This is a genomic window from Alishewanella maricola (genome assembly GCF_016343785.1).
In the GTDB taxonomy this organism is placed as follows: domain Bacteria; phylum Pseudomonadota; class Gammaproteobacteria; order Enterobacterales; family Alteromonadaceae; genus Alishewanella; species Alishewanella maricola.
In genome coordinates this window covers 57,672-112,202 of the sequence record NZ_JAEINI020000011.1, presented here as the reverse complement: position 1 = coordinate 112,202, position 54,531 = coordinate 57,672, and the positions used below count along the sequence as shown (strand labels likewise).

The 54,531-nt window shown below is 46.3% G+C and carries 46 protein-coding genes (1 of these 46 cut by a window edge); 20 read left to right on the top strand and 26 right to left on the bottom strand.

Going from position 1 to position 54,531, the window contains the following annotated elements; translation table 11 throughout:
• Window positions 1-14: 14 nt before the first annotated feature.
• The 4 genes from folA to rplU form a co-directional block, all read right to left on the bottom strand.
• Entirely contained in the window at window positions 15-503 is a 489-nt protein-coding gene (gene folA / locus JAO78_RS14010; RefSeq protein WP_226751992.1) for a type 3 dihydrofolate reductase, read from the bottom strand.
• A gap of 9 nt (window positions 504-512) precedes the next feature.
• A complete protein-coding gene (gene cgtA / locus JAO78_RS14005; protein WP_226751991.1) occupies window positions 513-1,670 on the bottom strand; it encodes an Obg family GTPase CgtA in 1,158 nt (385 codons plus the stop codon).
• 134 nt (window positions 1,671-1,804) lie between these two features.
• Window positions 1,805-2,062: a 50S ribosomal protein L27 gene (gene rpmA / locus JAO78_RS14000; RefSeq protein WP_226751990.1), complete on the bottom strand. Its 258-nt coding sequence runs from the start codon at window positions 2,060-2,062 to the stop codon at window positions 1,805-1,807.
• A gap of 15 nt (window positions 2,063-2,077) precedes the next feature.
• A complete protein-coding gene (gene rplU / locus JAO78_RS13995) occupies window positions 2,078-2,386 on the bottom strand; it encodes a 50S ribosomal protein L21 (protein ID WP_226751989.1) in 309 nt (102 codons plus the stop codon).
• Between the two features lie 467 nt (window positions 2,387-2,853).
• On the opposite strand from rplU, the gene ispB reads away from it, so the two are divergent.
• Window positions 2,854-3,825 (top strand): octaprenyl diphosphate synthase, encoded by a 972-nt coding sequence (gene ispB / locus JAO78_RS13990; protein WP_226751988.1) that lies wholly within the window; start codon window positions 2,854-2,856, stop codon window positions 3,823-3,825.
• A 69-nt stretch (window positions 3,826-3,894) separates the two neighbouring features.
• Here the strand turns inward: ispB and mdh are convergent, their stop codons facing one another.
• Complete coding sequence (gene mdh / locus JAO78_RS13985) at window positions 3,895-4,833, bottom strand: malate dehydrogenase (protein WP_226751987.1); 939 nt, start codon at window positions 4,831-4,833, stop codon at window positions 3,895-3,897.
• Window positions 4,834-5,052: 219 nt separating this feature from the next.
• On the opposite strand from mdh, the gene argR reads away from it, so the two are divergent.
• Window positions 5,053-5,520 (top strand): transcriptional regulator ArgR, encoded by a 468-nt coding sequence (argR, locus tag JAO78_RS13980; protein WP_226751986.1) that lies wholly within the window; start codon window positions 5,053-5,055, stop codon window positions 5,518-5,520.
• Here argR and JAO78_RS13975 read toward each other — a convergent pair.
• The 8 genes from JAO78_RS13975 to JAO78_RS13940 all read right to left on the bottom strand — a co-directional run bounded on the left by JAO78_RS13975 (window position 5,503) and on the right by JAO78_RS13940 (window position 17,844).
• Window positions 5,503-6,459, bottom strand: a complete 957-nt coding sequence (locus tag JAO78_RS13975; RefSeq protein WP_226751985.1) for a Dyp-type peroxidase — start codon at window positions 6,457-6,459, stop codon at window positions 5,503-5,505. The two genes, argR and JAO78_RS13975, sit on opposite strands and share 18 nt — an antisense overlap.
• Window positions 6,460-7,618: 1,159 nt before the next feature.
• Window positions 7,619-8,890, bottom strand: coding sequence for an ammonium transporter (locus tag JAO78_RS13970; protein WP_226751984.1), 1,272 nt, complete (start codon window positions 8,888-8,890; stop codon window positions 7,619-7,621).
• Between the two features lie 11 nt (window positions 8,891-8,901).
• Entirely contained in the window at window positions 8,902-9,240 is a 339-nt protein-coding gene (glnK, locus tag JAO78_RS13965) for a P-II family nitrogen regulator (protein ID WP_226751983.1), read from the bottom strand.
• A 174-nt stretch (window positions 9,241-9,414) separates the two neighbouring features.
• Window positions 9,415-9,804: a YacL family protein gene (locus JAO78_RS13960; RefSeq protein ID WP_226751982.1), complete on the bottom strand. Its 390-nt coding sequence runs from the start codon at window positions 9,802-9,804 to the stop codon at window positions 9,415-9,417.
• Between the two features lie 300 nt (window positions 9,805-10,104).
• Complete coding sequence (gene acnB / locus JAO78_RS13955) at window positions 10,105-12,702, bottom strand: bifunctional aconitate hydratase 2/2-methylisocitrate dehydratase (RefSeq protein WP_226751981.1); 2,598 nt, start codon at window positions 12,700-12,702, stop codon at window positions 10,105-10,107.
• Window positions 12,703-12,999: 297 nt separating this feature from the next.
• A complete protein-coding gene (locus tag JAO78_RS13950; RefSeq protein ID WP_226751980.1) occupies window positions 13,000-15,069 on the bottom strand; it encodes a M13 family metallopeptidase in 2,070 nt (689 codons plus the stop codon).
• 96 nt (window positions 15,070-15,165) lie between these two features.
• Window positions 15,166-16,299: a polyphosphate kinase 2 gene (gene ppk2 / locus JAO78_RS13945; RefSeq protein ID WP_226751979.1), complete on the bottom strand. Its 1,134-nt coding sequence runs from the start codon at window positions 16,297-16,299 to the stop codon at window positions 15,166-15,168.
• A 33-nt stretch (window positions 16,300-16,332) separates the two neighbouring features.
• Window positions 16,333-17,844, bottom strand: coding sequence for a DUF3612 domain-containing protein (locus JAO78_RS13940; protein WP_226751978.1), 1,512 nt, complete (start codon window positions 17,842-17,844; stop codon window positions 16,333-16,335).
• Window positions 17,845-17,986: 142 nt separating this feature from the next.
• Here JAO78_RS13940 and JAO78_RS13935 point away from each other — a divergent pair, with 142 nt between their 5' ends.
• A complete protein-coding gene (locus JAO78_RS13935) occupies window positions 17,987-18,481 on the top strand; it encodes an aldolase/citrate lyase/malate synthase family protein (RefSeq protein WP_226751977.1) in 495 nt (164 codons plus the stop codon).
• A 144-nt stretch (window positions 18,482-18,625) separates the two neighbouring features.
• The gene (locus JAO78_RS13930) at window positions 18,626-19,261 is read left to right on the top strand and encodes a hypothetical protein (RefSeq protein ID WP_226751976.1); all 636 of its coding nucleotides are present in this window, start codon (window positions 18,626-18,628) and stop codon (window positions 19,259-19,261) included.
• A gap of 51 nt (window positions 19,262-19,312) precedes the next feature.
• Here the strand turns inward: JAO78_RS13930 and JAO78_RS13925 are convergent, their stop codons facing one another.
• Window positions 19,313-19,831 carry a hypothetical protein gene (locus JAO78_RS13925; protein ID WP_226751975.1) on the bottom strand — a complete coding sequence of 173 codons (519 nt, stop codon included), beginning with the start codon at window positions 19,829-19,831 and terminating at the stop codon, window positions 19,313-19,315.
• Window positions 19,832-20,801: 970 nt separating this feature from the next.
• Here JAO78_RS13925 and JAO78_RS13920 point away from each other — a divergent pair.
• A complete protein-coding gene (locus JAO78_RS13920) occupies window positions 20,802-22,556 on the top strand; it encodes a S8 family peptidase (protein ID WP_226751974.1) in 1,755 nt (584 codons plus the stop codon).
• A 491-nt stretch (window positions 22,557-23,047) separates the two neighbouring features.
• Here the strand turns inward: JAO78_RS13920 and JAO78_RS16885 are convergent, their stop codons facing one another.
• Window positions 23,048-23,212: a hypothetical protein gene (locus tag JAO78_RS16885; protein ID WP_226751973.1), complete on the bottom strand. Its 165-nt coding sequence runs from the start codon at window positions 23,210-23,212 to the stop codon at window positions 23,048-23,050.
• Here JAO78_RS16885 and xdp1 point away from each other — a divergent pair.
• Together xdp1 and JAO78_RS13905 are read left to right on the top strand one after the other, a co-directional pair.
• On the top strand, window positions 23,133-23,882 hold the full coding sequence (gene xdp1, locus JAO78_RS13910) for an exosortase-dependent surface protein XDP1 (RefSeq protein ID WP_369413470.1): 750 nt from the start codon (window positions 23,133-23,135) through the stop codon (window positions 23,880-23,882). The two genes, JAO78_RS16885 and xdp1, sit on opposite strands and share 80 nt — an antisense overlap.
• Before the next feature lie 85 nt (window positions 23,883-23,967).
• Window positions 23,968-26,745 carry a tetratricopeptide repeat protein gene (locus tag JAO78_RS13905; RefSeq protein ID WP_226751971.1) on the top strand — a complete coding sequence of 926 codons (2,778 nt, stop codon included), beginning with the start codon at window positions 23,968-23,970 and terminating at the stop codon, window positions 26,743-26,745.
• A gap of 66 nt (window positions 26,746-26,811) precedes the next feature.
• On the opposite strand, the gene JAO78_RS13900 is transcribed toward JAO78_RS13905, so the two are convergent.
• The 3 genes from JAO78_RS13900 to JAO78_RS13890 all read right to left on the bottom strand — a co-directional run bounded on the left by JAO78_RS13900 (window position 26,812) and on the right by JAO78_RS13890 (window position 30,103).
• Entirely contained in the window at window positions 26,812-28,011 is a 1,200-nt protein-coding gene (locus tag JAO78_RS13900; RefSeq protein ID WP_226751970.1) for an anhydro-N-acetylmuramic acid kinase, read from the bottom strand.
• A gap of 95 nt (window positions 28,012-28,106) precedes the next feature.
• The gene (locus JAO78_RS13895; protein ID WP_226751969.1) at window positions 28,107-29,093 is read right to left on the bottom strand and encodes an alpha/beta hydrolase; all 987 of its coding nucleotides are present in this window, start codon (window positions 29,091-29,093) and stop codon (window positions 28,107-28,109) included.
• Window positions 29,094-29,212: 119 nt separating this feature from the next.
• Window positions 29,213-30,103, bottom strand: coding sequence for a hypothetical protein (locus JAO78_RS13890; RefSeq protein WP_226751968.1), 891 nt, complete (start codon window positions 30,101-30,103; stop codon window positions 29,213-29,215).
• A 228-nt stretch (window positions 30,104-30,331) separates the two neighbouring features.
• Between JAO78_RS13890 and JAO78_RS13885 the strand changes: the two genes are divergently transcribed.
• From JAO78_RS13885 to JAO78_RS13860, 6 genes are all read left to right on the top strand, one after another.
• Window positions 30,332-30,703, top strand: a complete 372-nt coding sequence (locus tag JAO78_RS13885; RefSeq protein ID WP_226751967.1) for a VOC family protein — start codon at window positions 30,332-30,334, stop codon at window positions 30,701-30,703.
• Window positions 30,704-30,709: 6 nt separating this feature from the next.
• Entirely contained in the window at window positions 30,710-31,396 is a 687-nt protein-coding gene (locus JAO78_RS13880) for a cupin domain-containing protein (RefSeq protein WP_226751966.1), read from the top strand.
• Window positions 31,397-31,563: 167 nt separating this feature from the next.
• On the top strand, window positions 31,564-32,277 hold the full coding sequence (locus JAO78_RS13875; RefSeq protein ID WP_226751965.1) for a PepSY domain-containing protein: 714 nt from the start codon (window positions 31,564-31,566) through the stop codon (window positions 32,275-32,277).
• Between the two features lie 85 nt (window positions 32,278-32,362).
• Complete coding sequence (locus JAO78_RS13870; protein ID WP_226751964.1) at window positions 32,363-32,953, top strand: carboxymuconolactone decarboxylase family protein; 591 nt, start codon at window positions 32,363-32,365, stop codon at window positions 32,951-32,953.
• Between the two features lie 219 nt (window positions 32,954-33,172).
• Complete coding sequence (locus JAO78_RS13865; RefSeq protein ID WP_226751963.1) at window positions 33,173-34,345, top strand: GGDEF domain-containing protein; 1,173 nt, start codon at window positions 33,173-33,175, stop codon at window positions 34,343-34,345.
• 128 nt (window positions 34,346-34,473) lie between these two features.
• Window positions 34,474-36,024 carry a cation:proton antiporter domain-containing protein gene (locus JAO78_RS13860; RefSeq protein ID WP_226751962.1) on the top strand — a complete coding sequence of 517 codons (1,551 nt, stop codon included), beginning with the start codon at window positions 34,474-34,476 and terminating at the stop codon, window positions 36,022-36,024.
• A gap of 60 nt (window positions 36,025-36,084) precedes the next feature.
• Here JAO78_RS13860 and lpdA read toward each other — a convergent pair whose 3' ends face one another.
• The 6 genes from lpdA to ampD all read right to left on the bottom strand — a co-directional run bounded on the left by lpdA (window position 36,085) and on the right by ampD (window position 44,897).
• Window positions 36,085-37,497 (bottom strand): dihydrolipoyl dehydrogenase, encoded by a 1,413-nt coding sequence (gene lpdA / locus JAO78_RS13855; protein ID WP_226751961.1) that lies wholly within the window; start codon window positions 37,495-37,497, stop codon window positions 36,085-36,087.
• A 185-nt stretch (window positions 37,498-37,682) separates the two neighbouring features.
• Window positions 37,683-39,596: a pyruvate dehydrogenase complex dihydrolipoyllysine-residue acetyltransferase gene (gene aceF / locus JAO78_RS13850; protein WP_226751960.1), complete on the bottom strand. Its 1,914-nt coding sequence runs from the start codon at window positions 39,594-39,596 to the stop codon at window positions 37,683-37,685.
• Window positions 39,597-39,607: 11 nt separating this feature from the next.
• A complete protein-coding gene (gene aceE / locus JAO78_RS13845) occupies window positions 39,608-42,274 on the bottom strand; it encodes a pyruvate dehydrogenase (acetyl-transferring), homodimeric type (RefSeq protein WP_226751959.1) in 2,667 nt (888 codons plus the stop codon).
• A 46-nt stretch (window positions 42,275-42,320) separates the two neighbouring features.
• The gene (pdhR, locus tag JAO78_RS13840) at window positions 42,321-43,079 is read right to left on the bottom strand and encodes a pyruvate dehydrogenase complex transcriptional repressor PdhR (RefSeq protein WP_226751958.1); all 759 of its coding nucleotides are present in this window, start codon (window positions 43,077-43,079) and stop codon (window positions 42,321-42,323) included.
• A 328-nt stretch (window positions 43,080-43,407) separates the two neighbouring features.
• Complete coding sequence (gene ampE / locus JAO78_RS13835) at window positions 43,408-44,334, bottom strand: regulatory signaling modulator protein AmpE (RefSeq protein ID WP_226751957.1); 927 nt, start codon at window positions 44,332-44,334, stop codon at window positions 43,408-43,410.
• Entirely contained in the window at window positions 44,331-44,897 is a 567-nt protein-coding gene (gene ampD, locus JAO78_RS13830; protein WP_226751956.1) for a 1,6-anhydro-N-acetylmuramyl-L-alanine amidase AmpD, read from the bottom strand. Before ampD ends, ampE begins: the two co-directional genes overlap by 4 nt.
• 69 nt (window positions 44,898-44,966) lie before the next feature.
• On the opposite strand from ampD, the gene JAO78_RS13825 reads away from it, so the two are divergent.
• The 3 genes from JAO78_RS13825 to JAO78_RS13815 all read left to right on the top strand — a co-directional run bounded on the left by JAO78_RS13825 (window position 44,967) and on the right by JAO78_RS13815 (window position 47,095).
• The gene (locus JAO78_RS13825; protein ID WP_226751955.1) at window positions 44,967-45,485 is read left to right on the top strand and encodes a retropepsin-like aspartic protease family protein; all 519 of its coding nucleotides are present in this window, start codon (window positions 44,967-44,969) and stop codon (window positions 45,483-45,485) included.
• A gap of 3 nt (window positions 45,486-45,488) precedes the next feature.
• Complete coding sequence (gene nadC, locus JAO78_RS13820) at window positions 45,489-46,370, top strand: carboxylating nicotinate-nucleotide diphosphorylase (protein WP_226751954.1); 882 nt, start codon at window positions 45,489-45,491, stop codon at window positions 46,368-46,370.
• 68 nt (window positions 46,371-46,438) lie between these two features.
• Complete coding sequence (locus JAO78_RS13815) at window positions 46,439-47,095, top strand: DUF1294 domain-containing protein (RefSeq protein ID WP_226751953.1); 657 nt, start codon at window positions 46,439-46,441, stop codon at window positions 47,093-47,095.
• Here the strand turns inward: JAO78_RS13815 and JAO78_RS13810 are convergent.
• A complete protein-coding gene (locus JAO78_RS13810) occupies window positions 47,085-48,275 on the bottom strand; it encodes an acyltransferase family protein (protein ID WP_226751952.1) in 1,191 nt (396 codons plus the stop codon). The genes JAO78_RS13815 and JAO78_RS13810 overlap by 11 nt on opposite strands.
• Before the next feature lie 2 nt (window positions 48,276-48,277).
• Window positions 48,278-50,089, bottom strand: coding sequence for a glycoside hydrolase family 3 protein (locus JAO78_RS13805; protein ID WP_226751951.1), 1,812 nt, complete (start codon window positions 50,087-50,089; stop codon window positions 48,278-48,280).
• Window positions 50,090-50,354: 265 nt separating this feature from the next.
• Between JAO78_RS13805 and JAO78_RS13800 the strand changes: the two genes are divergently transcribed.
• The 4 genes in view from JAO78_RS13800 to JAO78_RS13785 are tightly spaced (at most 13 nt apart) and all read left to right on the top strand, a layout consistent with a single transcriptional unit that may run on beyond the window.
• A complete protein-coding gene (locus tag JAO78_RS13800) occupies window positions 50,355-51,926 on the top strand; it encodes a sodium:solute symporter (protein WP_226751950.1) in 1,572 nt (523 codons plus the stop codon).
• Window positions 51,926-52,783: a glucosamine kinase nucleotide-binding domain-containing protein gene (locus tag JAO78_RS13795; RefSeq protein ID WP_226751949.1), complete on the top strand. Its 858-nt coding sequence runs from the start codon at window positions 51,926-51,928 to the stop codon at window positions 52,781-52,783. Before JAO78_RS13800 ends, JAO78_RS13795 begins: the two co-directional genes overlap by 1 nt.
• Window positions 52,784-52,796: 13 nt before the next feature.
• The gene (murQ, locus tag JAO78_RS13790; RefSeq protein WP_226751948.1) at window positions 52,797-53,717 is read left to right on the top strand and encodes an N-acetylmuramic acid 6-phosphate etherase; all 921 of its coding nucleotides are present in this window, start codon (window positions 52,797-52,799) and stop codon (window positions 53,715-53,717) included.
• Window positions 53,714-54,531, top strand: the 5' portion of a protein-coding gene (locus JAO78_RS13785) for an exo-beta-N-acetylmuramidase NamZ family protein (RefSeq protein WP_226751947.1). 352 nt of this gene lie beyond the right edge of the window; the window shows 818 of its 1,170 coding nt (coding positions 1-818); its start codon is at window positions 53,714-53,716; its stop codon lies off the right edge, out of view. The genes murQ and JAO78_RS13785 overlap by 4 nt, the downstream gene beginning before the upstream one ends.

The following is a 54,531-nucleotide window of genomic DNA, read 5'->3' as shown; positions in this document are numbered from 1 at the left end:
TGTATATGCCTTTATTAGCAGCGCTCTAAGGTGATAAAACGATGAGCTAAGGGGTTGCTATCACTTTGTGGCACAACATCCTCACTCGTGATCTGCCAAGGCCCTACCGCTTGATAATCTGGGAAGAAAGCATCGCCTGGTGTTTCTAAGGCAATTTCAGTCAAATATAAGCGCTGCGCTAAAGGTAAACACTGGCGGTAAATGTCAGCACCACCAATAATCATCACTTCTGACACATCGGCTACTAACGCTAAAGCTTGTTCAACGCTATTCACCCATTCTACGTTACAGTTAGCCGGTACCGGCTGACGACTGATCACGATATTACGACGCCCCGGTAAAGGACGACCAATGGATTCAAAGGTTTTGCGCCCCATCAACACCGGCTTACCCGAAGTCATGGCTTTAAAATGCTTTAAATCGGCCGGCAAATGCCAAGGCATCTGATTATTCAAACCGATTACGCGATTGGCCGCCATCGCAGCGATCATAGCTATTTGCATAAGGCTAACTCAGCGTTGATAAATAACTTCAACATCATAATCATCATCGTCGAAATCATCATCGTCATCCAAGTCATCTTCCAATGCTGCCGCTTCTTCGTGGTAATCATCCCACTTAAAGGTAACAGGATCAGCAATAGGATCAGCGACTTCTTCGGCTGGTAATTCTTCGATGTAACTTAAGATATCTTTCGATAAACGCGCAGTGTTTTCACGCGACGCGGCTGAAATCTTAAAGACCGGGCCTTGCCAATCAATGGCTTTAGTGACCTCAGCGATGATTTCATCTAACTCTTCTTCTAATACTAAATCCAGTTTATTAAATACTAACCAGCGAGGTTTCGCCGCTAATTTTGTACTGTATTTATGTAATTCTTCAATGATGGTTTTGGCATTCTCGGCCGGATCGGAACCGTCAGCAGGCAACACATCGACCACATGTAATAACAAGCGACAACGTTCTAAATGCTTTAAGAATTGGATCCCCAAACCCGCACCTTCTGCAGCACCGGCAATTAAACCAGGAATATCAGCAATCACAAAAGAACGATGAGATTCAACCCGTACTACGCCTAAATTAGGCACGAGGGTGGTAAAAGGATAATCAGCCACTTTCGGTTTAGCTGCTGACACGGCGCGGATTAACGTTGATTTGCCCGCATTGGGTAAGCCTAACAATCCCACATCAGCTAACAATAATAATTCTAAGCGTAAATTACGTATTTCACCTGGCGTACCATTGGTTTTTTTACGTGGCGTGCGGTTTGTGCTACTAGCAAAACGCGCGTTACCTAAACCATGCCAACCGCCTTTAGCGACCATCAACTTTTTACCGTTTGCCGTTAAATCGCCAATCACTTCTTCCGTATCGGCATCCACAGCGCGCGTTCCAACAGGTACTCTTAATACTAAGTCGGCACCCCGTTTACCGGTACAGTTAACACTCCCGCCGTTTTCACCGCGTTCAGCTTCGTGAAACTTTTCAAATTGGTAGTCTACCAAGGTGTTAAGGTTTTCATCTGCTAGTAGGTAAACATCACCACCATCACCACCGTCACCGCCATTTGGGCCGCCTTTGGAAATAAACTTTTCCCGTAAAAAACTGATAATACCGTTACCGCCGTCGCCGGCTTCAACACGGATTATCGCTTCATCAACAAACTTCATGAGGTGCGTCCTGATTAACTGTGATCTGGTTTGACTTAGTTTTACTGTTGCTCAGTATAACGCATGTCAGACAGTGGAGAAAATTTATAATAAAAAACCCCGCTCGAGGCGGGGTTTTCTTGTAACCATCCAGCTTACTCGCTGACGATGCTTACATATCTACGATTGTGCTCGCCTTTCACTTCAAACTTCACTTTACCTTCAGTTAAAGCGAATAAAGTGTGGTCTTTACCGATACCAACGTTGCTGCCTGGGTGGAATTTAGTGCCACGCTGACGAACAATAATGCTACCAGATAAAACTGATTCACCACCAAAGCGCTTAACACCTAAGCGTTTAGCTTCTGAATCGCGACCGTTACGAGTGCTACCTACACCTTTCTTACTTGCCATGTGTCGATACTCCTGTTACGCGCTGATGCTGGTGATTTTCACTTCAGTGAACCATTGACGATGGCCCATCTGTTTACGTGAATGCTTACGACGACGGAACTTGACGATCTTTATCTTATCGCCACGGCCATGGTTGACCACTTCCGCTACTACTTTACCACCTTCAACTAAAGGGGCGCCGATACTGATTTCTTCGCCATTAGCGATCATCAGTGGGATAAATTCGATTTTTGCGCCGGTTTCTAAGTCTAGTTTCTCTAGACGAAGAGTTTGACCTTCCGTCACACGGTGCTGTTTGCCACCACTTTGGAAAACCGCGTACATAGTTAACTCCGTACAAAGCACGCCAACGCTTTTTAAATTTAAGGGGCGTGTTAATTCAATTCACAGGGCGCGAATTGTACGCAATTTCCCCCAGTGCCGCAAGCACAATTATTAAAAAGATCTGGCTGTGGGCATTCTAACGCAGCAAGGCCTCTTCAGCCAACTTCAAGGCGTTAAGGGCTAGGCACTGCAATGCTGGAAGAAAGAGACTATTTTCAGCTGCTGCAACAGCGCATTGGCCGCCCAAATACCGCCCCGAAAGATCAATCCTGAATATCGTTACACGCTTTTGCGCACCGCTAAAACGATATTTAATGGCTTAATATTAGCGCAGTTTACGTGCAAGCCAATCATTTATCAGAAAAGGGGATCCGTACTATCACCGAAAAGGATCCAGATTTCATTTTAGCCCACAGTTTGAATAGTGTAGAATCATCAGCATTCATTACTTTAGCAGTTAGAAGCAGATGACGCTCGACGAAATACAGCAACTCTCCGCAGACGATATGGCCGCGGTCAATCAGCATATTTTTTCTCAGCTTAGCTCTGATGTAGCGCTGATTAATCAACTGGGTATCTACATTGTAAATAGTGGCGGCAAACGTTTGCGGCCTTTACTTGCTGTGCTGGCCGCCAGAGCCTTGGGCTATCAAGGAACACAACATCTGAGCATTGCCGCTATTGTGGAGTTTATTCATACCTCCACTTTGCTACATGACGACGTCGTCGATGAGTCGACTATGCGCCGTGGCAAAGAAACCGCTAATGCGTTGTTTGGCAATCAAGCTAGCGTGTTAGTCGGCGACTTTTTATACAGCCGCTCTTTTCAAATGATGGTTGAGCTGAACAATATGCGTGTAATGCAAGTATTAGCGAATGCCACCAATATCATTGCAGAGGGTGAAGTATTACAGTTGATGAACATCAACGACCCTACCACTACTGAAGAAAACTATTTACAAGTTATCTACTGCAAAACAGCAAAATTATTTGAGGCCGCTACCCAACTTGCCGCCATCATCGCTGCACAGCCCGACTCGGTTGAACAAGCCATGAAAGCTTATGGCATGCACCTAGGCACGGCCTTTCAGTTAATTGATGATGTATTAGATTACCAAGCCGATGCCGCTGAACTGGGCAAAAATATTGGTGATGATCTTGCCGAAGGTAAACCCACGCTGCCATTAATTCATGCGATGCGTCATGGCTCAGCCATACAACAACAATTAATTAGCGATGCGATTACCGAGCGTAATGGTATGCAGCATTTGCCAGAGATTATGGCCGCGCTGCACGAAACGGGTGCTTTTGATTACACCCGGCAGCTGGCGCAGCAAGAAGCATTAAAAGCGCAACAGGCTTTAGCCGAGTTAGCACCTTCGCCTTTTAAGCAGGCTTTAGTTGCCTTGGCAGACATTGCGGTGTCACGCAGCCATTAAGGCTTTATCCGGGCCACTCATTGCAATAAAAAAGGCGCTTTAAGCGCCTTTTTTTAAACTGAGTTCAACTTAGTTTTTGTTGACAAACTCTTCGCCTAAAGCGATGTCTGCTTTTAACGTTCCCAACATATCGTTCATGGCTTTTTCTTCAAAAGCACTTAATTGACCGATTGGCAGTAATTGCTCAACGCCGTTTTTACCCAACACTAATGGCTGAGCGAAGAAACGTGCATGTTCACCCGCACCTTCAACGTAAGCATATTCATTTACTGTTTCGCCCTGTAAACCTTTTACTAAAGAAATACAGAAACGCGCAGCGGCCTGACCCATTGATAAGGTTGCTGATCCGCCACCGGCTTTTGCTTCAACAACTTCGGTACCCGCATTTTGGATACGCGTTGTTAAGGCTGCCACTTCATCATCGCTAAAGCTCACGCCAGAAACTTGAGACAGTAAAGGCAGGATTGTTGTACCGCTGTGGCCACCGATTACTGGCACAGTGATTTCAGTTGGGTTTTTACCTTTTAAGGCTGCAACAAAGGTTTCAGCGCGGATAACGTCCAGTGTAGTTACACCGAATAAACGACGTGCATCATAAGTACCGGCTTTCTTGAACACTTCTGCCGCAATGGCCACAGTGGTGTTCACTGGGTTAGTAATAATACCGACTAACGCTTTAGGACACTGCTCAACGATAGCTTCAGCTAATGTTTTCACTACGCCAGCATTGATGTTGAACAGATCAGAACGATCCATACCCGGCTTACGTGGCATGCCCGCAGGGATCATCACGATGTCGGCACCGGCTAATGCCGTGTTCAGATCTTCTTTACCATAACCCGTTACGTTTACTGCTGTAGGAATGTGGCTCAGATCAACCGCAACACCAGGAGTAACAGGAGCCAGATCATACAAGGCTAAGTCTGTGCCGGCAGGTAAATCTAACTTCAGTAACAACGACAGTGCCTGGCCAATACCACCGGCAGCACCTAATACGGCAACTTTCATGCTTCTCTCCAATTATACAGTTCAGAATAACCGCGCCAACAATACTGAAATGACGCTCAAAATACAAATGTCTTACGCCTAAAGTCTAAGCCTTTTTTCAGATAAAGTAGACAGATGTCACCTACCACAGCTTAACCAAGCTATTTTAGCGTAGTCACTGCTATTGTGGCGTTAAATTTGATAGTATCAAACACAGTAAATATTGCTGAACCGAGAGCCATGACCAAACAAAACCGCCAAGAAGCCCTGATCCATGCCTTTAAAGCCCTGCTAAAAACAGAAAGCTTTGGCTCTCAAGGTGAAATTGTTGATGCCCTCAAGCATGATGGCTTTGACAATGTGAGCCAATCAAAAGTCTCGCGCATGCTGAGTAAATACGGTGCGGTGCGTACCCGTAATGCTAAACAAGAAATGGTTTACACTTTACCGCCTGAACTAGGCGTACCGACGACCAAAAGCCCATTGCGTCAGCTAGTACTGGATATTGAACATAACGATGTGATGATTATCATCCGTACCAGTCCCGGTGCCGCACAACTTATTGCGCGCTTGCTGGATTCTGTCGGCAAAGCCGAAGGCGTGTTGGGTACCATCGCTGGCGACGATACCATTTTTATCGCGCCGATTAGCGTGAAAAATATCGATTTTACTTTACAAAAAGTAACCGAATTATTCGAGAAGGTGTGATGATCGCGCTGTAAATTCACCGCGGGCGGCGGCTTCCATAAAAGTGATTGAAGGAACAAAAAACGCCGCTGCAAGATCAATACGGCAAAAATCGAGTAAGCCATCGTAAATACCCGATTGCTGTAAACCCAATTTACTGCGCCAGAGCCGACTAAAAACATCACTTTCTGCACTAAAACATAACTGTAAAGCACCTTGCGTATGCAAACTGGCATAAGGCATGTTTTGCTCGAGCAACATCGCATCATTAGGCGCTAATACCACATGTTGTGCCGTTAAATGACTACTACGGATTTCAGCATCCGCTGCGCACTTTTTACCATCCAGCTTTTGATAACCCATGATGGCTTCTTGTTGCTCCGTACTTAATTGCAACCAATGTTTTTGATCTAACTGTAATCGATAAAAATAAAGATAACTGCCACCAGCAAAAACAGGATCGTTAAGCGCATCCACAAGCGCCGCTTTGCGCCGCTTGATGCCGCGTGGATTCGTTGGGGCATCGATAAAGCCCGTTAATTGCCGACCGTCCAGATAGCGGAACCCTGATAAATTTTCGACAATTTCGACATTAGGACTAATCAACTGATAGATTTGTTGCAGCGCGATGTAATTAACATCAGTCCGATCTGAGCGCACTTGGATGAATAAATCCGCCATACTGTGGCTTACTTGAAAATGCTCTGAGCGAAACTCGGGAAACGCACTAAGACCGGCCGGTCGCTGCCTAGGATACAGGCTATCCCAAAAATGACTGCTAATGGCGACCACACCGCTGAGCATGGCTTCGGAGAAGTGATCGGCTAAACGATTTATTATCTGCGGCAGTCGCGTTAGTTTTTGCCGCAGCATGGCTTCTTGACCATCTAACACATTAATGAGCAGATAACTGCCATGTAAATTTGCTTCTGCACAAATTCCTAATTGTTCGCGTGCCATGTGGTTCCTTCAGTGTTTTCTATCACCATTATCGCTTGCTAAAGTAGAAGGTCAATCCCCAGTGTGACTAATCGCCTGCCTTTGTGTGCGAGATCTCTCACAAAACAGGTAGCCAAAGCGCTTTATATCTGCACCACTTAGAAAGACTTTCAATTTAAACTGTTGATATTAAATATCTATTTTTGATTTACACTTTATTGCAAAGATAAGACAATTTTTCCCATCACAGAAAACCCCTCCTATTTTATGCTGATAAAGGCATAATAAACACATCGAAGGAACGATAGCTGAAAGGATTTCAGTAGCAGCAAGGTCGCGGTACAGGATGTTTTCGGTAATGGATATTACCAGATGCAGGATAGCATAGGGACAGCATTAGGACATCTTCAGGATGAAGAAAACTCGGCAGGATGAAAGAGTAAGAAAGGATAGCCTTGGATGGCAATATTTCGCTTGCAGCTGCAGGATGCGGCCAAGCAGACAATAATAAGGATAACGCTATTGTCGCGTAATAAGTCATCGGAGATGACGGCAGGATGCACTTTCACACCGCGGATTTTGGTGTGGTATGGACACTGACATGATGTCAGCGAGTAATGGATGCGCTTGCAGGATGCAGCACGGATGCACTTTTCAGTCGATTAAGGAATGATCACTGCAATGGATGCAAAATTGAAACTGGGCCGCATTTGTGCGGCCTTTTTCTTTTATGCTAATGGCCATCTTAACCTATCACTCAGCAGAAATTGTTCGGCTTAGCTTACCCCTTTATGCGCTTTTCAGCGGCCTCATCGCACAACAGGTTCAATCTGCTTTCCCACAGCAATTCCCTTACTTATTGCACTGATGACAGACTGACTATTCACCCTCAGATTGTTGTTTTCAAACGTTGATGGTCCATGCTGTTAAATACGCAACCTTGCAATCCTACTGAGTAAACATGCAGCAATACCCTGCTGCATTAAAGCGCATTTACCTTGTTGATCGCGTTTATTGCACATAAAAAAACCCCGCTGCCAGTAGCAACGGGGTGTCAAATAGGACAAAGGACAAGGATAGACAGAGGTGGGTCACGTTTAGTGTTGCTGGCTAGAAACTAAGTTTACTGACGCCAACAACACAGGCTCTTGGAGGGTGCCACCGACACCCGCCAAACTGCTTACTTTACCGAGGCAACAAACTCAGGGTAAGCTTCAATACCGCACTCTGAAGCATCCACACCTTCATATTCTGCTTCTTCGCTTACACGAATACCCATTACCAATTTCAGGAGGTACCAAACCACCAAGCTTGTAATAAATACCCAAGCAAAGATTGCAAAAGCACCAATTAACTGGCCAACGAAGGTTGCACCTTCTTTACTAAATGGCACAATCATCAGACCGAAGAAACCTACTACGCCATGAACAGAAATAGCACCAACTGGATCATCAATCTTAATTTTGTCTAAAGCGATAATCGAGCCGACCACTAACACACCACCTATGGCACCGAATAACGTTGCCTGTAAAGCCGTTGGTGTAGAAGGTTCAGCCGTGATAGCAACCAAACCTGCAAGAGCACCGTTTAACGCCATCGTTAAATCAGCTTTGCGGAATAAGAGCACCGATAAGGCCAGTGCTGCAATAGCGCCGGAAGCGGCAGCCGCATTGGTATTTAAAAAGACCACGGCAACAGCATTAGCATTACTGATATCCCCCAGTTTTAATACTGAACCACCGTTAAAACCAAACCAACCCATCCACAGTATCAAGGTACCTAAGGTTGCTAAAGGCATGTTCGCACCAGGGATTGCATTCACTTTACCGTCTTTACTATACTTCCCTTTCCGAGCACCTAGTAATAACACTCCCGCTAAGGCTGCCGCAGCACCTGCCATGTGCACAATGCCTGAGCCTGCGAAATCAGAAAAACCAAACTGATCATCCAGATTAATACCGAACATCCCTTCAGCGCCCCAAGTCCAAGATCCATGAACTGGGTAAATAAAGCCCGTCATCACCACCGCGAATGCTAAAAAGGCCCAAAGCTTCATTCGCTCAGCAACAGCACCAGAAACGATAGACATTGCAGTAGCAACAAAGACGACTTGGAAGAAGAAGTCAGATGCGCTAGAGTAAACCGCTGCCCCTGTAAAACCATCTTCACGCTCGGCAAAACTGGTTAAGGTAGCATCAACATCCACAGCGCCGATACCACTTAAGAAAAAGTCACCGCCATACATAAATGCGTAACCGCATATTAGGTACATAATGCAAGCTATGGAGTAAAGGGCCACGTTTTTAGTTAAAATCTCAGTGGTATTTTTGGCGCGCACCAAACCTGCTTCCAGCATTGAAAAACCGGCAGCCATCCACATAACTAAGACACCGCACATTAAAAAGTAGAAGGTATCCATGGCATATTGTAAGTGATAAATTTGTTCTTGCATGTTAATACTCCTTAAATCGCTTCGGCGTCGGTTTCACCCGTCCGAATACGGACGGCTTGTTCGAGGTTGTAAACGAAAATTTTTCCGTCACCTATCCGACCGGTATGAGCCGCTTTTTGAATGGCTTCAAGTAAACGTTCTACCTGATCATCTTGGGTCGCAATTTCCAGTTTTACCTTTGGCAGGAAATCAACCTGATACTCAGCTCCACGATATAATTCGGTGTGGCCTTTCTGCCGACCAAAACCTTTTACTTCTGTCACCGTTAAACCTTCTACACCAATGTCCGCGATGGCTTCACGAACATCATCCAGTTTGAACGGCTTGATGATGGCACAAACAAGCTTCATGATGGTTTTCCTTATCGACTAATTTTTGTGATTGCACCGTTATATAAGAAAACCTTGTGCCAACTTTTATTTATCGATAAAAAACAATAATTTAAGCCTACACCACCAAATTTAAAGCAAAAAAAAGCACCATAATGGTGCATTCATTCCCGTAGACTGTGCAGCTCTCTTCGCTTAACCGCCGCTTAAAAACTGCTGCCAGGCCTGTAGCAGTTTCACTAAATCTTCCAAACCACATTGGGTTTGCATGCCATGATCATCCAGCGATAATGCCTCTTCATCAAGCTCGGCTGAGGTTTGTTGCGGCGTGTCCCCTGCTTCATAAAATAGGGTGTTATGTCTTAAAGTCACCTCGGCATGTTCCACTTCGAGTAGATATTCTTTTCCTTGGAAGCGCAAAGTGTCATAGGCTTTTAATGCCTGCAATTGGCTTAACAGCGGTTGGTAAGCCGAAGCTTGCTGGCCAAATTCGTCCAATAAAAAGCGCGCTAACACATCGTGTTCAGCACTGAGTTTTAAGCTAAATTGCCGGGTGGCCCGATCATAAGTAAAGTCGTATTCCATGCACTATTCCGTTAACACGCAGTGTTAGAGCGCCCACGGCACAAGCCACAGCAGCTAGGCGTACCGTATTTGTTTGAGGCGAAGATTTTACCTGATTTCATGCGGCTTGGTTGGAAAAATAGCAGGTTTTTGCGCTAAGTCAGTTAGTAGCTGCAGTTAGCACAGTACTGATTAAGTCGACAGGATAACCGACACGGCTCAGCAACCTTGTCACCCAGTGCGATGTCAGCCGTGGCTTTGTAGGAATATTACGTATAAAAAAGGCCTGCATTCAGCAGGCCTTGTTAAACAGTTTGCTGACTACACAGCTTGCTGAATAATCACGTTGTCTGCTTTTTTAGTGTATTGCGACATCTTATGGAAGTTCAGGTAACGATAAGTGTCGGCTGCCGTAGCATCGATCTGTTTCGCGTACTCTAAGTATTCCGCTACTGTCGGTAACTTACCGATAATAGAAGCGACCGCCGCTAACTCGGCTGATGCTAAATAAACATTCGCACCCTGACCTAAACGGTTCGGGAAGTTACGAGTAGACGTTGAGACGACTGTCGACTTCTCAGCTACGCGAGCTTGGTTACCCATACACAGTGAGCAACCTGGCATTTCAGTGCGCGCACCGACTTTACCGAAGATACTGTAGTAACCTTCTTCCGTTAACTGTGCTTGGTCCATCTTAGTCGGCGGAGCGATCCATAACCGCGTGGGCAACTGGCCTTTATATTTGTCCAGTAATTTACCCGCAGCACGGAAGTGACCAATGTTGGTCATACAAGAACCGATAAATACTTCATCAATCTTGTCGCCTGCTACTTCAGACAATAAACGCGCATCATCTGGGTCATTTGGTGCACATAGTACCGGCTCTTTAATGTCAGCTAGGTCAATTTCAATTACTTCAGTATATTCTGCATCAGCATCAGCAGACATTAACTGTGGATCTTTCAACCAAGCTTGCATTGCTTGAATACGGCGCTCGATAGTACGAACATCACCATAGCCTTCAGAAATCATCCACTTCAACATCACGATGTTTGATTCAAGATATTCGGCAATCGATTCTTCTGACAACTTGATAGTACAACCGGCAGCAGAACGCTCAGCAGACGCATCTGATAATTCAAAAGCTTGCTCAACCGTTAAGGTTGGTAAGCCTTCAATCTCTAAAATGCGGCCAGAGAAGATGTTCTTCTTACCTTTCTTATCTACCGTTAACAGACCTTTTTGGATCGCTACGTAAGGAATGGCATGTACTAAGTCACGTAAGGTAATGCCTGGCTGCATTTCGCCTTTAAAGCGGACCAATACCGATTCAGGCATATCAAGCGGCATAACACCCGTTGCCGCAGCGAAAGCGACTAAGCCTGAACCCGCTGGGAACGAAATACCAATTGGGAAACGTGTATGCGAATCACCACCCGTACCCACTGTATCCGGCAGTAACATACGGTTTAACCAGCTGTGGATAATACCGTCACCTGGGCGCAGTGCCACACCGCCACGATTCATAATGAAATCTGGCAACGTGTGGTGAGTGTCAACATCAACGGGCTTCGGATACGCAGCCGTGTGACAGAAAGACTGCATAGTTAAATCGGCAGTGAAGCCTAAACACGCTAAGTCTTTTAATTCATCACGCGTCATGGGGCCAGTCGTGTCTTGCGAACCTACGGTGGTCATTTTCGGTTCACAGTAAGTACCAGGACGCACGCCTTTCACGCCGCACGCTTTACCTACCATTTTCTGCGCTAAGGTGAAGCCTTTGCCAGAATCTATTTTGGGTAAGGGACGACGGAACTTGTCTGAATGACCTAATTTTAAAAACTCACGAGCACGGTCAGTTAAACCACGACCGATAATTAATGGAATACGGCCACCGGCACGAACTTCGTCAATTAAAACGTCAGTTGCTAAGCTGAACTCGGCTAATACTTCGTCAGTACCATGGCGAACCACTTTGCCTTCGAATGGCAGAATGTCGATCACATCGCCCATTTCTAACTTGCTAACATCGACTTCGATAGGTAATGCGCCAGAGTCTTCCATGGTGTTAAAGAAGATAGGAGCAATTTTGCCACCTAACACAAAACCACCGCCACGCTTGTTTGGCACGTAGGGAATATCATCCCCCATAAACCACAATACCGAGTTAGTGGCAGATTTACGTGATGAACCCGTACCCACTACGTCACCCACATAAGCCAATGGGTAGCCTTTTTTATTCAGTTCTTCTAGCTGCTTGATCGGGCCAATAGTACCTGGCTCATCCGGGTTGATGCCTTCACGGGCATTTTTCAACATAGCTAAGGCGTGCAGAGGGATATCTGGACGTGACCAAGCATCTGGTGCTGGTGATAAATCATCCGTGTTGGTTTCGCCAGACACTTTAAATACGGTCACCGTAATTTTCTCAGCTAAAGCCGGTTTGGCTTCAAACCACTCGGCATCGGCCCAGCTTTGAACGACTTGCTTCGCATACTCGTTACCCGCATCGGCTTTGTCAGTCACATCATGGAAAGCATCAAAAATCAGTAAGGTGTGCGATAACGCCTTAGCAGCGATCGGCGCGAGCTTGGCATCATCTAATAAACTGATTAGTGGCTCGATGTTGTAACCACCCATCATGGTACCTAACAACTCGGTAGCACGCTCAGCGTCGATTAACGGGCTGGTTGCTTCGCCTTTCGCAAGTGCGGCTAAAAAGCCCGCTTTTACATAGGCAGCTTCATCAACACCTGGTGGTACGCGGTTGATAAGCAAATCTAAAATGAATTCTTCCTCACCTTTTGGTGGGTTTTTCAAAAGCTCAATTAAGGCAGCTACTTGTTCTGCGTTTAACGGCTTGGCAGGGATCCCTTGTTCGGCGCGTTCGGCCACGTGTTCACGATATTCTTGTAGCACAGTAATGTCCTCTCAGTCGTTGCTTTGCAGTCTGGTCACTGCAATGTCATGCTGTTGAATGTATGGGCTCAATTATAAGAAAGATCAAGGCAAAAGCCTAATAGCATAATAACTGACCTGCTTATACTGGTTATAACCTTGCTGAATACAAAGGGTCAGTCATACTCATTTTATTTATAGTGGTCCGACCAAACATACTAAAAAGCTGCGCCTGTCATACCTTGCCTCTTGCAAAGATCAAACAGGTCGCAGCCGCAGTGTAGCAGAAGTATGCTGACTTTGCTTAAGCGCGTGTGGTTACCAAATTTTTACGCGTTGCGCTTCTGGCAGATACATCGCATCGCCTTCTTTAATATCAAATGCCGTATAAAACTCAGGCATATTCGGCAATACACCAATTACCCGATAATGCGCAGGTGAATGCGGGCCGGTGCTTAATTGCCGACGTAACGCCTCTTCACGGAACTTAGTACGCCATACCTGCGCCCAGCTAATAAAGAAGCGTTGTTCACCGGTAAAGCCATCTAATACTGGCGCGTCTTTACCCGCTAATGACAACTGATACGCTTTTAACGCAACAGTCATGCCGCCTAAGTCACCGATGTTTTCGCCTAAGGCCACAGCACCGTTCACATTGACACCGGGTAAAGGTTCAAAGTTGTTGTACTGACCAATCAACTTAGCACCCCGTGCTTGAAATTGTGCTTTATCTTGTTCAGTCCACCAGTTACGTAAGTTACCGTCGCCATCGTATTTTGCGCCTTGGTCGTCAAAACCATGACCAATTTCGTGACCAATCACCGCACCGATACCACCATAGTTGACGGCGTCATCCGCTGCCATATTGAAAAATGGCGGCTGTAAAATAGCCGCTGGGAACACAATTTCGTTGTTCACCGGGTTGTAGTAGGCATTAACAGTTTGCGGCGTCATAAACCACTCGTCTTTATCGATAGGCTGGCCTAACTTACTGGTCATCTCTGCATAAGCCCAATGACTGGCTCTAACAAAGTTACCCACTAAATCATCTGCTTTAATCTCTAAGGTGGAATAATCTTTCCACTTGTTTGGGTAACCAATTTTTGGTGTGAATTTGCTCAGTTTATCCAGCGCAGCAACTTTGGTTTCTTCGCCCATCCACTCCAAGTTTTTGATGGAAACTTCATAAGCTTTAATGACATTGGCCACCAGCTGTTCCATCCGCGCTTTGGCTTCTGGGCTAAAATGCTGTTCAACATACAACTTACCGGTTAACTCACCTAAAACCTGATCAGCCGCGTCTACCGCACGTTTCCAGCGTGGCTGTTGTTCTTGAATACCACTTAAGGTTTTGCCATAGAACTCAAAACGGCGATCAGCAAAGTTGCTACTGAGTTTGTCAGCAAAGCCATTAATCGTTTTGCTGGTTAAATAATCTTGCCAGCTTTGCAGATCTGTCTGTGCAATCACTTTAGCTAATCCAGCAAAGTAAGACGGCTGACGCACAATCAGCTCATCCACGTTGTTTAATTGCATGGCCTTGGCATAGGCCTGCCAATCAAAGCTGCCCACTAAGCTGTCTAATTCGCTGGCGGCAATTTTGTTGTAAGTTTTGTCGGCATTGCGATTATCTAAACGGGTCCAGTGATGTTCCGCCAAAGCTTTTTCTAGGTTGTATACCCGCATCGCCGCCGCTTTTGCATCAGGTGCACCAGCAAGAGCAAACATATCGGTTAAATAGGTTTGATATTGATTGATGATCGTCAGCGAGGCTTCATCGTCTTTAAAATAGTAATCACGATCCGGTAAACCTAAACCACCTTGATTGAGGTAAACCGCATATTCGGTAGAATTTTTTGCATCATTATTGATAAACCAACCAAAAGGAATACTCACGCCATCACGCTGTAAACTCGCGAATAATTCAGCTAACTGCGCTTTGTCTGTTAACCCTTTAATCGCGTCTAATTGCGGCGCTAATGGCGATAAGCCTAGTTCTTCAATCACGCTTTCATTCATAAAGCTATTGTAAAAACTGCCCAGTTTTTGCTCATCCGAGCCTGCTACTAAATCGGTTTTCGCTGCAACTTGATCGATAATATCTTTGACCGCTTGTTGTGAGCGATCGGCTAATACGTGAAAAGAACCATAAGTTGCTTTATCTGCAGGGATCGGAGTTTCGGCTAACCATTTACCATTAACCGCTAAGAAAAAGTCTTGGCTAAAAGCGACGTTTTCATCAAAGTTTTGTTGATCAATACCAGACACCAAAGGTGCTGCGGCAACTTGGCTTTGTACCGTTGTTTCTGGCGTTGTCGGTTGTTTACTACAAGCCGTTAAACCTAATGCTAGCGCAACAGCGCCAGCAACGAGTGTACATTTTTTCATTCTTATATCCTGTTCTACATGGAGGTTGTGCGCATTATCTTACGCGCTATGTTCAGTGTTGCCAATTTGCGCCAATGACTAAGTTGTAACAAGGTATTAAACCGATGGCTCAGTCGACATCGCATGCTCTCCCAGTTCAAAAATCACACTGGCGCGCCCCACTAATAGCGGATCAGGCGCACAAGCCACTTCGGCATTGCGATTTTGATACGGCAAGCATTGCAATACATAACGCAACGCATTAAGCCGTGCCCGTTTTTTACAATCTGATTTAATAACTGACCAAGGGGCGTAGGACGTGTCAGTGTTGGCAAACATGGCTTCTTTTGCATGGGTGTACTCATGCCATTTGTCTAACGAGGCAAGATCGACCGGGCTCAGTTTCCACTGCTTAAGCGGATGCGCTTCACGCTCGGTAAAACGACGCCGTTGCTCGTCTTGACTGACCGAAAACCATAACTTTATTAAATGAATACCACTGCGCACTAAATGCCGTTCGAACTCAGGCGCTTGTATCATAAATTCATGATACTCATCATTGCTGCAAAACCCCATAACATGCTCAACGCCTGCACGGTTATACCAAGAGCGGTCAAACAACACGATTTCACCCTTTGTGGGCAACTCAGCCACATAACGTTGAAAATACCATTGGCCTTGCTCTGCCTCACTGGGCTTGTCTAACGCCACAACCCGAGCACCACGTGGATTTAAATGTTCCATAAAGCGTTTAATGGCGCCGCCTTTCCCTGCCGCATCGCGCCCTTCAAATAAAATCACCACCCGCTGCCCGGTTTCTTTCACCCAACGCTGCAACTTCAGTAATTCGACTTGTAAATGATATTTTTGCTTTTCATAGGTTTTACGATTTAAGCGATTGACATATGGATAACCGCCTTCGCGCCAATTGGAGGTTAATTCGGTATCGGCTTTTTCACGGCGTTTTTCACTTAAGATTGATTCTCCACGATTCAAGGCTTTGCTTAATTCAGCTAAATCGTCCGGCGAGACCCCTTCTAACATCGCCAGTAAATGCTCAGACAATTTGTCCATATCACCGGCAGCTTGAGCGGCAATAATATCTTCTATTGCCACGGCTTTTGCTTGTTGGCTGGCGGTGAGCCGATGTTCTACTTGCTCGGCAAGCACGTCATGCTGGGCTGCGACTGTGGCGTCTGGTTGTACTTTTTTAGGGGGTGGCGTTGCGGCCATCTGTGGTTTTTTGCTCATGCTAAATCCTTTGTTTCTGCATAACGTTGCGCATTATTTCGTGAGCGCAGGGCATTGATAGCAACTTGGAGAGCGAGGGCAACTACCTCCTCTGGCACAGATTAATTGTGCTGGTTTGCTCATGCTGCGACTAACCCAATTGATATTTAAAATGTTTGCCACTCGCTTTAATGTGGTCTGGATCGACTGCGGTACCACGGCCGCACCTCCATACTGCTGACACCGCGCTTTCATATCTTGTGCTAAGGCCGCAGCATCCAGCCCTTGCGCATTAAGCGCGGGGTTGAGATCAATGCCAGCACACAACACATGCTGATTGCCGGCTAAGTCTTGTACCTTGGTCGATTCGCAACAATAAATCCGTGGCTCACCTTGCACATCTAACAGCGATAATTGCGCCGAACTGCCACTGTCTTTAACCTCAAACATGCGAAACACGGCCCAATGCTGGCAAGGGTCGACCACTTGGCGCATATTGCCCCAAGGCAGAGGGATGCCATTACCGCGATACACCGCCTTTAATTTACCGGGGCTGTAAGCATCAAAGTAATGCCAATGCGGATAAGGTGACACCGCGGTCATGCGGCGCATCGCCACCGAAGCCGACACTTCTGCCTGTAAATGACTGGCAATTTCATAACCACGCCGCTCTAATAATTGCCGAAACGCTTGCTTTGGACACAACAAGGCGCCAGCAAAAAAGCTCGATTCAAAGTCACGCCACGCATGCAAAATATCTTGCGGTGCCATAGTGCTACTATCGGCAAACACATCATCATGCGCCCCGCCTACCGCCATCGCGTTTTTTACGCCATCTTTGTTATGTAAAACGGCATGGCCAATGTGCACAGCTAATTCATACTTTAAGCGAGTAGGCCACTGCTGCAAAATACGATTTAAATGTAAGCTATTGGGCGGTACAAAAAAGGAAGTACCAATATTATTAGATTTCACACCTAATTCATCAACGAGCTCGCGTGGTACTTCATCAAACCACTGAATTTTTAAACCTAACTGCTGCACAATCGCCATGAGCTCATCGACAGATAAAGGTAGACGTTTTTGCCCTACCTCTTCGGCGGCACGCTCTAATTCCGGAAAATGATTCTGGTGATGCTCCTGATGCGCCCGAATCAACAGTTGCGCAAACTGCCGACCACTGGTGCCCGTTTGTGACAACATTTCCGGGATAGCAATTTGCAAAATATCGGGGCTGAATAAAAAGCTCGGCTCTAATGGCATACCATTGAGGCCACCTTTTGCGGTCTTGGGCAGCACTAAATCTTGCTCTTCAGCCTCACCGTCTAAAAACCAATCTAAGTCTTTTTGAAAAACCTGCGCGATAACTTCCAGCATTTCGATACTGGGAACCCGTTTACCACGCTCGATCATCGATAAATAGGATACCGATGGCGCCGACTCAGGATTAACACGCACACAACGTGTCGACAGATCTTCTATCGTTAAGTTATTGCGTTTTCTCAGGTTTCTAATTTTAGTGCCCAAGAAATGTGATTTGCGGATCAAGCTTTTATTTATTTTCATTTTGTAAAATTTACACTGTGAAATTTTTATTGTGAAATTATGCTTAAATTTAATCTAGACTGTTTTTCAAGCGATAGCAAAACTATCTGCAATAAAAGCCTTATCAGAGGCTCCACACTTCGTACCCGATGAGGAAATAATTATGACGACGTTAGCCACTTCAACACAGTCGATACAAATCGATCACGATATTACGATGATCACGCAACTGAACGACAGCCATGTAAAACAGATCATGGATTACTCTAAAGGCTTTTTGGATAAAACCTTTCCTTTGGCTCACGGTTCACACAAGGCAGTAGCCAGCTATGTCGTATATTACCAACAGTTATTGGCCTTTTTTGTCGATGGCAGTACCAGTGGCTTAGCCGATCCGGCACAATTTATTGGCTTAAATGGGCATCGTGAAGCACCGGAGTCGTTGTTGCTGCAAAACCAAGGTCGCCATGTTGAATTGATTTTGAATAAAAGTGGCAGCCAAGGTCAGCGTGACCAAGCGGGTGTTGATGACATTCAATTACAAACCACCGATCCGGTATGCCATTGGTTCAGCATGATCACCGGCCGGCAAGTCAGTTGTCGTTGCCGTGGTGATAAAAGCTTCACCGCCAAAGATGGTAGCACTTATCAAATTTAACGCCACATCATGACCAAAAGCGCAGCAAATTGCTGCGCTTCGTGTTTTTAGCTTCAGGCAACCTATTCAAAAAATTGACCAGACCCGCCAATACAGCTATAAATAAACAATTATTTTTCAAATTGGCAACTTTGCGAGATGACTATGCGTAAATCACTGTTTTGGGTATTGCTTGCACTAATCGCTGTATTCAGTGCCTTTCAGGTGGGAAAGTGGGTCGGTAAAAATATGGCTCTGCCAATGCCAGATCAGTCACCTGCACCAACAACCTCAAGCTCAACGGATAGAACAACCATCCCCAATTCTGCTTTAGCAAGCACTGTTAAAGCTTTGCCTGACACGGTAAATAAAACAACGGATACACCTGAGGCTAACGATTTTACACGAACTGTTGAACCGTTCGATTTACGCCAAGTGCTGCAACAACCAGACGGCAGTACTTCGATTGAACTGAACCAAGCGTTTATGGCGCAGAGCAACGAACAGTTACAAGAGGCGATGTGGGATCTAGAGCAACACATTACACAAACCAGCAGTTATGATCGCCAAAAACGACTACAACAACGACTCCAAGCAGCACAGGTGGGGCAGCTGCAGCAACTTAATTGTTCAGACTCTCTTTGTATGGCGCTGCTAACCTTTAATGATGCGACAGCACAGAAAGCCGCAAGTCTTACTCTCGGTTTGCTTAGCCTGCAGGAACAAGGGCAATCCACTTTATTACAAAAAAACACTGCGCAACATTACGCCACTTTCTTAATTTTATATGGCTGGTCATAACCAAAAAAAACGCCTGACACTAAGCCAGGCGTTGTTTGTAGCAAACTCAAGTTATTCTGCCGTTTGCATTGCAATTTCTTGACCTTCATTGATACTGAAGGTTAAACGCTCTAAATTAGCCGCTGTTAAAGCAGAATCGTTTAAACGCACTGCCAGCATAAAGTCTTGTAATGCTGCCACTTTGTCGCCGGCTAATAACTTAATCACACCGCGGTTGTTTAACGCTAGAGCGCGCATTTCACGTTTAGCTGAACCCGTAACCGCTTTTAAGGTTGCGGCACGAAATACGGCGTTGTCACACGCTGTGGCAGCTAAGGCTAATTCGTTCATCCGGCTATAAGCGACACACAGGCTAACTTGGCCATAAAACAATTCAGTATCAGCCTGCAGCGGCGCTTGGGCGGAAGCAATGGCCTTGTCGTACTGACCTGCCTGAATATATTCAGCGCCAGGTGCATTATCAATTAAAGCCATCTTGTAGCCTGTGCTCGCGGCAGAAGCGAGCAATGGACTTGACGACAACAGTACCACCGCCATACGGGTAATAAATTTACGAGTTGAAATAGTCATGTCTGGTCTCTCCTGCAAAATTAATTTGATGTGCCACTATCGCTGGGCACGTAATAAAATTACAAGATTATGGTAATTCCGACAAACGAGAAGAAATGAATGAATAGATTAATTAAATTAATCTATAATAGAAAATCTAAAGACCGCTTCACCATGAAAAATATAAACCAATAAAATCAATATAATAAAGGCATGCCATAACAAATAAAACTAAGTGACATTTAGGTTGCCCATTATTCAAGCAATACGAAAATTAATAAAAATGTAATTTAATTTCATTTTGATCGAGCTGTTTAACCGCTCGCTCAGAACAATTTTGGAAGTTTTTTCGGCACGATATCCCTCGCTGTCGTATACCCTTGCTGATACAGGCATTGTTTTTGTAACGTGCTCAAATCAAAATTAACTGCTGAAATATTGCCTGTATTCACTACTATGGTGTTATGCCAATACTCAGCGTGGACATATTCTCGCGATACCGCATTCATAGAGGATAGGTACAATTTCATTCTTATGTTCATCAGGCATATACGCTTAACCTCACCACTATGCTGTTGAGTATGGCGCATTAGACTAGGCTGTCCAGTGCAAATCGACATAGTACTCTTTATCTGCTAATACCAAATAACTAGTTGATGTTGCTGTAATTGTGCCTTCTTTAGATTCAATTTGCTCTCCAAATGAGAAATCTATAACTATTTAGAATAAAATTCCCACGTTACAAAATACTTACAGTTTCAATTAGGCAGGCGTAGCTTATGACTTGTTCCTTTTTTTATTATGCTAAAAAAAGACCTTTTTTGGGGCCGCATACCGCTATAGCTACATAAGCAGCTCATTTTATACAGATTTTGCTGATTTACAGCTATGCCAAATTTGTCCTATTAATAATAGCGGTGTTGCGAAGTTGTCATTCATTTCGCATCACCTTACATCCAGGTAATAACAACATTATAAAAAAGGTCATACCATGCTTACTCAGAAGTTTAAATTAACGGCAATAGCCGTGCTTTGTTTACCCGGCGCGTTATTCAACGCCGCAGCGCTCGCTGAACAGGATATCGACACTTCAACTGGCCCTGTTACCCGCGTGATCATCAAATATAAAGAAACCAACACCGATACCATGCTACAGAGCCTGCCAGCCACCATTGCTCAGCAACGCAAAGCCGAACGGTTGCAAGCAAAAGCCGAGCGCTTTAGTCAACGCGCGGGTGAAAAAATAAAATTTGTGCGCAAAACGGCCTTAGAAAAACACGCGGTGTTCAGTGCCGAGCGCCGCTTATCCGCCGCGGAAACTGAGACATTACTCAATCAATTGTCCCAAGATGATGATGTAGAACTGGTCGAAGAAGACATGTTACTGCAACCGACCCTTGCACCTAATGACACCCAATATGCGAACCAATGGCATTATTATGAAAACACCGGCGGCATCCGAGCGCCAGCGGCTTGGGACAATGCAACAGGCCAAGGCGTGGTGGTTGCGGTACTGGATACCGGCTATCGGCCTCATGTCGATTTAAATGCCAATCTATTACCTGGCTATGACATGATTTCAGATGCCTTTATTGGTAACGATGGTAATGCCCGCGACAGCGATGCCCGCGATCCAGGTGATTGGACAAATGTTGGCGAGTGTGGCGGTGGTCAGCCGACGTCATTTAGAGCGTCGAGTTGGCATGGTACCCATGTCGCCGGTACCGTGGCCGCAGTCAGTAATAACAATACCGGTGTTGCCGGTGTTGCTTTTAACGCCAAGGTCGTACCGGTTAGGGTTTTAGGTAAATGTGGTGGTTATACCTCCGATATCGCAGACGGTATTATTTGGGCATCCGGAGGCACTGTCTCTGGCGTGCCAGCCAATGCGAACCCTGCCAGCGTCATTAACATGAGCTTAGGTGGTTCAGGTAGCTGTAATAGCACTACCCAAAACGCCATTAATCAAGCGCGCAGCCGCGGTACGGTGATAGTGGTTGCCGCAGGCAATGACAATGGTAATGCCAATAACTTTAATCCAGGTAATTGTACTGGTGTCGTCAACGTCGCCTCAACTAACCGCCAGGGTGGTCGGGCGTATTATTCTAATACTGGTAGCAGTGTCGATGTCGCTGCACCGGGTGGCGCTATGTCTTCTTCCAATGACCCGAGTGGCGTCTTATCTACTTACAACAGTGGTTCAACGACACCCGCCAATGACAGCTATGGGTACAGCCAAGGCACATCGATGGCCGCACCGCATGTCGCCGGTATTGCTGCGTTAATCAAGCAAGCCAAACCGAACGCTACCCCGGATCAAATCGAAGATATTCTGAAAACCTCTGCCCGAAGCTTCCCTGCAGCATGTTCAGGCTGTGGTGTTGGTCTGGTTGATGCCAATGCCGCGGTGCTGGCAGCTCAAGGAACGGGGTCGGGCGCAACGGGCAGTAGCAGTACGCTACCCAATCTGTCTGCTAGCCGCAATAATTGGTTGCATTACACAATCGACATACCTGCCGGCATGCAGAATTTCACTGCCAGCATCGCTGGAGGAACGGGAGATGCTGATCTGTACGTCAGACGCGGCGCGCGGCCAACCACCAGCAGCTTTGATTGTCGCCCCTATTTACAGGGAAACAATGAAACCTGCAGTATCAGCAACCCCGCCGCAGCAACTTGGCACATCAGCATTCGTGCCTATAGTACTTTTAGTGGCGTAACGTTGAATGTGAGCTATAATCCTTAAGTGTTAGTAAACGTGCATAACGTTACTTAACGTCAGTTTGGCAGCTTGCATTGCATGAAACATTCGAGTTGCCAAGCTTTACATTTAGCCTAGTCTATTTTTTGCTAGCGCGAGGGTAAAAATACTGATTGAAAAAGTAACAAATGATCCAGTTAGTGGTAATCGGCTTTTTATTGTGGGCTGTTCCTGCTAACCAAAGCTAACACATTGTATCTAATATAATAATGCAACAAAATATAAGATAGGCTGGTTATATATTAACTATTTTGCAGACAAACGAGCGTTGCGAATAACTTCAAATTCTCGACAAAATAGGAGCCTGATAACCGTTTTATTGTAAGAAGTGTGTCAGAAACAGTTTTATTTGCCGGCTGACACTGATAAAGATCGTCAAGAATTTTTACAGTCACGATAAAAGTTAAAACTCTAAGCTATAACTATCAACGACTTAAAGTTTGGAACGTTTCTTGCTTAATTACTGACATTATCATTTAAGAGTTAACCCTTATGCTATCAGCAATTAAAAAAATCACCTTTGGGGTGTTATGTAGCGCTGCGTTGTTATCAACTTCTGTACTGGCCTCTTCAGCTACCAGCACAACAGAAACATGGAGTTTCAAACCTGCAACAACAAAAAGTGTTTCAGGCGCAAACACAATCACGCTAACGTCAGATTTAGGTACCAATGCACTGATATCTGGCTGGTCCTCAAATTCAAAAGAGGACAGTGCAATCGTTATGTCAGCTAGAAAACTAACGCTAAGCGCGAGTAACGGCGTACAAGTTTATAGCCATGCTGATACTAACGTCTCTCCTGATCATGCGGTTGATAACAATAATGGTTTTGATTTTATTCTTTTAGAGTTCCCTAACCCAGTAGAATTACTTAGCCTAACCAATAGTTGGTTTAAAACAGACTCTGACGTATCAGTGGGTGCTTTTAACAGCAACCCATTTGCTAATACATCTCCAACTTGGCAACAAGTTGCTAACAGTGCTATACAGACTGCAAGTTATACCAACACCATCTCTGGCTCGCCGTATATCTTTGCCAATAAAACGTCTATTGTTTCATCTGAAAACATTGTTGGTGTTAGCGGTAAATTCTGGTTAATTGGTGCTTACAATGCGGCTTTTAATGGTGCTGGCTGTACGATTACCTGTTTTAATGATGCAATGAAATTTGGCAGCATTACCACCAAACTTGCCGCTCTGCCAACATCGCCAGATAATGCGCAAGATGTGCCACTGCCGGGTACCATATCACTTTTCGCCGCCGGTATTTTTGGCCTTATGTATCGAAATCGCCGCCGTACACAGCGTTAAAAAAGGGGCTTCGGCCCCTTTTTAGTTATAGTGTATTATAATTGTTCAGAACAATTTTTTGCCTGATTGCAATAAGGAACTTAGCTTGTATCGTCTTCTCTTTGGGCTGTTACTTTGTGTTTCAATGACGACCTATGCCGACAGCAGCAGTAAGTATACTTACGACAATGCCTTACAACTACACAAGCAAGGCGATAATAAAACGGCCATTATTTACCTTAGAAATGTGCTCAGTAATACGCCAGATAATCTTGCGGCACAAATTTTATATGGGCAAATTCTGCTGCAACAGCAATTATTTGCAGAGGCGTTAAACGTTTTTGAAGGCGCACTGACTGACGGTGCCGACATTAACTTAATTAGTGATGAATTAAGTTATTTGTATTTATTGTCACGGCAAAAAAACAAATTACAAGAAATGCTAAAATATGGCGAGCTTCGGCAGCCGCAAAAATTTAATTGGCTACTCGTTTCCGCTTCACTTGACCTGCAAACAAACGATCTTGAGCAAGCCCGTTCTACCCTCAAAACGGCTGCCACACTTTTTCCGCAAAATGTTAACTTATTAAATGCGCAAGCCGAGTTGGCATTAGCAGAAAAAGCTGAAGATCGCGCTGCCGAATTATTAGCACAAAGCTTACAACTGGAGCCGAACAATTCAGCAACATTACTTCAGTTGGGCCATCTAGCGTTTATTCAAAAGCGCTACCCCGCGGCCATTGCTCATTATCAAACAGGTTTAGCGCTTGATCCGAACAACCCTTTGTTATTAAGAGCGATCAGTACGGTGCAATTTTTAACTGGGCAGCTAGGTGATGCAAGAAACGCCTTAGAGCAACTGTCTAGCATGGGATTAGACGATGCTTATCTACGTTTTGCCTTGCCCATGGTAACGGCATTACAGGATAAAACAGCGGTTAATGAATCCATACAAACCTTACATGCCGATTTAATCGGTATGCCAGCAGAGTACTTTAAAGCCGAACCCGATAAGCTATTCTTGCGTGCAACACTACATTATTTAAATAATAATGAATTTTTAGCAATTGAAGATTTTAACAATTATCTACAACTCAAACCTAATGATTTAAACGCCATAGATATCGTTGCCAATTATTACATTAGAAACGAATTGGTCGGTACGGCCGTTAAATTTTTAGATGATAATAAAGCGTATATTAAAGATTATGCGCCGCTGCAATTACAACATGCGCTGTTGGCCATTAAACAACAACGCCCTTATGTTGCACAACAAATGTTAACTGAGATGCGGGCACGTTTCCCTGACAATGCCGAAATGGCCGCTTTAGATGCAGAGCTTAAGCGACAAACACTCGGCCCTGCTGCTGCATTAGCTTATTTAAGCGATAGCCCTTTTACTGCCGAACCATCAGTATTGTTAAGTAAGACTCTATTAGCGAAAGATTTGAACGATTTTCCGCGCGCACGAGACTTCGCTCAACAACTGTTGGCACTGCAACCCGAAGATCCAACCTATCGCAACATTTATGCCGGTATCTTAGTCAGTTCGGGCGATTTAACCGAAGCTGAGAAACAACTCACGCAACTACTGCAAGCAAAACCGGATTTTTTCCCTGGGCAATTAACCCAAGCAAATTTACTGATATTACAAAGAGATTTTGTTGCTGCCGCCAAGCTGCTTAAGCAGTTAATTGAACTGCAACCACAAAACGACACCTTGCAAGTATTGCAAGCGCAAGTAGAACTGCAAACCAATAACAGCGAACAGGCTGTTGAGCGTTTAGTAAAAATCGTCAATCGGCAGCATCACCGCCCCAGTCTGAATCTGTTATTGGCACATTATTTTTCGGTTAACAAACAAAAAGAAGCATTAGGCCTGATCCAACGCTCCTTGAGGCGAGAGTTTATGGCTAAAGATTTATTATTGCTTGAAGCCAATACTCTGATTACGTTAAACCAAATAACCGAAGCGCAAGAAAAAGTTAGCCAATTTGCTCAATTAGCTGACTTGAACGATAACCACTATTATGAACTCGGCCTATTACAAAAACGTCTTGAACGCTACGCAGATGCTAGTAATAGTTTTGCTACGGCCATTAAACTGGCGCCAGACAACCTCATTTATGACTATGAGCTGATTAACCTGCAACTTGATACTACTCAGTTAAAACAAGCTGAACAACGCCTGCAACAACTAGCACAACGCCAAGTGCGCTCCGCCGACTATTATCTGTTAGCGGGTATGTTAGCTGAGCAACAGCAAAACCCAGAATTAGCCTTTAAAAATTACTCTAAAAGTATTGAGCAAAACCCGCGCTTTCAACGTGCATGGGGTATGGCATACGAGTTATCCCGGCAAGCCACATTCAATGAGCGCTTTACCACTCTGGCGCAACAACACTTGCAGTTGCAACCCAACGATTTTTGGGTCAAGCGACTCTTAGCCGAGCATCATATAAATCATCAACAATGGCCTGAGGCTAGCACGCTCTATCAGCAACTCTTAGCGGCAGGCTCTTTCACTGACGATGCGTTTTTACAAAATAATCTAGCAAATGCTTTATTTACTTCCGATCCCGCATTGGCATTACAACATGCCGCAAAAGCAAACCAGTTAAGACGCAATGAACCGCTAATCTTAACGACCTATGCCAAAGCTTTGCTGCAAAACCAGCAAGCAGATCAAGCGTTAGCGGTCTTGTATCAAGCGTATGCGCAACAAAGCAGCAATAATGAAATCAATTTATTACTCGCAGAAACGCTAGTGAGTTTACAGCGCGCTACAGAGGCAAAACCTTATATCGACGCAGTAAGACAAAATGCAACTGACGCCGCCACCCGTGAGAGAGTTGCCGCATTATTAGCGCGTTTAGCGCAATAACCAGCCTGAGTTAAGCTATATCACTCGCATAACACTAAAACGACAGCATCAGCTGTCGTTTTGCTATTAATCTGCAAAACTGATTTTGCCCATGCTAATACTGGGAAAGCCTGTTGCCGCGTCGGCAAAGGGCTGCTCGCCTCCGGCAATACATTCGTTGGCTAATAAAGCAAATAACACGGCTTCTTTCGCATCAGGATGAATCGTTAACGCGGCGGTGGTCGCAAAACGAAAACCAGGTAAACCGTCTGCTAATTGTTGCATTAATAATGGGTTATGAATACCTCCGCCACTGGCATAAATGACACAATTATTCGGCAGAATAGCGTGTCGGATCGCATTAATAATACTGTCGGCACTGAAACGATTTAACGTTGCCATGACATCGGCAGCCGCTAAATTTATGGTGTGACTTTGTTGTTGAGCTTGGTGTAAATAACCCAGATTAAATAACTCAGGACCGGTGGTTTTTGGCATAGCCGCAGCAAAGAATGGCGCTTGTTGCAACGCGTATAATAAGGGTTCAGACACCTTCCCTTGATAAGCTAAATGCGCACCTTCGTCATATTGCACCGAGGGCTGTTGCTGCCGGATATAAGCGTCCATCAGCGTATTACCTGGGCCGATGTCACTACTAAAAACTTCTGTTGCCCGTAAATTGGCAGGTAACCAGGTTAAATTAGCGATACCCCCGATATTGAGCATAATGCGGTTTTCCGCAGCCGAGCTAAACAGTAAGTAATCACCATATACCGCTAAAGGCGCACCTTCTGCGCCAGCCGCAATGTGCTTTTGTCGAAAATCACTGACGGTAGTAATGCCGGTTGTTACCGCAAGATGATCAGCATCACCAATTTGTAAGGTGCCATTGCCCCAACGTGGATCCTGATGTTGCCGCTTAGGACAATGAAAAATGGTTTGGCCATGGCTGGCAATCAAATCAATATCAAGCGGCGTTAATTGCCACTGCGCCAAGCACTGCTTTACCATCTCACCATGTTGTTGGCCGATCCAGGCGTTGAGTAAGGTCACATGTTGCAGATCAACATCCCGTTTTGAAAAAACCGCGCGTACTCGCTCACGGTAATCGTCTTGATAATTCAGAGTGGTATGCTGCTCTAACACTAATTTCGTTTGAAGCCCTGCACCGCTGACACGGCATAACGCCACATCTAAACCATCTAATGAAGTACCACTCATTAAGCCAATAATGCGCCGCTCTGTTTTCGCCGCGCTCTGATAGAGTTTTTTGATATGGTTGTGCATACTTTACCTGCTATAGAACTGCTAAATATAAGCGCACTGAAAGGCTATGGTGCGAAGCTTACGAAAAAGATTGAGCACAAACGCTAGCCTTTGGTTTAACGCAATTGTGTAGCAGGAATTAACGCTAACCATTGTTGCACCCATTCGTGTTCTTGCTGGCTTATCACACTCATCAAAGCATGATGACGATCCGCAACTCGCTTTACATAAAACTGCGGCTCTTGCCAGCCAGCATAAAATTGATAAGGGGCAATTAAATCGTTATCTGCCGTTAAGATCAATGTTGGCATGGTGAAATGGGCTTTATAATGTTGCAAATCGGTTTGCGCCACGCTAACTCCGGCTTTAGCCAAGGCGAGTTCAGCAGCCTCAACGAGCTGCTGCTCTGAAAAAGCCTTGCGATACCAACGCTCACTCATGGCAACATAACCTTGCAAAGCCATATCAAAAGACTGCATCGGCGCTTGTAGCATGACGCCGGCAACCTCTTGTTTGCTTGCCAATAAATGAGCGGCACTGAGTGCGCCCATCGAGTTCGCTACAATAAGTAAAGGGCCATCACTTATGCGCTTTGCTGTCAGCTGTTGTAAAAATTCAGCATCAGCTACGCCAAAGGCAACATCACCATCACTTTCGCCATGCCCCAGCAGATCAGGCACCAAGACTTCAAAGCCTAAATACTGAAAATATAACGCACTTAATGCTAACCATTCCTTACTGCCACGATAACCATGTAACAATAACACGGTACCTTGGCGCGGTATCAGGTCGGCTCGGTTAATTTCTAATGCTAAAACACTTTTCGCCGCATTGACTTCGGCATTCATACTGAACTTTAACCGCTCAGCAGGTTCAGCCGCAGGCTGTATTTGCCAATAACGCATACAAAGCTCACTGCCAACGCAGATCTGTTGCAACTTAGGATTTAACCGCTGCAAAACTTCAGGCTTAATAGCTGGGGCAGCGTAACTTTTGCTTTGATGAATACGCTGAGCTAATACCTGCGCACAACCGACTAAACTACTAAGCCCAAGTAATAGCAAAGCCATTTTGGCGTAAGGTGTAATATGCGCTTTTAACATGCAAACTCCTTTGCGGTATATCCATTTTTAACATGCTTTTACATTAACCGATACTGCCTAAAAAATGCAAAGCAGCCCACGATGCGCATTAGGCACGTGGTCGCTATAGCATGATACCTCTAAGTTTGTGGTTGCGCCGCTAGTGCTTGGCGAAAAGCCGGTAGCGGACGCCTAACAAACCAGCGGCCCGCCTGCCACAATAAATATAACGATAACAGCGGAAAAATAAGGGTTTGCAAACTGTATAACACGATCAGTTGAATGAGTTTTTCAACCATACCATCGGAGAAGTTTTTCACCGCATTAAATAGGTCATTCGCATTGGCGGCTAATTGTTTTAACCAGGCCAAAGCACCGCTATCGGGTGCGCCTAGCGGTTGCTCCACTTGCTGCAAAGGTGCGGTTTCGGTGGTGAGCGCTAGCTCAACAACTTGACGTTGTGGTTCAATAACCCAATCTGATAACTTTACTACCCCCACGGCGGCCATCGGCACGCCGAGGCGGACCAACAATAACAAAGCTAAAAAGATCCTGAATAAATAGGTTGCTGCCTCGCGCCAGCTGCTCGGCCCAAACAAACGCACAACAGCACTGAGTAAAACACCACTACCAAATAACGGTAACGCTGCGAGCTTGCCAAACTCTAATAAAAATAACTGCAAGCCAATCGACGTCATCGCCAACACCATTAAATCGGAATAACGTACTGCCATATCCTGCAGCGGCTTTAGCATTTGTCCGGGTTTAATACTGGCCACACCCACACTAAATTGCGCTTCTGATACAAACGCAATTCCGCGGTCGATTAAACGCGCGGTGGCAAAAGAAGCACTGCTTAATAACAGGCTTCGTTTTAATAATTGCTGCGCTTGTTGATCAAGTGGCGCCAATACTGGATTGACTAACTGCTGCTGTAAACTGCCAGTGTAGAGCAAAGCCGCAAGAGCGATCAGCAAAAACAAGGCAGCAAGCCGTTGTTGCAGCCGGCTTAACGAAGTCCAAAAACGCATAGGGTGTCCTTATCAAGTCGCCTTGGCGAATACTGCTCACTATAGCCTGATCTGCCTTACAGCTATAGCGACCTCAGCACAATATTATGGCCATCGTCTACACTTAGCGAGTTGAGATAAGTCTTAGATACATTAGCAAGCATTTAATTAAATAAGCTGTGCACTATTTTAGAGAGTTTAACGTAAGATGCTTAGTGATTTCCCATTAACGAAAATTTGGAGCTATACATGATCAGTTACATTACTTTAGGCGTTAGTGATTTGAGTGCAGCCAAAGCATTTTATGGCGAGTTACTTGGCGAGCTAGGCGCTAAACCCTTGATGGATATGGAGCGCATCGTTTTTTTCGGCAAAAGCATGGCACAACCGATGCTAAGTGTTTGCGTGCCATTTAATAAAGAAGCACCAAACCCGGGTAATGGCAATATGGTGTCTTTTTCGCCGGGCTCAAAAGAGCAAGTCGATGCACTGTATCAGAAAGCCATTAGCTTAGGCGCCCACTGTGACGGTGCACCGGGCCAACGCATCCCAGGCAAGTTCTACGGTGCTTATGTGCGTGATACTGATGGTAATAAACTGTGTTTCTGTCATTTCGGGTAATACCTGATGCAAGTGAATAATGACTTTAGCCAACGGGTGGTGGTGCGACCAAGCGATTATCGTTTTGTCGCTTCGCCGCTCGCTGGCGTAAGCCGTATGATGTTGGATCGCGCCGGTGCTGAAGTGGCCAGAGCAACCAGCATTGTGCGTTATTCTGCTGGCGCAGGTTACACTAGCCATCGGCATGATGGTGGCGAAGAAATCTTTGTGCTGGAAGGGATCTTTAGCGACGAGCACGGCGACTATCCTGCGGGGACTTATCTTCGCAACCCACCCGGTTCATCCCATCAACCCTTTTCGCGTGATGGCTGCACTTTACTGGTAAAACTTTGGCAATTTGCCGCCGACGATACCACGCAACTGGTTAAGCAAACTGCCTCAGCCAGCTGGTATCAAGGCATGGTTCCCGGTTTATCTGTATTGCCTCTGCATGAACATGATGGCATTAACACCGCTTTAGTACGCTGGGCCCCTAACACACAATTTAATCCGCATACCCATCCGGGTGGTGAGGAAATTTTGGTGTTAGAAGGCTTATTCTGTGATGAACACGGCGAATACCCTGCCGGTAGCTGGCTACGCAATCCACGCTACAGTACCCACAGCCCTTTCACGCGTGAAGAAGGCGCGCTAATTTACGTTAAAACCGGCCATCTCGGCGCCAACTTGCTAGGTGATCGTTTTATCGAATAACCCAGCCCCCTAAACTGCTCTTCCTGCCCACCACACTGGTCCAACCGCACTCCGGTACAGGTATGACCACACTCAGAGACAGGTAAGAGCAGTCAATTCAAGTTAGGACTTTACAGCACGGGGTTATATCTGCTGTTATAAGTCATCATTTCTTCAGTGTTAACACTATGCTTATTTTTTGTCGTAAGCTGCATAATTGGCTTGGCTTATTGCTAGCGGTGCAAATAACGCTATGGTTTTTAAGTGGTTTAGTGATGGCTATCCTACCCATCGAGCAAGTACGTGGTGAGCATTTACGGCTTAACATAAGCGCCGATTGGCATCACGCCCAAGTAAGCCCTGCAGAACTATTACAGCAGCATAGTAACGCGGCTAACCTGAGCTTAAGCCAGCATCTTAGCCTGCAACAGCAAAAGCTAACGGTACTCCCCGTTTATGTTGTCGCCGAGCAAGATCAGCTTTTTCGCTATAGCGCGATCAACGGTGCACTATTGCCGCCATTAACCGAAACACAGATCCGTCAGGTTGCGCTTGCGCAGTATCAAGGTACGGGTCAGTTGCAAAGCACAGAATTACTGTTAACGCTGCCCCAAGAAGTGCAACAACTGCATGCCCCGCTTTGGTTGGTGAGGTTTGATGATCAGGACAATAGCCGTTTTTATCTCGATCCCGCCTCGGGCGCTATTAGTCGTGTTCGAACAGACAGTTGGCGCCTGTTCGATTTTTTCTGGATGCTACATATTATGGATTATCAAGAACGCAGTAACTTTAACACTCCGTTGTTGATCGGCTTTTCTGGCAGTGCGCTATTCTTTAGCTTGACCGGTTTTGTCTTACTGTGGCAGCGATTTCGACCACGTAAAGCGCTGCCACGCCCGTAAATGCATGAACTACGCGCCACTGGCATAGGCTCTTTTTGATCAATCGCCGAATGCGCATATTCTAATAACAACAGGAACTGTCCCTATGGCTTTTATCCCCCCTCTACCCGCCGATGCTAACCCCGACGTTGCTGAGTTAGCCGCGTTTTTTAATGAAACACTGGGTTTTTGCCCTAACTCGGTGCTGACCATGAGCCACCGCCCCGCCATTGCTAAAGCGTTTATCCAATTAAATATGGCAGTCATGGCGAATCAAGGCCGAGTAACTTCTGCCCTGAAGCGCTTAATTGCTTATGTATCGAGTAACGCTACCGGTTGTCGTTATTGCCAGGCCCATACCATTCGTGCCGCAGAGCGCTATGGTGCCGCTGAAGAACAACTTGAAAATATCTGGGCATTTCGCAGCCATCCGGCGTTTTCAGCGGCTGAGCGTGCCGCTCTTGAGTTATCACTCGCTGCCTCGCAAGTGCCTAACGCGGTTGATGAGGCTATCCAAACTGAAATGAAAAAACATTGGGATGACGGCGAAATTGTGGAAATGATGGGCGTTATTGCATTGTTTGGTTATCTCAATCGCTGGAATGACTCCATGGCAACCACTCTAGAAGAAGGTGCGATTACCTCTGCTACAGCCTTACTCGCCTGCGATAATTGGACAGTAGGCAAACATCAATAATCGAACAGCGACAGCAGCAATTAAAGCAAGGCTCGACGTTATGCTGCTGCCGTAATGAACTTTCCTAACAAAGATAAAGCTGATAACCCATAGCGATGATTGTTGAGTCATCGCCGCTGTCACTTACCCTAATGGCTTCTACCGTCTGAATTGTTTGCCATACTCATTACCCAATACTGTGTTACATTAAATGTTGGATTAGCCGCAGGAGCAGCAAGTATGGACATCCTGACCCTGAATTACGTCAATCTGTTTTTAGGGATCGCCGCCAGCTTCCTGCTTATTCTGTTATACAAACAAAATAAGCAGCTGTTTTTACTGTATTGGTTTTTTGCGAGCAGCTGTTTATGGATAAACTCAACAATTGGTATTTTCAGCCGTTCCGGTTTTGATCTCCCCTATTGGCTCAACCCGGCTATACCCAACACCTGTTACATGGGTATCTATTTATTTTTGTTGGCCGGGCTTTACGAACAAACACAACGCAAATTTAAGGTTGGCTGGTTACTCGCTATTGTCATTTTAACCTATGCCATCAACCTAACCGAATTGGCACAAGCCTCTTCGGCCAATCGTTTATTGCTCAATTTGCCCATTAGTATTGTGTTAAACGTTATGGCGCTGCGATTATTAATTCGCCAGAAAAACCGTGAGCTGCGCGCTGTATATATCTGTTTTAGTATGGCTTTTCTTTTTAATATTATTCAGCTTTGCAGCCGTTACATTCTGTTTTCACTCGATTTATCAGGCATATTTACGCAACATTCCAGCCAAATAATGATTGGGCTTGGCTATTTTGCTATCACCGCTTTTAGCCTGCTAACCTTTGGTAGTTGCCTGTATTTAGTCTATCGACAGCAGCATATCGCTTTGCAGCACATTGCTGATCGTGATGCCTTGACTGGTGTGTTTAACCGTTGGCTGCTGAACGAAAAATTACAAACCGAACTACAACGTAGCCAACGTCTGAAGCAATGTTGTAGTCTCGTTATGTTAGACATTGATCATTTTAAACAGGTCAATGATCTCTATGGCCATGTTGCCGGTGATAGGGTGATTGCACATATCGCTTATGTCGCACAATCGGAACTGCGTGGTTATGACTCCATTTTTCGCTATGGCGGCGAAGAGTTTTTAATCTGTTTACCAAATACCGATAGTCAGGCCGCGCTGCACATTGCTGAGCGCATCAGAATACAAGTGGAGCAAAGCTGCGCCATTGACTGCCCGCAAGCCAAAGCCACTGTTAGTGTTGGTGTTAGCACTTATACTGATGGCGAGCCAGACTGGCAACATCTCATCACCCAAGCAGATAACGCGCTGTATCAAGCGAAAAAGCAAGGCCGTAACCAAACCCAACACTATCAACATCTTGTTACTCAAGACCTATAATGTTGAGATTCACCGTGTTGACGTTAGCAACTGCCCGACAAAAGTCTAATCTGCGGGCTAATCATTTTAATCTTTGAATAATTTAAGATATTCTTAATGTTAACCGCAGTAATAAAACAGGAATAAGCATGCTTGAGGCAATTTGGATAGGATTTGCTTTTTCGCTTGGCCTTGTAGTTCGGGCTATTGGTTTGCCTCCTTTAATAGGGTACTTAATCGCAGGTTTCGCTATCTCCGCTACGGCTACCAATATCAGTATGCCGCCAGAAGGCCCTTCAATTATTCATCATATTGCCCATCTGGGCGTATTACTGCTGTTATTTACGGTGGGTTTAAAGCTTAATGTCCGCAGTTTAAGCAAACCTGAAGTACTCGGTGGCAGCACCTTACACTTTGCGTTATCTATTGTACTCATCCTGCCAGCAACGCTGTTTATCTTTGACGTGACCTGGTATCAAGCACTGATGCTGGCAGTGGCTTTAGCCTTTTCTAGCACCGTACTTGCCGCTAAAGTGTTAGAAAGTAAACGTGAACTACGTGCTTTTCATGGTCGCGTGGCTATCGGTATCTTAATTGTGCAAGACTTACTGGCCCTGTTAGTGATGAGCTTAGCCAGTGGCACTACACCCTCACCTTGGGCACTGTTAGTCTTTGGTTTACCGTTATTGCGTCCAATATTCTATAAACTGCTAGACGCCAGTGGCCATGAAGACTTACTGATTTTATTTGGCTTACTTTTAGCTTTAGTGATTGGTGGCCAAGGTTTTGAATTGGTCGGATTAAGCTCTGAGCTTGGTGCGCTGGTATTTGGTGCCATGTTAGCCAAACATCCTCGAGCCGGCGAACTGTCAAAGTCACTGTGGAGTATTAAAGAATTTTTCCTTGTTGGCTTTTTTTTACAAATAGGCATTGATGGCTTACCAGACGCAAATGCTTGGTTATTTGCCGGGGTCATGACCTTACTGTTACCGCTGAAAGCTATTCTGTTCTTCTTACTGCTAGTGATGTTTAAATTAAGAGCGCGCAGTGCTTTTTTAACCAGTATCAGCCTAACTAACTACAGTGAATTCGGCCTAATTGTCGCCAGTGTAGTGTTACCTGAATGGCTGATCCCACTGGCCCTTACAGTGGCATTATCTTTTGTTATTTCTGCGCCACTGAATCGTATTGCGCACCCGTTGTATGACAAACTATGTCATCGATTACTTAAATTTGAACGTAACAGCCACCACCCCGATGAGCAACCGGTGTCGCTTGGCGATGCAGAGGTACTGATTATGGGCATGGGCCGTACTGGCACCTCGGCCTATAGCTATTTAATTAATTCACACAAAATTATTGCCATGGATTCCGACCCCGCCAAAGTGGCGGCACATCAGGAAAAAGGCATCCATATTTTTTATGCTGATGCTGAAGATCAAGTGTTCTGGCAGGGCTTAGATTTTGGCCAAGTCAAAGCGGTGATCCTTAGTATGAACGACGTTGAGGCCAAATCTATCGCTGCGAAAAAACTCCGTGACTTTGGTTTTAGCGGTTTTATTGTTTCACACAGTATGCACGATGATGAAGCCAAAGACATTATCAGCGCGGGTGCCGATCAAACCTACTTAACCATGTCTGAAGCCGGTGTAGGCATTGCAGAACACGTGAAGCAGCATTGTTTTGTTGCTAAAGCTTAAATACTTAGGCATCAGACACAAAAAAGGCGCCGAACGGCGCCTTTTTTAGTGAAGAAACAATTACTTCTTCTTCGCTTTCGGGTTGGGTAAGTCGGTGATTGAACCTTCGTAGATCTCTGCCGCTAAACCGATAGACTCATTCAACGTTGGGTGAGCATGAATAGTTAACGCGATATCTTCCGCATCAGCACCCATTTCAACCGCTAAACAAATCTCACCTAACATTTCACCGGCATTGATACCGACAATAGCGCCACCGAGGATACGGTGCGTTTCTTTGTCGAAAATCAGCTTAGTGAAGCCTTCAGTGCGTGCTGAGGCAATCGCCCGGCCAGAAGCGGCCCAAGGGAAGGTCGCCGTTTCTACTTTTAAGCCTTGCTCTTTCGCTTCTTTCTCAGTGACACCTGTCCAGGCCATTTCTGGGTCGGTGTAGGCTACTGATGGGATGCAGCGTGGATCAAAGAAGTGTTTTAAACCAGAAATGACTTCAGCCGCTACGTGACCTTCATGTACCGCTTTGTGCGCTAGCATCGGCTGACCAATGACATCACCGATAGCATAAATATGGCCAACGTTAGTACGCAGTTGCTTATCAACATTAATAAAGCCACGCTCGTCAACATTAACACCGGCTTTTGCCGCATCAACTAAATTACCGTTAGGCTTACGACCTACCGCGACTAAGATTTTGTCGTAACGTACTGGGTCTTTCGGTGCGTTTTTACCTTCGAACGTGACATACAAGCCATCATCTTTGGCTTCAACCGCAGTCACCTTGGTCGACAACATGATATTGAAGTTTTTGCTGTTGTACTTGGTGTACGCTTTAACGATATCGGCATCTGCTGCAGGCACTAACTGATCAGCAAACTCAACCACAGACACTTTAGAACCTAGCGCACGGTAAACAGTACCCATTTCTAAACCGATGATACCGCCACCTAATACCAGCATTTCACCAGGAATATCTTTTAATTCCAGTGCGCCAGTAGAGTCGATTACACGGTCGTCATTTTTTGGAATAAAGGGTAATGCCACTGGCTCTGAACCGGCAGCAATAATCGCCTGTTCAAATGTAATGGTGGTGTCGCCAACTTGTAAGGTATTTGCGCCCGTGAACTTACCGTAGCCGTTCACTACTTTTACTTTACGCATTTTTGCCATGCCACCTAAGCCATTGGTCAATTGACCAATCACTTTGTCTTTCCACGCACGGATTTTATCTAAATCGATTTCTGGTGCCCCAAAGGTCACACCATGAGATGCCATATCACGTGCATCATCAATCACTTTTGCAACGTGTAACAGCGCTTTAGACGGAATACAGCCAACATTTAAACACACGCCACCTAAGGTGCTGCGTGCTTCAACTAACGTCACTTCTAAGCCTAAATCTGCCGCACGGAAGGCCGCAGAGTAACCGCCAGGGCCAGCGCCCAGCACTACCACTTGGGTTTTAATTTCGTTGCTCATCATTTTACCTTTTATCATCGGGTCGGTTTTCTGACAGCGCGGTGTAGGGCACGGCTATCAGGCGAAAAAAGTGGCTGAATTTTAACATTCGTGCCGCATAATGTCGCGTTACTTTTGGCTAAAGCGGCAATTTTAGCCGCCTAAACCGCGACAACAGCGTGTTTCAACGCTGCTGCCGCACGCTATTACATGATTATCTGACGAATATCAGCCAGATAACCCGCCAAAGTGGCCGTAAAACGCGCCGCTAACGCGCCATCAATCACACGATGGTCGTAAGAAACGGATAAAGGCAACATTAGCTTCGGTTCGAACTCTTTGCCGTTCCATTTCGGTTTAATCTCAGATTTTGAGACACCTAAAATGGCCACTTCCGGTGCATTAACAATAGGCGTAAACGCCGTACCACCAATGCCACCTAAGCTAGAGATAGTAAAGCACCCCCCTTGCATATCGCTTGAGGTTAACTTGCCTTCACGTGCTTTCACCGAAATCTCTTGCAGCTCACGCGACAGCTCAATCACGCCCTTCTTGTTCACATCACGCACGACCGGCACCACCAAACCATTGGGTGTATCAACGGCAATACCTAAGTGAATGTATTTCTTCATGATTAAGCTAGCGCCATCTTCAGACAGCGAGCTGCAGAAGGTGGGGAATTCTTCCAGAGCTTTCGCTACGGCTTTCATGATGAAGACTAACGGCGTGTATTTAACCCCCATTTTCTTCTTATCAGCCAGCGCATTTTGCTCTTTACGGAATTCTTCTAAGCCGGTGATATCCGCTTCATCAAACTGTGTAACATGCGGAATGCGTACCCAGTTACGATGCAAGTTAGCACCTGACAATTTCTGAATACGTGATAGCGGCTTCGCTTCCACTTCACCAAATTTGGCAAAATCGACCTTTGGCCAAGCCAATAAATCGAACCCCATATTATTGCCGCCAGTGGCTGTACCGCTTCTCGCTGCGCTACCGCTTTCCGCTTGTTTCACCAGTTGCTTAACGTAGTTCTGCACATCTTCTTTAACGATGCGGCCTTTACGGGCAGAACCTTTCACCTTGGCTAAGTTAATGCCAAATTCGCGAGCTAAACGGCGGATCACCGGTGAAGCATGGGCATAGGCACTGTTTTCTACAAAGCCATCGTTGCTCGCTGCAGGTGTACTAGCCGCAGCTGAGGCTGAACTGGCAGGAGCCGGAGCGGGTGTAGCCGCTTTTTCAGCCGCAGGTGCACTGGCTGCAGGCGCTTTACCGGCCACTTCAAATACCATCACCAAACTACCGGTTTTCACTTTGCTACCGGCTTGAACTTTGATTTCTTTTACCACACCGGCAAACGGGGCGGGCACTTCCATCGCCGCTTTATCGCCTTCAACGTTAAGAATAGATTGATCCGCTTTTACGCTATCACCTACTTTCACCATCACATCGGTAACTTCAACTTCATCACCGCCGATATCCGGCACTTGCACGTCTTTTAACTCATTGGCAGCGGGTACTGCAGCAGGCTCGGCCTTGGCTGGCGCTGCCGTTTCAGCTTTCTCGGTACTTACACCGCTAGCTGCCACTTCAAACACCATAATCAGGCTTCCGGTTTTCACTTTAGCGCCAGTTTGCACCTTGATTTCTTTAACCACACCGGCAAAAGGAGCGGGCACTTCCATCGCCGCTTTATCGCCTTCAACGTTAAGCAGTGATTGATCCGCTTTTACGCTGTCGCCTACTTTCACCATCACTTCGGTAACTTCAACTTCATCACCGCCGATATCTGGCACTTGTACTTCTTTTAATTCGCTAGTGGCAGCGGTTTCTTTTGCTGCTGCGGGTGCCGGCGCTGATTCCGCTTTGGCTGATGCTGCGGCAGCCGCACTCGCAAAGCGCATAATCAGACTACCGGTTTTCACCTTGTCGCCTACTTTTACTAAAATCTCTGCGACTTCACCTGCTTGCTCAGCAGGCACTTCCATAGAAGCTTTGTCACCTTCCACGCTAAGTAGCGATTGGTCGGCAGCGACGTTATCGCCCACCTTCACCAGGATCTCGGTAACTTCAACTTCATCTGCACCGATATCCGGTACCTGAATTTCAATCGTCATGACAAATCCTCTTATGCGTACAGCGGGTTGGTTTTGTCGGCGTCGATGCCAAATTTCTTAATGGCCTCAGCCACTACCGCTTTTTTCAACTCGCCTTGCTTCGCCAATTCATTTAACGCGGCAACCACGATATAACCGGCATTCACTTCGAAGTGACGACGCAGGTTTTCACGGCTATCCGAGCGACCAAAACCATCAGTACCCAACACTTTATAAGCATTAGCAGGTACAAAAGCTCGGATCTGGTCAGCATAGTTTTTCATGTAATCCGTGGCAGCAATGGCCGGTGCTTTATTCATTACTGTGGCGACATAGGGCACTTTTTCTGCCGCATCAGGATGCAGCATGTTAAAGCGCTCACAATCTTGGCCATCACGGGCTAGTTCGTTAAACGAGGTGACGGAGTAAACATCTGAGGCGACGTCATAGTCTTTGCTCAGAATATCTGCCGCTTTACGCACTTCATTTAAGATGGTGCCTGAACCTAGCAACTGCACCTTACCGCGACCGCCGTTAAAAGATTCTAACTTGTAGATACCCTTACGAATGCCTTCCTCAGCGCCTTTTGGCATTGCTGGGTGGTGGTAGTTTTCATTCATTACCGTGATGTAGTAATAGATGTTTTCTTGCGCTTCACCGTACATGCGGCGAATACCATCTTGCAGGATCACCGCGACTTCATAGGCATAAGTTGGATCGTAAGAAATACAATTAGGTACTGTGCTAGCCAGAATATGGCTGTGACCATCTTCGTGCTGTAAGCCTTCACCGTTCAAAGTAGTACGACCGGCTGTAGCGCCTAATAAGAAACCCCGTGCTTGCTGATCGCCGGCTAACCACGCCATATCACCGACACGTTGGAAACCAAACATAGAGTAGTAAATATAGAATGGGATCATCGGTAAATCGTTGGTACTATAAGAAGTGGCCGCAGCAACCCATGAAGACATGGCGCCTAGCTCATTAATCCCTTCTTGTAATACCTGACCACCCACGTCTTCTTTGTAATAACTGACAACCGAGCGATCTTCTGGCGTGTAGTTCTGACCACCTGGGTTGTAAATACCAATTTGACGGAATAAGCCTTCCATACCAAAGGTACGGGCTTCATCGGCAATAATAGGTACAATTTGCTGACCAATATTTTTGTCTTTTAACAAAATATTTAGCGCACGCACGTAAGCCATGGTGGTAGACACTTCACGTTTTTGTTCTTCTAACAGGCTGTCAAAAGCAGAAAGCTCAGGCAGTGTCAGTGGTTTGGTGAAGTTGGGTAAACGCACCGGCGTATAACCATGTAAGGCTTTACGACGCGCGTGTAAGTATTCCAACTCAGGCGAGCCTTCTGGCAAGGTGATGTAAGATAACTCGTTCACTTTTTCTTCAGTGATGTAATCTTCTAAACCCAGGCGCTTGCGTAATTGCAGCACGTGCGTCATATCCATCTTTTTCACTTGGTGAGCGATGTTTTTACCTTCAGCGGCATCACCCATACCATAGCCTTTCACCGTCTTCGCTAAGATAACCGTGGGTTTATCGGTACACTCTTGCGCGGCTTTAAAGGCGGCATACAGTTTTGATGGCTCATGACCGCCACGCTTCAGTGCAAAAATTTCTTCATCGGTCATATCGGCCACTAGAGCAGCCGTTTCTGGATAACGTCCGAAGAAATGTTTACGCACATAGGCGCCGTCATTCGCTTTATACGTTTGGTAATCACCGTCAATGGTTTCGTTCATTAACTGTAATAATTTACCGGTGGTATCTTTTGCCAGTAATTTATCCCAGCCACGACCCCAGACCACTTTAATCACGTTCCAACCAGCGCCACGGAATAAACCTTCCAATTCTTGGATGATTTTACCGTTACCCATAACCGGGCCGTCTAAGCGCTGTAAGTTACAGTTCACTAAATAGCATAAGTTGCCTAGCTTCTCACGGGCGGCAAAGCTGATTGCACCGCGTGATTCTGGCTCATCCATTTCACCATCACCTAAGAAGGCATAAACGCGCTGTGCACTGGTATCTTTTAAACCACGGCCGTGCAAATACTTTAAAAAACGGGCTTGGTAAATAGAAGCGATTGGGCCTAAGCCCATTGATACTGTTGGGAATTGCCAGAATTCCGGCATTAATTTCGGGTGTGGGTAGCTGGATAAACCATTGCCATCGACTTCTTGGCGGAAACCATCCAGTTGCTCAGCCGTTAAACGGCCTTCCACAAAGGCGCGCGCATAGATACCCGGTGAAATGTGGCCTTGGTAATACACTAAATCGCCGCCATCTTTTTCATTTGGTGCACGGAAAAAGTGGTTAAAACAGGTTTCGTAAAACGCCGCTGAAGATTGGAACGACGCCATGTGGCCACCGAGTTCCAGATCTTTTTTCGAGCCACGCAGCACGATCATGATGGCATTCCAACGGATAACCGAACGAATACGTCTTTCCAAGTTAACATCGCCAGGGTAAGCCGGTTCCTGCTGTGGTGGGATAGTATTGATATAGTTGGTGGTCACACCGGTAGGCATATCCACACCATCCAACCGAGCTTGCTCTAGCACTTGCTCCAGCAAAAACTGCGCCCGCTCTACCCCTTCGGTACGCACCACTGACTCCAACGCTTCCAGCCACTCTTTGGTTTCTAAAGCGTCGATGTCAACCTTACTGACTTCAGACATATCGAGGTTTCCTATGGTTAATCACGCCCGTGGCGTGCTAAAAAAATTATGCTTGCTGTGAACGGCGCAAAGAACGTTCTATCCGCGAACGTTCTTTGCCGACTTCTAACAAAGCTTCTTCAATAAAGGCTAAGTGACCATTACTGGCCTGACGCGCCAATTCCGGCTCGCCATTTATCACCGCTTGCATTAACCGTTGCCGATGCTCATTAAGCTTTTCGGCAATGCCTTCACTGTGCTGCAAGGCGGCTAAATTTAAACGGACATTTTGCTCAACTAACGGCGTTAAGCCACGAACAAGATGAAGCAATACGACATTATGTGACGCTTCAGCGACTGCTAAATAAAACTGCCCGACCGCCATGGCCTGAGCATCTATATCTTGCTGCTGTTGCGTTCGACAAATATCTTCGTATAAGGTTTTGATTTTTATGTGATCAGCTTCAGTACCTCGTAACGCTGCATAATAAGCACTGATGCCTTCTAGGGCATGCCGAAATTCTAGCAGATCGAATTGTGATTCAGGGTGTCGGCCAATCAGCTCAAACAGCGGATCCGTTAAGCCCACAGCCAAGGTATCTTTGATATAGGTGCCGCCACCTTGACGCCGACTCACTAAACCTTTGGCTTCTAGTTTTTGAATGGCTTCACGTAATGAGGGCCGTGACACATCAAACCGCTCGGCTAACTCACGCTCAGAGGGCAATTTTTGACCTGGCGAAAAGCTGCCTTCAAGCAACAGGTTTTCGAGTTGCTCGACAATGCGATCAGACAATTTTGCCGGCTTAATTTTTAAATCAGTCATTGCGAGTCAAACGTTCTGCTACCTGTTTACGGCAAGCTGCCGCATCATTGTAAATTGGTATTACCAATTTTTCATTATTGTGCGCTAGGCTATCAGTTTCACACCAGTATGTAAATAAAGCAGAGATTACAAGGAATAGCAAAAGCAAAAAAATTTAGAGTTTTAGCTCGATAAAATGTGGCATCAATCGGTACTAAGCTAAATGGTCTGACAAGTTAACGAGCAGCAAGGTAAGGCTTTACGTATAAAAAAAGGCGCCAGTACAATATTGTCAGACTGAACACTGACCCTATCGCGCTGTGCGCCCTGCTTGGCAAATCACTTTTGATTAACTAATCCATCCGCTTAATGTCAAAATAGCAGTAAAAGCTAAAAAGAATAGCATATTGCGCTTTGCGAGCTGCACCATACTACCGGTGTCATCACTGACTTCCTGAGGGACATCAACGATCGGCTCGGCCGCTTTAGCCACATCAGTAATCACTTGCTGATTATCCGCGGTAAAGTCGAGGAAATAGCCTAACAGCGCATTGGAAGCACGCGAAAAATGCCCTACTAGCGCAAAACCTAAACCGAATAAACGCGCAGGGAACCAATCTGCCCAAAACAGTAGATAATATACGGCATCTTTTGGCGTTGCTTCAGCTTTGTTTGCGTTAAAAGAACTGTAGTTGTCGGTGGCCGCGGTTTCGCTTTCATCTAAGGCATCAACCGTCTCAACCTGATCATCACGCTCATCTTTCAGCTGAGGTTGCTCTTGTACATGACGTAATAATGCATAAGTCACGGCACCAAAAGCACCCAGTACTAAAAACCAGAACACAACCGCCGCGTAATAGCGAAAGTTTAACCAGACCAACAGTAAACCATTGCTGTCATCCACTTTGCTGGCACTGTCTTGACGAATTTGCTGCATAGCTAAATAAGCCGCTTCATCATCGCCACGTTCTTGCGCATTCAAAAACTGCTTATACAGTTGCCGATAATGCCAACAGCCAATCGCCACTAACAACACTAGGGTATTCACAATTAAACTGATTAAACGGCTATCCACAAAATGCAAGATCAAAGCAATGACTAACCCAGGTAACAGCAGCCACAGGTAGCGACCTAAGCTATGCTCGGCTAATTTGCTCAATCCTGAGCCTGCAGTCAGTTTTAAATATGCCTGACAGTAAGGTCGGGCTTGCCATGCATCACTGCGTACAGCAAGCCGTTCAATAATTAATGCCAGTAACATACTAATTAAAGTCATGCCTTGTTCTCCTTTAGGGCTTGTTTATAACGCTGCCAATCAAAAGCGGCTCCGGGATCGGTCTTGCGGCCTGGTGCAATATCACAATGGCCAACAATCCGCTCCAGGGTTATCGCTGGATACTGCTGCAGTAAACTCCGTGTTAACCGCAGCAAACTACTATATTGCTGTTCAGTATAGGGTATCTCGTCCGTGCCTTCTAACTCAATACCTATTGAATAGTCATTACATCTTGGCTGACCGGCAAAACTGCTTTGACCGGCATGCCAGCCTCGCATCTCAAAAGGCACGTATTGGAAAATTTGTCCATCGCGCCAAATCACACAATGGGCCGCCACGCGCAGTCCCTGCAAATCAGCAAAACTAGGATGCGCGCGACAATCCAAGGTGCCACTAAATAAGGCATCAACATAACTTTGGCGCGGATCCTGACAAAATTGACCGGCGGGTAAACTAATATTGTGGATCACCAGTAAGTTTATTTCAGTATCATCCGGTCGTGCATCAAAATGACTGCATGGCCGTTGAATTAAATGGGGCATGGGGCTTGCAAAGCGACTCATGGGGAATTTTTGCCTTTTTACGGCTGTCTCAGTAAGCTGTTGGGCTATTGTCAATGCTGGATTACATTTATGCAAGCACCTGAAGTCAGTTCTGCATTTGGTAAATTTTTTACGTTGATCACTTGGCTGCTGCTGGCGGGTGCCTTGTTTTGGTTTTTTCAAGATTATCTGAGTAAGCAACAAAACCCGAACCAACAACTGCAAAGCAGCGTTTCTGCTAATGAAATCACCACGAAATTAGCACGAAACCGTGCAGGGCACTATTTAGGTGTCGCTTTGATCAATGGCAAACCCATCGATTTTTTACTGGATACTGGCGCCACCACGGTAGCGATCTCCGCCAGTGCAGCGGCAGAATTAGGCTTGCCTAAGGGCGCCGAGATGCGCGTCGCCACGGCTAACGGTGTCACTACCGCTTGGCGCAGCGAAATTGCCGAACTAAAACTTGGCCTAATAACCTTACATAATGTGCCAGCCAGCATAGTACCTAATTTAGCCGGCTCAGAGATTTTGTTAGGTATGAGCGCCCTAAAACAGTTAGAATTCCGGCAACAAGGCAATGAACTCACACTGATCCAGCGCATTTAACTTATGAACAGACACGTCGTACCCTTTGCTCACCCGTTATTAGCCAACGAAATTCCGCGTGCGGTCACTACTGCGCTGGCGGAAGACTTAGGTATGCAACCGCTTGCTTTAGGCGATATCACCGCATCGTTGATCCCCCCTCAGCAATATGCAGATGCCACTATTATCACGCGTGAAGATTGTGTGATCTGTGGCACGGCTTTTGTTGATGAGGTATTTAAACAACTTAGTGCCGACGTCAGCGTGCGTTGGCATGTTGCCGATGGCGACCAAGTGGCAGCCAACAGCCTGCTGTGTACTTTAACTGGCCCAGCCAGTGTGTTGCTTACCGGAGAGCGCAGTGCACTTAACTTTTTACAATTGCTCAGCGGCACTGCGACCACCACAGCGTACTACGTTCAGTTTCTAGCAGGCAGCAACACCCGATTACTGGATACCCGTAAAACCCTACCTGGTCTGCGCTTTGCCCAGAAATATGCGGTAAGCTGCGGCGGCGGCTTAAACCATCGTTTTGGTTTGTTCGACGCGTTTTTAATTAAAGAAAATCATATCGCTGCCGCGGGCACGATTAGCAACGCCGTGCAAACAGCCCGTATTAATTTTCCAGGGAAACCGATTGAAGTTGAAGTCGAGAGCCTCACCGAGTTAGCCGAAGCGCTCAGTGCTCAAGCTGATATTATTATGTTAGATAACTTTAGTTTGCCCGATATTCAACAAGCGGTATTGCTGACCGCAGGCCAAGCTAAATTGGAAGTGTCTGGCAATATTACCAGCGAAAACCTTAGCGCCCTTGCGGCCACCGGTGTCGACTTTATTTCCAGTGGTGCTTTAACCAAGCATGTTGCGGCTATTGATTTATCGATGCGTTTACAGAGCCGGAAGTAAACAATGTTGGCCGTTTCTGCTACACTGATCACTATTCAGTCATTTGCTGGGTCAGTGAGGTGTAGTTGATGCAACTGACAGGCAAGGTCGTTTTCTGGCAAGACAAAAAAGGCTTTGGTTTTTTGTTTTGTGAGCAAACGAACCAGAAACTTTTTTTTCATATCCGCGATTTTGCTCAGCCAAAACAACGGCCTGCTGAGGGTGATCTGCTGCGTTTTGACCTGGGTACAGATAAAAAAGGTCGGCCAATTGCGGTTAGCTTAAGCATCGACAGTAGCGCAACAATTGCCCCACCCAAAGAACGTCTTGTTATCCCGAAAAATACCGTTGACTTAGAGTATGCTAAAGATCTGGCGCTGTATTTTCGGGCGGCCTTTTTAATGCTGGTGATTATCAGTTTATTGTTTGGTACCTTGCCGTATATCTTACCGATCCTTTATATCGAGGTCAGTATCTTTACTTATTGGTTATATCAAGCGGATAAAAACGCGGCCATTGCAAGGCAAAGTCAGCGCTTACCTGAAGAAAGCTTACAAATGTTTAGCTTAATTGGCGGCTGGCCAGGGGCATTATTTGCTCAGAAAAAACTCGCTCACAAACGCAGTAAGCCACTGTTTCAACGCGAATTTTGGCTTATCGTATTAGCCAACTGCATTTTATTGCTATGGCTACTGTCAACACCAGGTCAACAACTGTTATCTCGCGTGGCATTTCTTACACTTTAAAGATAAAACCGCGCCGATACAAAGCCAACATGCCCAGATACGCTATCGCTAAAAAGCACAACGCAAAGGCTAACGAACCATTGTAATTACCGAATAACGGCTGAAAAACTTCCCGAAATAAGCTATTGCCCAAAGTCGTCCCCGCCACTGGCAGCATGGATAAGATACGAGCCGCCACCCCCGCTAACATAAAAAATAAAATAGCATTAACGCCAAACACAACTAGCGGTGCACCCCATAAGCGATAACGTTTAATTTCGGTAAGCCAAAGAATCACCGCCAGCAATAACGCGGTGTAACCGGTGCTTAGCAACACAAAAGTGGGGGTCCATAGCATTTTGTTAATGGGTAACAGCGGATGGGCGAGTTCGGCAATCCATACCATCGCCACGCCGGCTAAAGCCAGTAAACGAATTTTAAACGCGAGAGGCTGGTCACTTTGTAAAAGTTGCGCCAGCACCACGCCCAGTAAACAGCTGCTGATGGCCGGTAAAGTGCTTAATAAGCCTTCGGGATCAAACGCAAAGGGGGTAGCGCTTCGAAAAAACACATGCTGCGCGCCGAGTATCTGATGATCCAACCAGGCAGCAAAATTATTGCCAAATTGCCAAAGCCCAACAAATTGTTGCCCTTGCGCGTCCTGATATGGCATGTATTGCATCAAAGCGAGATAAACTACACATAAGCCCACCAGCCAAAGCACTCGTGCTCGGGTGCCGCAATACAGCACAATTAATAAGGTACAAAAGTACACCAAGGCGATGCGTTGTAATACACCAAACCAACGTACCGTTAGAAGTTTTTGCTGCAAATAACTGTAAGCCGGATCACGAAAGTTATAATAAAACAGCACCAAGAATAACCCCAGCAAATACAGTTTTAATGCACGTAGTGCGCCGGCTTTAATGACCTCAAGCTTGGTTTGCGCTACTTTTTGCCGCAAGCTCAGCTGGATCGACATGCCGACCATAATGATAAAAGCCGGAAAGATCAGATCGGTCACTGTCCAGCCATGCCATTCGGCATGGCGTAGCGGCGCATAGATATATTGCCAACTGCCTGGGTTATTCACCAATACCATGGCCATAATGGCCAAGCCGCGTAAGATATCCAGCGCCAACAAACGGCCCGCGGGCTGTTGCGCCAAAATGGCTTGGCAGTGTTGGCGCACACCAAACATGCCTATTGGCCCGCCGTAACCGCAGGCATACTCAGCGGCAACGTGACCGGTAATTGGCCCGTGGCTTGGCGCTGCCCCACCAACACTTCGGCCAGAGCCTGATAAATTGGGCTGACTAAGCTACCATCTTGCTGTTGCCAGTTATGGTAGGCATAAGTCGCGATGGTGCGCTGCACCAAGGGTGCATACAGGCTGATTTCGTAAGGTGAGCGCAAACTGACAAAGGTCTGATCTTTCTTTAACGCGGCACCATATTCCAATAACTGGTAAAAGTAACGCTGCTGCTTTTGATACGCCTCAGCCAAATTGGTATTCGCAGCAAGATCGTCCATACCGCCCATTTCAGCTAAAGATTGCATCGGTGAAATAAAGGCAGCAATGACCTGATCAGCTGCGGCAATCTGTTGCTTGGCCTGATCTAAATTAAGCTGCACTAAACTGATCACCGTGATATCAGCGCTATTCGCGCCAAGTTGCTGCAAATGTTGCTGCAACACTCGGCCCTTACTGGTATCAGGCATTAACAAGACCGTTTTTTTACCCGCAAAGGTTAACGGTAATGCCGTTGACCCTTTTACCACGGTGACGGCAGCTCGGGCTAAGGCCAACTCAGCGGCGCGATGCTCTGGGTTAGCTAAGGTTTTTGTCGCCAACGCGAGACTGGGCTGACTTAGCGCTTTTAGGCTCTGTTTAGCCTTAACAATACGTTGATAAGACGCCTGTAATTCTTGCTTATCTAAATGCCCTTGCGCCACGGCCGCGCTTAATTCATCTAATAAAGCGGCCAGTTGGGGTAACTCCGCTGGGCTTTGTAATTTCACTGGCATCAAGGCAATATCAGCCCCCGCAGCAAAGGTTTCAATCACGGCTTGGGGTACGGTAAAGAAATGACTAATACCAGCCATATCCAAGGCGTCAGTAACAATCAGCCCTTTATAACCCAGCTGTTGGCGCAATACGCCATGCAAAATATTCCGCGACAACGTCGCTGGCTTTAACATGGTTTCGCCATTTTTGCTCACGAACACGCTGTCGTCTAAAGCCGGAAACTGAATATGCGCAGTCATGATCATCGCCGGATCATATTGCTGAATAATCTTCGCAAAGGGGTATAAATCGGTATTGGCAATTTGCTCCGCGCTATGATCAACACGGGGTAACCCCAAGTGGCTGTCAACATGCGTATCGCCATGTCCTGGAAAGTGCTTTAGCGAAACTAACAAGCCCGCTTGCTGCATCGCGCCTGTCATCGCCCCACCCAGCTCTGCCACTTGTTTGGCATCTTCACCAAAAGAACGAACGTTAATCACCGGGTTTAAGGGGTTTACATTCACATCAACCGTGGGCGCAAAGTTAACGTTAATGCCTAAACTTAACAGCTCATGCGCCAGAACCGTACCTACTTGACTAGCAAAGGCGGTGCCATGCACGGGATAAGTGGCACCGATGGCCATATTGCCGCTAAACGAGGTTGATTGTTGGCGGGGTAAACGCGCCACGCGACCGCCTTCTTGGTCGATACCGATAAAAAGCGGTAAATGATGTCCTTGCGCTTGAGCAGCCGCCTGCAACTGCTCGGTTAATTGAATAATCTGCTGTGGTTGTTGCACGTTTTCTGCAAACAAAATAACGCCGCCAATCTGATAGCGTTGAATTAACTCGGCTAAAGCCGCAGGTAATTGCGTCATCGGCGTTCGACATTGCCCCGCCGCTACGGGCGTGTCACAGTAATAACGTAGATCCAACATCAATTTTTGTCCCAACATGTGGGGCACATCTATTGCCGGCTTGCGCGCAGCAGCATTTATATCCATAGCAGTCCAAAACAGTGAAGTTGACAGCATTGCTAGCAATACTTTGCGGTAGCAACCAAGGCGAGCAGTAGCCAATTGGAAATCCTTAGCCTAATTCATTAGGGTTAAACATAAATTATTCATAAAAAATACGCAAACAAGAATATTTTAGTCTATTCACATTCTATAACTTATGCTTTACTGCAGCTAGCAATTGCCAGCAACCCCATCACAGCAATGTGCTGCGGGGTGGGTTTGGCGCATTAATTTCGACAGGCAAAGCGTAATGCAGCTCACCTTATTAGATTGGCTGGTCTTTTGCAGCTACTTTTTGATCCTTGGTTTATTGGCATGGTGGGTCAACCAACAAAAATCGAAGAACAGCAGTGATTACTTCTTAGCGGCTAATTCAATGCCCGCATGGCTGGTGGCAATTTCTGTACTTGCCACGTCGCAATCTGCGGCCACTTTTTTAGGTGGCCCCGATATGGGCTTTCGTGGCAATTTAACCTATTTAGCCAGCTCTTTTGGCGCCATTTTGGCGGCCTGGTTTGTGATTAAATGGCTGATCCCTCGCTATTACCAGCTAAAAGTCACCACCGTGTATGAGTTATTAGAACAGCGCTTTAGCGCCAGCGCGAAAAATCATGCTGGGCAAATGTATTTATTTGGTCGGGTGTTTGCCAGTGGCGCGCGCTTATATATGGCGGCTTTAGCGGTATCAATGCTGCTGTTTAATCATATCAACGCCAGCGGTATTGTGGCCGCAGTCGCGTTATTGGCCGTGATCGGTTTACTTTGTACCATGATGGGCGGTATCCGCTCGGTCATTTATACCGATGCATTACAGTGCTTTGTCTATGTTAGTGCCGCCTTGCTGGTTTTGTTTTATTTATACAGCAGCCTCGATCTTCCCTGGCAACAAGTTGTTGAGGCTTTACGTTATCCGCCAGAGCAAGCCCGTTCGAAATTGTTGTTATTCGATTTCCATCTGGATTTTAGCTCGGCAGGCGTCTTTAATGTTTGGTCAGCGCTTACCGGCTTTGTCTTATTAAATATTGCGGCCTTTGGTTTAGATCAAGATATGACGCAGCGCGTATTGACTTGTAAAACACCAGCGAAAGGCGCGCAAGCGCTGCTCTCTTCAGTGTTATTAGTGATCCCAGTAATGTTGGTGTTTATTGTCATTGGATTTTTATTGTACTTGTTTTATCAACGGCCAGATTTAGCGGCAGGCACACAGGTATTACAAGACAGCTTTCAAGGCGAGAAAATCACCGTCTTTATGTACTATGTGCTAAATGAATTGCCATCTGGCTTACGGGGTTTGGTGGTGGTCGGCGTGATTGCCGCGGCGCTTTCAACCATTACCTCAGGGCTAAACTCCATGGCCTCGGTACTGGTTGCAGATCTCTATCAACCTTGGCGCTTACGCCGCCAACCAACTACCGAAGCTAAACATTTTGTCCGTGCCGGACAATGCGCCATGCTGCTAACGGCTATCGCGTTATCCTTAATGGCCATCTTATGTTTTTACTGGCAACAGTATTCCGATATGCCGCTACTGGCCTTTGCGCTTAGCGTAATGGTGTTTTCTTACAGCGGTTTACTCGGCGTATTTTTTACCGCGTTATTTACTCGGCGCGGTAATCGATATAGTGTGACGGCCGCCTTGTGTGTTGGCTTTGTTACTTGCTTAGTATTGCAACCCTATGTATTAAAGCAGCTTAGTCCAAACTTAGCGGCTTTAGATTTAGGCTTCACCTGGCAGTTATGTATCGCCACGCTTTTGGCCTTTTTAACCTGTTATAGCGGCAGCGCACAGCAAACCACGTCTGCGCATGCCAAGGAGGCTTAATGCGTTACTTGTTAACCTTAGATGGCGGTGGCACCAAAACGGATGGCCTATTGCTGTGTCAACAAAGCGGCCAACGTTGGACGGCTCGCGCTGGTGCTGCCCAGCTGACCAACGATTTTGCAGCAGCTATTCATCATGTGCGTGAGCTTAGCCTGCAGCTTTGCCAACAAGCCAATGCCCGCCCTGCTGACGTCAGTGCTATTTTCGGCTTAGCGGGCGCGGGAAATCCGCAGTTAGCCGAAGCATTTAACCAAGCCCAGCAAATCCCTTTCGCTCACTGGCTGCTGACAACGGATGCGCGTACCTCTTTATATGGTGCGAACTTAGGCCAACCCGTGGTGGTGGTGGCGATTGGTACCGGTTCGGTGGGTATGCGCTTGCAACAGGATGGCACTGAACACCAGGTAGGTGGCTGGGGTTTTGGTATTGGCGATGAAGGCGGTGGCGCTTGGCTTGGTCAACAATTAGTACGACAACTGTTATGGCAATTAGATTGGCAACGGCCACTTAGCCCATTACTGACTGCGGTTAGTCAGCAATGTGGCGCGAATACCGAGCAGTTGCTGCCTTGGTTAAAACAAGCCAATGCAAGCGACTTTGCCAAACTGGCGCCCTTGATCTATCACTATCAGGATGCACTCAGCCAGCAATTACAACAACAGCAAGGTGCTGCCATTTCTACCTTGGCTAAGTGCGCGCTCAACCAGCAAAATTTGCCCTTGGTGTTATTAGGTGGCTTAGCCACGCATTGCCAGCCTTGGCTTTGCGATAACTTACAAGCACAATTACAACCTGCCCGCGGTGATGCATTAGCGGGGGGTTTAGTTCTAGCGGCCAAATTGGCCGCTTCTTCTTAAGACAGGCAAGACCATGCACACAGAACAATTATTAACCCAACTGGCCAACATGAGCACCGAAGCACGTAATAGCGACAGTGCCAATATCGATCAACTCAATAGCTTGCAACTGGTGTCGTTAATCAACCAAGCCGACCAAGGGGTTGCACAGCACATTACCCCCGCTTTACCGCAAATCGCTGCGGCGGTTGATCAGATTGTTAAAGCCTTTACGCACGGGGGTCGTTTAATCTATCTGGGCGCAGGAACCAGTGGTCGCTTGGGGATCTTAGATGCGGTGGAATGCCCTCCCACGTATAGCGTGCCAGATCAGCAAGTGATCGGTTTAATTGCCGGGGGTGATAAAGCGATCTATAAAGCCGTTGAAGGCGCCGAAGATAACCCAGAGCTTGGTGCTGCCGACTTACAACGCATTCAGTTTAGCGCTAAAGACGTGTTAGTCGGCATTGCTGCCAGTGGCCGTACCCCTTATGTGCTAGGTGGGCTGGCCTATGCGCGCTCGCTAGGCGCCAGCACCGTCGCTATTAGTTGTAATGCCCAGGCCCCACTGCTACAAGCTGCCGATATTGCCATCTGCGCTGAAGTTGGGCCAGAAGTGGTCACCGGTTCAACCCGGATGAAAGCCGGCACCGCACAAAAAATGATTTTAAATATGCTCAGCACCGCCGCCATGGTGCGTACCGGCAAGGTTTATCAGAATTTAATGGTCGACCTGCATGCCAGTAACCAAAAATTAGTCGCTCGCGCCATTCGTATAGTGATGCAAGCCACCGACTGCACTGCGCCAGTGGCGGAAAAAGCCTTACAAGACACCCAAATGAACGCCAAGCTGGCTATTTTACATTTACTCAGTGGCCAACCGATTGCCCGTTGCCGTGAGCAATTAACGGCACAACAGGGCTTCGTGCGCCAAGCATTGGAGGCGATGCAATGAAATCCGTCTGGCACCTTGCGCTCACACTTCTCGTTTGGTTTAGCCCGCTAGCTTTGGCCAATAGTGCCGCGCCCGTGCTGCTGACCGGCGCTGAGCAACCGGCTAAATACTTGCCGCTACTAAAAGGTAAACGTGTTGGCTTGTTAGTTAATCAAACCTCGGTAGTGGGTGAACAACATCTGGTTGACTTTTTACTGGCGCAAAACATTCAGGTGGTCGCGATCTTCGCGCCAGAGCATGGTTTTCGAGGGAATCATGACGCTGGTGCCGCTATCGCTAATGGCACAGATAGCCGCACGGGTTTACCGGTTTGGTCAATGTATGGCGCCAGCAAAAAACCCAGCCCCGAGCAAATGCAAGCACTGGATATTATCCTGTTTGATATTCAGGATGTTGGCGTACGTTATTACACCTACATCAGCTCGATGCACTACATGTTAGCGGCAGCAGCCGAATTTTCAAAACCGATGCTGGTGCTGGATCGGCCTAATCCGAATGGCGCCTATGTGGATGGGCCTGTGCTCGACTTAGCTTTTCAGTCATTTGTGGGGATGCACCCCATTCCATTATTACACGGTATGACCGTGGGTGAGTTAGCCCTAATGATTAAAGGCGAGGGTTGGATAGCTCAAGCTGATAAATTAACACTGACCGTGATCCCAGTGGCGAACTATCAACGCCAGCAAGCTTATACCTTACCGATCCCACCAAGCCCCAACCTGCCGAATCAACAAGCGATTAAACTCTATCCATCGCTCGGCTTTTTTGAGGCGACACCGCTCAGTGTTGGCCGTGGCACAGATTTTCCGTTTCA

What these genes read in the sequence shown, in the direction of transcription:
- folA (WP_226751992.1), bottom strand. Translation starts at nt 503, where the DNA reads ATGCAAATAGCTATGATCGCTGCGATGGCGGCCAATCGCGTAATCGGT.
- cgtA (WP_226751991.1), bottom strand. Translation starts at nt 1,670, where the DNA reads ATGAAGTTTGTTGATGAAGCGATAATCCGTGTTGAAGCCGGCGACGGC.
- rpmA (WP_226751990.1), bottom strand. Translation starts at nt 2,062, where the DNA reads ATGGCAAGTAAGAAAGGTGTAGGTAGCACTCGTAACGGTCGCGATTCA.
- rplU (WP_226751989.1), bottom strand. Translation starts at nt 2,386, where the DNA reads ATGTACGCGGTTTTCCAAAGTGGTGGCAAACAGCACCGTGTGACGGAA.
- ispB (WP_226751988.1), top strand. Translation starts at nt 2,854, where the DNA reads ATGACGCTCGACGAAATACAGCAACTCTCCGCAGACGATATGGCCGCG.
- mdh (WP_226751987.1), bottom strand. Translation starts at nt 4,833, where the DNA reads ATGAAAGTTGCCGTATTAGGTGCTGCCGGTGGTATTGGCCAGGCACTG.
- argR (WP_226751986.1), top strand. Translation starts at nt 5,053, where the DNA reads ATGACCAAACAAAACCGCCAAGAAGCCCTGATCCATGCCTTTAAAGCC.
- JAO78_RS13975 (WP_226751985.1), bottom strand. Translation starts at nt 6,459, where the DNA reads ATGGCACGCGAACAATTAGGAATTTGTGCAGAAGCAAATTTACATGGC.
- JAO78_RS13970 (WP_226751984.1), bottom strand. Translation starts at nt 8,890, where the DNA reads ATGCAAGAACAAATTTATCACTTACAATATGCCATGGATACCTTCTAC.
- glnK (WP_226751983.1), bottom strand. Translation starts at nt 9,240, where the DNA reads ATGAAGCTTGTTTGTGCCATCATCAAGCCGTTCAAACTGGATGATGTT.
- JAO78_RS13960 (WP_226751982.1), bottom strand. Translation starts at nt 9,804, where the DNA reads ATGGAATACGACTTTACTTATGATCGGGCCACCCGGCAATTTAGCTTA.
- JAO78_RS13950 (WP_226751980.1), bottom strand. Translation starts at nt 15,069, where the DNA reads ATGAAAAAATGTACACTCGTTGCTGGCGCTGTTGCGCTAGCATTAGGT.
- ppk2 (WP_226751979.1), bottom strand. Translation starts at nt 16,299, where the DNA reads ATGAGCAAAAAACCACAGATGGCCGCAACGCCACCCCCTAAAAAAGTA.
- JAO78_RS13940 (WP_226751978.1), bottom strand. Translation starts at nt 17,844, where the DNA reads ATGAAAATAAATAAAAGCTTGATCCGCAAATCACATTTCTTGGGCACT.
- JAO78_RS13935 (WP_226751977.1), top strand. Translation starts at nt 17,987, where the DNA reads ATGACGACGTTAGCCACTTCAACACAGTCGATACAAATCGATCACGAT.
- JAO78_RS13930 (WP_226751976.1), top strand. Translation starts at nt 18,626, where the DNA reads ATGCGTAAATCACTGTTTTGGGTATTGCTTGCACTAATCGCTGTATTC.
- JAO78_RS13925 (WP_226751975.1), bottom strand. Translation starts at nt 19,831, where the DNA reads ATGACTATTTCAACTCGTAAATTTATTACCCGTATGGCGGTGGTACTG.
- JAO78_RS13920 (WP_226751974.1), top strand. Translation starts at nt 20,802, where the DNA reads ATGCTTACTCAGAAGTTTAAATTAACGGCAATAGCCGTGCTTTGTTTA.
- JAO78_RS13900 (WP_226751970.1), bottom strand. Translation starts at nt 28,011, where the DNA reads ATGCACAACCATATCAAAAAACTCTATCAGAGCGCGGCGAAAACAGAG.
- JAO78_RS13895 (WP_226751969.1), bottom strand. Translation starts at nt 29,093, where the DNA reads ATGTTAAAAGCGCATATTACACCTTACGCCAAAATGGCTTTGCTATTA.
- JAO78_RS13890 (WP_226751968.1), bottom strand. Translation starts at nt 30,103, where the DNA reads ATGCGTTTTTGGACTTCGTTAAGCCGGCTGCAACAACGGCTTGCTGCC.
- JAO78_RS13885 (WP_226751967.1), top strand. Translation starts at nt 30,332, where the DNA reads ATGATCAGTTACATTACTTTAGGCGTTAGTGATTTGAGTGCAGCCAAA.
- JAO78_RS13880 (WP_226751966.1), top strand. Translation starts at nt 30,710, where the DNA reads ATGCAAGTGAATAATGACTTTAGCCAACGGGTGGTGGTGCGACCAAGC.
- JAO78_RS13875 (WP_226751965.1), top strand. Translation starts at nt 31,564, where the DNA reads ATGCTTATTTTTTGTCGTAAGCTGCATAATTGGCTTGGCTTATTGCTA.
- JAO78_RS13870 (WP_226751964.1), top strand. Translation starts at nt 32,363, where the DNA reads ATGGCTTTTATCCCCCCTCTACCCGCCGATGCTAACCCCGACGTTGCT.
- JAO78_RS13865 (WP_226751963.1), top strand. Translation starts at nt 33,173, where the DNA reads ATGGACATCCTGACCCTGAATTACGTCAATCTGTTTTTAGGGATCGCC.
- JAO78_RS13860 (WP_226751962.1), top strand. Translation starts at nt 34,474, where the DNA reads ATGCTTGAGGCAATTTGGATAGGATTTGCTTTTTCGCTTGGCCTTGTA.
- lpdA (WP_226751961.1), bottom strand. Translation starts at nt 37,497, where the DNA reads ATGAGCAACGAAATTAAAACCCAAGTGGTAGTGCTGGGCGCTGGCCCT.
- aceF (WP_226751960.1), bottom strand. Translation starts at nt 39,596, where the DNA reads ATGACGATTGAAATTCAGGTACCGGATATCGGTGCAGATGAAGTTGAA.
- aceE (WP_226751959.1), bottom strand. Translation starts at nt 42,274, where the DNA reads ATGTCTGAAGTCAGTAAGGTTGACATCGACGCTTTAGAAACCAAAGAG.
- pdhR (WP_226751958.1), bottom strand. Translation starts at nt 43,079, where the DNA reads ATGACTGATTTAAAAATTAAGCCGGCAAAATTGTCTGATCGCATTGTC.
- ampE (WP_226751957.1), bottom strand. Translation starts at nt 44,334, where the DNA reads ATGACTTTAATTAGTATGTTACTGGCATTAATTATTGAACGGCTTGCT.
- ampD (WP_226751956.1), bottom strand. Translation starts at nt 44,897, where the DNA reads ATGAGTCGCTTTGCAAGCCCCATGCCCCATTTAATTCAACGGCCATGC.
- JAO78_RS13825 (WP_226751955.1), top strand. Translation starts at nt 44,967, where the DNA reads ATGCAAGCACCTGAAGTCAGTTCTGCATTTGGTAAATTTTTTACGTTG.
- nadC (WP_226751954.1), top strand. Translation starts at nt 45,489, where the DNA reads ATGAACAGACACGTCGTACCCTTTGCTCACCCGTTATTAGCCAACGAA.
- JAO78_RS13815 (WP_226751953.1), top strand. Translation starts at nt 46,439, where the DNA reads ATGCAACTGACAGGCAAGGTCGTTTTCTGGCAAGACAAAAAAGGCTTT.
- JAO78_RS13810 (WP_226751952.1), bottom strand. Translation starts at nt 48,275, where the DNA reads ATGTTTGGTGTGCGCCAACACTGCCAAGCCATTTTGGCGCAACAGCCC.
- JAO78_RS13805 (WP_226751951.1), bottom strand. Translation starts at nt 50,089, where the DNA reads ATGGATATAAATGCTGCTGCGCGCAAGCCGGCAATAGATGTGCCCCAC.
- JAO78_RS13800 (WP_226751950.1), top strand. Translation starts at nt 50,355, where the DNA reads ATGCAGCTCACCTTATTAGATTGGCTGGTCTTTTGCAGCTACTTTTTG.
- JAO78_RS13795 (WP_226751949.1), top strand. Translation starts at nt 51,926, where the DNA reads ATGCGTTACTTGTTAACCTTAGATGGCGGTGGCACCAAAACGGATGGC.
- murQ (WP_226751948.1), top strand. Translation starts at nt 52,797, where the DNA reads ATGCACACAGAACAATTATTAACCCAACTGGCCAACATGAGCACCGAA.